The organism is Pelorhabdus sp. sgz311001, assembly GCF_055901755.1.
In genome coordinates this window covers 115344-173014 of sequence record NZ_JBVXUT010000005.1, presented here as the reverse complement: position 1 = coordinate 173014, position 57671 = coordinate 115344, and the positions used below count along the sequence as shown (strand labels likewise).

Genomic DNA, 57671 nt, shown 5'->3' with positions numbered 1-57671 from the left:
CATTGTCTGGGGGCTCGTTGTTTGGAAATTGGGGCGGAGCCTCAGTACAAAGGAATTGCCGACGATGATCTTGGAGCCATTGTCAGTTTGCTGGAGACTGCCGCCAGTGAGGCTGATCTGGTGATAACGACAGGTGGCGTTTCTGTGGGCGATTTTGATCTTGTTCCCAAGGCGCTGGAGACAGTTGGCGCCACCACTTTATTCCATCGTATTCGGATAAAGCCAGGATCGCCGATGATTGCGGCGAAAAAAGATCAGACTTTGTTTATTGGTTTGTCGGGGAATCCTGCGGCAGCTTTTATTACTTTTGAACTTATTGTTGTGCCGCTGATTAAAAAGATGATGGGACAGCAGGCATTTATGCTGCCTTCGATCGAAGCGACACTGCTTAATAGTTTTTCCAAGGCAAGTAATCAGCGGCGTTTTTTGCGGGGCATGTTGCAGCGCGATAGAGACGGAAATCAGATCATGCTGGCAGAAAGCCAGAGTAATGGTACGATGAAATCGATGATTGGCTGCGATGTACTTGTTGATGTACCTGCAGGTAGTGAGCCGCTTGCCAGTGGGCAGACTGTGAAAGCGTGGCTAATATGATTGCTGCCAGCGGTATTATTTTGGCTGGCGGCCGCAGTTCGCGTATGGGGCAGGATAAGACCTTTTTAAAGATTAATGGACGGACACTTCTCGAAACAGTTCTTGTTACCATGCAAGCTGTTGTGGATGATATTATTATTGCTAGTAATCAAAGGAATAAGTATGGGATCGACGGCGTGAGAGAAGTGCCTGATCAGTATGCAGGCAAAGGACCGCTAGGCGGGATTCATGCGGGGCTGCTTGCCGCAAAACATGAGTATTCTTTGATTGTTTCTGCCGATATGCCCTTTGTTACGGCCCCGCTACTACAGTATCTTCTGTTGTGTCAAAATTCCTGTGACAGTGTTGTTCCCCTTGTCGTCGGTCGGCGGGAGCCTTTGTGCGCTGTTTACTCGAAAAGCTGTATTCCTTCGATTGAAGCCTGTCTCGAACAGGATCAAAGAAAGGTACAGGCTTTATATGAGCGAATATCTGTACGCGAAGTGGCTGCTGCGGAACTTGAACCCTTTGGTGATTGGCGCGAGCTGTTTTTTAATATGAATACGCCGGAAGATTATCGAAGTGCCAAAGAAGGCAGTCAAATTTTAGATCCCGAAGGGAGTAAAAATCATGGAGGCAGTGATACCAGTTATATCGATTGTGGCGAGATCCGGCACAGGTAAGACTACTTTATTGGAACAGGTTGTTCGGGAGCTGAAAGCGGACGAAATTCGGGTTGCCGTGATTAAGCATGATGCGCACGACTTTTCGATGGATTGTCCCGGAAAAGATACTTGGCGGTTTGCGGAAGCCGGCGCTGATATTGTAGCCATTGCATCGCCAAAAAAAATGGCGATGATTGAATATGGCGGGGCTGAAAAGACGCTTGATGAGATAATCGCCAAGGTTTCTGGCGTTGATCTGATTCTAACTGAGGGCTATAAGTACGGGAATAAACCCAAAATAGAGATCGTTCGAGCGGCTGTTTCCAGCCAGTTGTTGTCTAATCCCCAAGAGTTGTTGGGGATTGTTAGTGATTTAGCGTGGGATGTAGGCGTACCTTGTTACAAGCTCGACGATTACCAAGGTGTTGCGAAATTTATCGAGGACTACTGTAAGAATTTTATGAAGCGTTCTTCTTGAATATTTTAGTAAAATACATCATATTTATATAAATATTCATGGAAAAGAAAGAACGTGGTTTTGATTCATGCGATTATTTTAAGAAAACCTAAAATGAGTGTAATTGTAATGTCCTTTTTATTACTAAGCCTACCTTTTATTGTGGTGGGGCTTCAGTATTGGGAGGATATGCAATTTACAACAATTCCGAGTCAGAATTTGAATCCTCCCACAGGGCCAATAACGATCATTATCAAAATTCCTGATCTCACTTTGCAATTATATAGCGCTGGCGCTTTGTATAAAACATATCCTATTGCAGTTGGAAAAGATGAAACACCCACGCCTGTGGGCGACTGGACAATTGTATGGAAATCCTATAGGAAAGGTGATATGTTTGGCACAAGGTTTTTAGCACTTAGTGTGCCCTGGGGGGGATATGGAATTCATGGTACAAACCAACCATGGAGCATTGGTACGGTAGCGAGTCATGGGTGTATCCGAATGCGAAATAAGGACATAGAAGAGCTTTATGAATGGGTGCCAGTAGGAACTTCAGTAAGAGTAGAAGATCAAATATTTCATATTGAGCGTACGCTTAGCTATGAAATATCGGGCGCGGATGTCGTAATCCTACAACGGAAATTGAGAGAACTTGGTTATTTTGAAGGGCAGGCTGATGGTTTTTTTGACCGGAATACGGAGGTAGCTGTAAAAAGATATCAATATGACAATGGATTAAATCCTACCGGAATCGCTGATAAGAAAACTATTAAAAAACTAGACTTATAGTTGATTCTTTATAAGTGTTTTAAAGGATGATAATGCAGGATTTTACTGAAGGTAAGGCGAAACGATAAAACATAAAATATAAAGCGTTTATGGCGCAATTGATTTGGAAATTTGCGCCATGGCGCTTTTTTCATATGATGGAGAGAGTTTATGACAAAACAATTGGCATTCTATTTTGCACAAGAACATTGTTCTGGCTGTTGTACCTGTCAAATTGCCTGTAAAGATAAAAATAATTTGCCTCAGGGGCAATTGTACCGGAAAGTCTATGAATATTGCGGCGGTGAATATGAGCAGGTCGATGGTGTGATTCGCCAGAATGTATTTGCTTTCTGGACTTCTTTAAGCTGCAATCATTGCCAGAAACCAGTTTGTGTTGCGGTATGTCCTACTGGCGCCTTAAGAAAACGTGAGGAAGATGGTATTGTTTTATTAGCAGTGGAAAAGTGTGTTGGCTGTAAACAGTGTACGACAGCTTGTCCTTATGAAGCGTTACAGCTTGATCAGACTACAGGAAAAATGGGAAAATGTGATTTTTGCCTTGATCTACTGGAGCAAGACAAAGAACCGGCATGTGTAGCGGCTTGTCCGATGCGGGTGTTAGACTATGGCTTGCTAGAAGAGTTGCAGCGAAAATATGGCTCAGTTTCGCAGACAAAGGGCATGGTTGATAAATCCTTGACGGAACCGGCGCTGGTCATCACGCCGCATCGTCACGGCAATATATAATGGTCTCAGTTAGAATTGTAAAATCGGTACCAGAGGTGTAGGTTATGGCTGAAAAAGTAGTCTATACGGCAGGCGCTTTAAATTGTGGCGGCCGCTGTCTGTTTAAAACCCATGTAAAAGATGGTAAGGTTGTAAAAATTTCTGCTGATGATACGATTTTGGATAAGCCTGGCGATCCGCAGTTGCGTGGTTGTTTGCGCTGCCGTTCTTATCGTGATTATATGTATCATCCCGATCGCTTAACTCAGCCTTTAAAGCGTATCGGCAAGCGTGGCGAGGGTAAGTTTACGCCAATTAGTTGGGATGAAGCTTTAGAGACGATTGCCTGTCAGACAAGGCGAATTATGCAGCAATACGGCCCTGAGGCGATCTATTTAAATTATGCTACAGGGAATTCCGGAAAAACGTCGGAACGCGTTTGGATGGCGAGACTTCTAGGTTTTTACGGCGGTTTTCTTTCCTATTATGGAACGTATAGCACAGCCTGTACGGAAGATGCGACTCCCTATACCTTTGGAACGAATCGCACTGGAAGTAGCCGGGAAGATTGGATAAACTCAAAACTGATTATTCTTTTAGGTTGGAATCCGGCAGAAACGATTCACGGTACGAATACGGCTTTTTATCTTAAGCAAGCTAAACAAGCTGGGGCCGAAATTATTTCGATTGATCCCGTCTATTCGAATACGACGGCAGCTCTGGCCGATCAATGGATTCCGATTCGTCCTACAACGGATTGCGCTCTTTTAGAGGCAATGGCGTATGTCATGATTACTGAACACTTACAGGATCAGTCATTTCTTGATACCTACTGTCTGGGATTTGATGAGCAGCACATGCCGCCGCATATTCCAGATGGAAATTCTTTTAAAGCTTATATTTTAGGATTGGGATCTGATAAAAAGGCAAAAACTCCGGAATGGGCCGAATCAATTACGGGAATACCACGCGAGCAGATTACAGCTTTAGCGCGAAAATATGCCACAAGGCGACCAGGCGCTTTGATTCAAGGGTATGGTCCACAGCGTCATGCCTATGGCGAACAAATAGTTCGTTGTGGCACTGTCTTAGCGGCCATGACAGGAAATGTTGGCAGGAAGGGCGGTTGGGCTTCAGGCCATGGTAAACCAGCCCAAGACATTCCGCTTGCGTCTATCCCAATTTCCAATCCTTGCAAAGCACAAATTTCTATGTTTACTTGGACTGAAGCGCTAGTACGGGGAACTGAAATGGGAGCGGAAGCAGGGGTCAGAGGGGTTTCTAAACTGAATTCTAATATTAAGCTAATTTTTAACTTGGGCGGTAATTGTTTAACAAATCAGCACTCTGATACGAATGGTACGGCTCAATTATTGGAAGATGAAGCATTAGCGGAATTGATTGTTGATAACGGCCACTTTCTTACACCTAGCGCAAGATATGCTGATATTGTTTTACCTGCCGATACGTTTATGGAACGGGAAGATCTAGTCAATCCCTGGCTTTATGGCGACTATGTTTTATATGGAAATCAGGCGGTAGAGCCGCCAGGCCAATGCCGCAATGGCTATAGTTGGGTTAGCGATTTGGCCCAAAAACTGGGGCTGCACGATGTGTTTACAGCAGGGCGTACCTTACGAGAATGGCTACAGTATCTTGTGGCAGAAACGCGAAAGGTTGATCCTGATTTTCCGTCGTTTGAAAAGCTTCAGGCCAAAGGGATTTATCGTCGTTATTACAAGGAGCCTTATATTGCCTTTCAAGAGCAAATTGATAATCCCCAAGAATACCCTTTTCCAACGCCATCAGGAAAAATCGAGATCTTTTCACAGCGGCTATGGCAAATGGAGAAACTAAAAACGATTCCGGCTATACCGAAATATATTACGGCTTGGGAAGGACCGGAAGATCCTTTGATAAAAGAATATCCGCTTCAGTGTATCGGGCATCATTATAAGCGCCGTGTCCACTCGACCTTTGATAATACTCGCTGGATGGAGGAAGCAGGACGTCAGGAAGTCTGGATGAATCCGCTTGATGCCGCAAGCCGACAGATCGTTGCTGGGGAAAATGTCCGGGTCTTCAACGCTCGCGGTATTATTGTTTTACCAGTAAAAGTAACTCCTCGAATTATGCCAGGTGTTGTATCAGTACCGCAAGGAGCCTGGTGGACGCCTGATGAACAAGGGATTGATCGGCGCGGCTGCATTAATGTTCTGACGAAATATGCGCCAACACCTCTGGCTTTTGGCAATCCCCAGCACACGAATTTGGTGGAAGTGGAAAGCGACAAAAGTGAGCCTTTAGAAAAATAGAAAATTGGGCTTTTTTGCCAGGATTTAACCTGATCATGGAGAATATACAATATGACACAAATAGACTGCGTCAAGCAAAAAGCCTGTTCGTGGTATGTTAGTACATTAAGGGGGCGGATGTATTGATCGACTGCTTTGAATTTTTATTACCGACAAAAATTAGATATGGCGCTGGAATAGTAAGTGTTTTGGCGGAAGAACTGCGATTATTGAACGTAAAAAAAGTCATGATTATTACCGATAAAGGTCTAGCGGCAACGGGACTTTTGCAGAAAATCAGTGATCTTATTACCGCTGCAGACGTGGCTTTTATTACTTATGATGCTATCGAGGCGAACCCGAAGGATACCAATGTGGAGGCGGCGGCTGAGCTTGCTAGACAACAGGGTATTGATGCATTAGTTGCTTTTGGCGGCGGCAGTCCAATTGATGCGGCCAAGGCGGTGGCTGTCCTGACGCGCCAAGGGGGAAAAGTCCGCGACTATCAAGGCAAGAATAAAATAAAGGATGATTGTTTGCCGCTTATTACCATTCCGACAACGGCTGGTACGGGCAGTGAAGTCACTTTTTCCTCAGTTATTACTGATACAAAAGAGAAGTTCAAATTTACCATAAAAAGCCCGGCAATTGCTGCAAAAGTCGCTATTGTCGATCCTGAACTGACATTTACGGTTCCCGCAATGGTTGCCGCGGCTACAGGGATTGATGCTCTGACGCACGCAATCGAAGGCTATACAGCAAATTGTACGGAACCAATTGCCGAGGCTGTTGGGTTGTACGCTGTCGAATATATCGCGCAAAATATCCTGGAGGCCGTAACAAATGGTACGAATCGCGAGGCTCGTGATAAAATGATGATGGGCAGTCTTTTGGCGGGACTTTCTTTTAGTCATGCCGATGTTGCTTCAGTGCATTGCATGGCGGAAGCCTTGGGGAGTCTGTATGATGCGCCGCATGGTATGTGCAACGCCATATTACTGCCTTATGTGATGGAATACAATCTGCCATCGGTGGAGTATAAGTACGCACGAATTGCCCGCGCTATGGGAATTGACGAACAGGATGACGCGAAGGCTGCGCAACAAGGCATTGAACATATTAAGGCCTTGTCGCAAAAAATCGGGTTGCCTGGGATACGGTCTTTAAATATCGACAAGGCAGATTTCGAACTTCTGGCGGAAATGTCGGTGAAGAATGGTTCGAATGACAGCAATCCGCGAGTTATAACCAAGGAAGGCTATATGGCCTTGTTTGATAAGGCTTACAATGACGGTTATTAAGGTATGGGAGAATTCACTATGAAATATGAAACAATGGAAGCTGCGATGCGGGGCGAGGCGAGGCGTAACTTTCTCATGCAGTGCTCAAGCAAGACCAGACTGGTGCAAGAACCGGTTATGAATCCTTATAAGGTTCACGGCCATCCCAATCCCGCCGGGCTTGGCGATGCAGCGCAGTTTTCACAAACGGGTTCCTGGGGCCAAAGTTCTGTTTTATTTCCTACCCTGGAAGCCTATCGTATCGCTGATGAATGTGGCAAAGCACCCTATGGCGGGGCGGAATATGGCATACCTCAAACGCCGGAAGCAGATGCTGTCTGCAGAAAAATCGCGGCGCTTCATAATGGCTATGGAGCGGTTATTTGTCCATCAGGCTTGTCGGCAATTTCGACAACTTTAGCCGCTTTTTCACCGAAAGCAATTTTGCTTCCTGATTGCGTCTATGGACCGATGGTACGTTATTTAAATAGAAGAAAGATCACTCAGATTCGTTACCCGGCAGGTGCATCGAAAGAAGAATTTTCGGCAGTTTTATGCAAAGCGCATCAGGAGTATCCCCATAGAGATGATCTCATGATTTATCTAGAGGCGCCGGGCAGTGGTACTTTTGAAATTCCCGATATCGACGGAATCATTGCTATAGCAAAAGCGGCAAATCTGCGTACTGTTATGGATAATACTTGGGCAAGCCATGTTCGGTTTAAGCCCCTTAACTATGGCGTGGATATTGTTATACAAGCTACAACGAAGTATGAAGGCGGTTACGGCGATACGCCATCAGGCGTTGTCATTACGAAGCATGAAAGTGACTGGCAGAGTATTTCCGATGAATTGCGCGCTGCTGGCAATGGTGCAGTAGCACCAACGACCTGTTCCCGGCTGTATCATCGTATCGATTCGGCTACAGAGCGGCTTGACCGTCATGCTGCCACAGCGCAGCAACTGATAGAATGGTTTAGCAAGCAGCCTTTTACCCGCGAAGTTCTGTCGCCGACTCTGATATCTTCCCCTTACTATGAACGCTTCCAGCATTATTTTCATAAAGGGAATGGTTTGTTTAGCGTGGTTTTTTGCTCTGATCTAGCGAGCCGACAGCTTGAAGCTTTTATGGATGCTTTAAATCTGTTTTGGATTGCGGAAAGCTGGGGCGGACATTTGTCACTCGTACTGCCTGTACATGGTAAGCGGCAAGTTACGCCGCTACCGGACGGCTTTATTTTACGGTTCCATGCGGGACTCGAAGCGTATCAAGATCTTGTGGCGGATCTTACCCAAGCGGCAGAGAAACATTTACTTTGCTCGGCAGATACTACATTGACAGAATAGATGAGAAGTGATACGTTATAGAAAATAATAGATTGCGGGGGGACTCCTTAGAGTTGAGAAGGTAAAACCTGACCCTTTGAACCTGTTAGTTAACGCTGACGTAGGGAAGCAATAGGACAGTGCGAAAGATGCTTACCGAATGCAGGTGAGCATTTTTTTTGCATGGAAAGAGGGCAAAATGATCGATAAGAAAAGTATTCAAGCGCAGATGATACAAGCCGTAGAAACAGTACAGAAAACAAATCCAATGGCAGGATCGATTACAAATTCTGTTACAATCAATTTTGTGGCAAATGCGCAGCTCGCTGTCGGTGGTGCAGCGGCTATGGTGTATTTGCCTGATGAAGGGGAGTTTTTAGCGAAGGCGGGCGGCGCTACTTATATTAATGTCGGCACACTTCTTCCCGTTTACGAGGAGACATTGCCGCGTACCGCCAAAGCTTTGTATGAGGCAAATAAACCTTGGGTGCTTGATCCTGTTGCTGTGGGCATTGGCGAGCTAAGAACAAAACTATTGCTTCAATTTAAAGAGTATAAACCGAGTATCATTCGAGGCAATGCTTCAGAAATTATTGCTTTAGCTGGTTTATGGAATTTAGCAGGAGGAACTGAGGCGTCAAAGGTGCGCGGCGTTGATTCGACTGACTCTGTCAATACTGCCCAAACAGCAGCTGTTGCCTTGGCGAAATGGACGGGCGGCGCTGTTGCTGTATCAGGAGAAATCGATTTAATCACAGACGGTGCCATCGTTGCTTTTTCTCAAGGCGGGTCAACTTTTTTGACTAAAATTACTGGGGCAGGCTGTTCTCTAGGCGGTGTTGCGGCAGTTTATCTTACAGCGGCATCACCCTTTATTGCAGCGCTTACCGCTACAGCGATTTACAATTTAGCGGGACGTCGTGCGGCCGAGCAGGTGGATGGTCCAGGACATTTTCAAATCCAGTTTCTTGATGAATTATATAAGGCCACAGCAAGCGAGATTGCTGATAATCCTTTTGATATTAAGGAGGTATAAATGATGAATACTTTAGTTGCTGTTGCTATTGCTCCCTGCGGCGTAGGCGATGAACTTGCTCCCTATGTAGCTGAAGTGGTAAAAGTCATTCGCGAATCCGGTTTGCCTAATCGTACTACTGCCATGTTTACTGAGATCGAAGGAGAATGGGACGACGTGATGCAAGTTGTTAAAGCGGCAACTTTTGTACTTGCGGCGAAGGGGATTCGTACCGAAGTCGTTCTAAAAGCTGATATACGCCCTAGCTTTACTAATATGATTCAGGCGAAGGTGGAAAAGGTCAACGAAATTTTGGAGGATGAGAAATGAGTATAAGAACAAATTTAGATATTTCAGCCTATCTTGTTGTTGGTCCAGAAAATACGAAGAAGCGTCCTGTAGCAGAAATTGTTCGTGATGCTGTGGCGGCTGGTTTTACTTGTGTGCAAATTCGTTCGAAAGTAGCTTCTGCCGCTGAAATGATTGAACTAACCCGTCAGGCAGCCGATGTTATTAAAAGTCTTGGTAAATCAAACACTGTGGCCCTTCTTGTTGATGATCGCTTAGATGTTGTTTTGGCGGCAAGAAAGCTTGGTGTAAAAGTGGATGGGATTCATGTTGGTCAAACTGATATTCCTGTAGATGTTTGCCGGGAATATCTCGGCAAAGATGCGGTTGTTGGCTTATCGGCTAGAACGCATGAATTGTTTGATTATATTACAACGGCTGATGTGAGTCAGATTGATTATTTTGGCGCTGGCCCTTTACATGAAACAAAAACAAAACCCGATTGCGGCATGGATCACAGTGGAAATGTGATTACTAGAAGCTTTGATGAAATCGCAAAATTGGCTAAGCTTAGTCCCATTCCCGTCGTAGTGGGTGGGGGCGTTAAACTTGTTGATATACCGCAGTTAGCCCAAACGGGAATCGCAGGCTTTTTTGTTGTATCGGCCGTTTCTGAAGCGGATGATCCAAAGGGAGCAGCTACTGCGTTGGCCAAAGCCTGGGATGAGGCTAAAGGGCAGCGGTGATATAGCTAAGCCATTATTTGGGTAGTATAGTCATAATTTTGTCATATTTCTAGTTTATACTTACATTAGTAAATAGTGGAGGGATAAACTATGAATCAAAAAGCGAAGAAATTTATTGCTTTCTCTTTATTGGCCGGAATTATGCAAACAGGATTGTTTATGAGTACCTCCGAAGCATCGCCTGGTGACGAGTGGCGGATGCGTCATGATGAAGCTTATACACAGGAAGATCGGCGCCATAATGAAGCGATGCAGCGTTGGAGTTTTGAAAGTCGGAGTCATTGGCGGGAAAGACAGCGTGAGGAAAGAGAACGTCATGAACGGTTTATGGAACGTTTCCATGAAAGAGAGCGGCAACATGATTTAGAGATGGCTCGTCATGAGCGCGAAATGGCTCGGCGCGATCATGAATCCTGGCGAGCATGGAAAGATCGCCAAGAGCTTGAAGAGCAGCGGCATAATGAGGCTATGCATAATATCGCCGCTTTTCTAATTGGGCTTGCTGTTGGCTCAGCTTCTAACGGATGAGCTTCTCAGTTGAAAACCTACATTGTATATCGAAACCTAATGAAAAAGCTGCCGAAGGCAGCTTTTTTAATTTGGAAAATTTACGATAAAAAAGAGGGATTTTGTCTTATAATGACAAATTTTATTAATAGTCCACAAAATAAGTAATTTTCAAATAATTTTGAGGAGGTTTTTTTAGTGAGTATGTTTTGTTATCAGTGTCAGGAAACCGCAAAGGGAACGGGCTGCGAGGTGCGGGGAGTCTGTGGCAAGACCGCCGAAGTAGCAAAACTACAGGATCTACTCATCTATACAGTTAAGGGAATTGCTCATGTGGTTGTTCACGGAAAATTAAATCCGGCTGAAATGGCTGAAGTAAACCATGAAGTTTTAAAAAGTTTATTTATTACTATTACAAATGCGAATTTTGATGAGATAGCTATTGAAGGACAAATTCATAAAATGCTGGAACTGCGCGACGCCTTAAAAAAGAAAAGCGGTTATTCTGATGAGATTGATGCAGCTTCTTTTACTGTTTCTACGAAAGAGTCGCTGCTGGCAAAAGCGAATAGCATCGGCGTATTGGCGACAACGAATGCGGATATCCGGTCTTTGCGCGAATTAATCATTTATGGTCTAAAAGGCATGGCTGCTTATACGCATCACGCCCTGCAGATTGGCAAAGAAAATCCCGCAATTTATGCTTTTATCTATGAAGCGCTTGATGCTACACTGCATGATCGAGCCGTAGATGAACTGGTTGCCCTTACGTTAAAGACAGGTGAACTAGGCGTAGCAGCTATGGCGCTATTGGATGAAGCGAATACGAGCAAATATGGCAACCCAGAGATTACAAAAGTAAATCTTGGCGTGCGTGAAAATCCGGCTATTTTAATTTCTGGTCATGATTTGACAGATTTGGAGCAGTTGTTAGAGCAGACGCAAGGAACGGGTGTAGATGTATACACTCATAGCGAAATGCTGCCTGCTCACTATTATCCTGCTTTTAAAAAGTACGAGAATTTAGCAGGTAATTATGGCGGTTCCTGGTGGCGACAAGTTGGTGAGTTTGAAAGATTCCACGGCCCTATTCTTTTCACAACAAATTGTATTGTGCCGCCTAAAGTAGAAGAAGTAAGGGAACGGATTTTTACGACAGGTGCAGCCGGCTATCCAGGGTGTATGCATATTGCCGCTGATGCGGCGGGGAAAAAAGATTTTTCGCCGATTATTGCTATGGCGAAAACGTTAAAAACACCGGAAGAACTTGAATCGGGAACGATTGTCGGCGGGTTTGCCCATGGACAAATATTAGCTCTTGCTGATAAGGTTGTTGAAGCTGTAAAATCAGGCGCTATTAAGAAATTTGTTGTAATGGCAGGCTGTGATGGCCGGATGAAGTCAAGAGAGTATTATACTGAATTTGCCGAAAAGCTGCCGCAAGATACGGTGATTCTCACGGCAGGCTGCGCAAAATATCGTTATAATAAACTGCCACTCGGTGATATTGGCGGGATTCCTCGTGTTCTTGACGCCGGACAGTGTAATGATTCTTATTCATTAGCGCTTGTAGCGCTTAAGTTAAAAGAAGTATTTGGCCTCGATGATGTAAATCAGCTGCCCATTGTTTATAATATTGCTTGGTATGAACAAAAAGCCGTGATTGTACTTTTAGCATTACTTTATTTAGGTGTTAAAAATATTCATTTAGGTCCAACTCTGCCAGGCTTTTTGTCACCGCAGGTTGCGAAAGTTCTTGTAGAGAATTTTGGGATTGCGGGCATTAGTACAGTAGAAGCAGATTTGGCAAAATTGATCGGCTAGAAATTATTGTTTTGCAAAAAAGCGAGAGAACTTTTCAGTTCTTTCGCTTTTTTTGTAAAATCCCTTTTATAATCCAGTACATCTACTTTATTAAGTAATAAAAATTATAGCTGGAAAGCAACTTTTAGGACTAAAGGAGGAAAGGAAAAGGTGTCTTTTCAGAGAAGAATATTATAAATATAAAAGGGGGAATGTAAATGGAAAGACCAACAAGAGTATTTACCCCAATTATTTGGACGAATGGTTCTGAAAAAATTTGTTGCAGTAACTTCGGTTTTGCTTTTCAGGATAAAAATGGCGTTGCGCATCGGATGGGACCAACATTGCAACGAGTCATAAAGAAGCTTGAGAAAATGGAACGATATGATATTGCAGAAACTTTACGTAATTCGTAAGTGATTATTCTGCAAGAAAAAAGCGGCAAGGATATTTTCCTTGCTGCTTTTTCTCGCATGTGGTATTATATGGAACGTATCGACTGCCTAGTCAGTCGTTGATAGCCGACTATTCTATAATAATCTTTTCTTTTTTACGATTGATCTGGGCTTTAATCGGCAAATTCAAAAAAAACAGCTTACTCGCTAAACGTTAGAGACGTACGATTCTTACCGGATTATTTTTTTGTAACTCGCGGCCTTTAGCGGAGAGTTCTACAATATAAGCAGGCCCTACATCAAGATCATCACCTAGATAGTGTAGAAGGTGGTCAGAAGGGTTTGCTTTTTTTGTGACTTGATTTAATTGACTAGGAGAACTATTGGAAATTATATCAATGGGCATTACACTAACCTCGCCTATAAATAGTATCTTGCTATTAATATGCTATGTTTTTTTTTGATTGTCAATATAAAGATTTATATAATTCAAAAGAGTAATAGTAAATTTAAAATTTAAACAATAATCATTATCATTTACAAAGCGATTTTGTAAGTATATAATAAAGGCAGTTAAAAAACTTGCTGCTTTTTAGGGAGATGATTACCGTGGCAAACGCTTACTGTCATGAAAAATATTGCAATGTATCAGAAGAAGAAAAGGATCATATTACAGTAGAAAAATCTTCGCAGAATAGCGTATTTTTAGGTTGGCTGTACATGGCTGCTGTTTTAGCAGGTGCTATTCTCTTAGATAATCTTCTATTGTAATTACTTTAGGGAATCGAACTAGGTTATTTTCCTGCCTGAGCAATCAACACTTCATACTGTTGGTTGCTCAGGCTTTCGTTTTGCTGCTTTAAGCAAAATTTTATATGATTTGCTTTGTTTTTTCATTTGTGAATGTGTTAAGCTTAGGTTAGTTAAATGATATGAGAAAACTGAAATATTTTCAGTAAACAAAGGAAGTTGGATCTTTGGTTGCAGAGTGGAAGAAAAGTTTGGCTGTTATGTGGTTTGTTCAAGTCATTGGAACAATTGCTATTACTGGAATGATTTCATTTTTACCGCTATATGTTTCCCACTTAGGAATCAGCGACCCTGGAGAAATTGGTTTATGGGCGGGTGTCCTCATGGGTGCATCTTCTTTTGCGGCGGCTATTTCTAATCCTTACTGGGGAACTGTAGCTGATCGCAAAGGTCGTAAACCCATGGTGGAAAAAACATTACTACTGTTTGGCCTGATTATTATTGCTATGGCATATGTGGCTAACGTATATCAACTGCTAGCTTTACGTATTTTTCAAGGCCTTTGCGGGGGATTTGTCGCCGCTTCCACAGCGCTTGTGACAAGTATGTCGCCGCGCGATAAGATTGCTTTTACTGTCGGTTTGTTTCAGACTGCTATGATTGTAGGCGGCGCTGTCGGTCCGATGCTTGGCGGTGTTATTGCCGATCACTTTGGCTACCGTCAGCCGTTTTTTGTTTTTGGCATTTTGTGTCTTGTGGCTTTAGGGTTAAGTCATTTGGCAGTCAGGGAAAAATTCACGCCGGTAAGGCGTGCTAAAAAAGAATCGATTTTAAAAAGTTTCAGTTATTTTTGGGCGCTGCCTGGTCTTGGGGCTATTTTATTTATACAGTTTTTGACGCAGTTTGCCACACAAAGTATCGGCCCCATTCTGCCAATTTATATTCAGTCCATGGTGACTGGAACAGAACTTCTTGCGAGTATTTCCGGAACGATGATTGCTATCGGCGGGGTAGCTAGTGCCTTGGCATCTTTAAGTATGGGTTTTATTAGTCGCCATGTTTCCCATGGTAGAATTTTGCTCGTTGCAGCTTTAGGTGGTGCAATTACTTTTGTAGGTCAATTATTAGCGCAGGATATTATAACTTTTGGTTTGTTGCGCGCTTTGAATGGTCTGTTTATTGGAGCGATGATTCCCAGTTCCAATACGCTGTTAACGCTGTTGATTCCTGAAGAAAAACGCGGTGTCGCTTTTGGAATTACCAGTTCAGCGGCTTTGCTTGGCAATATGCTGGGGCCCTTATCAGCTGGGGTCTTATCCTTACATTTTTCGTTATCCTCTATTTTCTGGGTCACGTCGGTTCTGTTTGTGACTGCTTTCGTTTTAATGTTATGCTACGATAAACAAGGGTCGTCCCATGAAATTAGAGAGTAATTTCATTTTGAAAATGAAATATACATACTAAAAATGAATTTTGTGAATTTATCGGCAAATTGATTGGGTTTTATTGCTGAATATGCAGGATGGAAAAGAAAAGTAGAATAAGCAGTATCTCATATATGAAATGTTTGATTGTGAAAAGCAGCGGATTCGCTGCTTTTTTTATTTGGCATGATTGTTGCAAATATAAGATTCTATAAATTCTTATAGGAGATGATTGTATGACGCAAAATCATGGTGCTTTGGCGGGATTAACAGTTCTTGATTTAACAAGGGTACTAGCAGGTCCTTTTTCGACAATGATGCTTGCCGATATGGGGGCCAATGTTATCAAAATTGAAGAAGCTGGTAAAGGCGCTGACGAGCGGCACATGGGACCGTTTCAAAATGGTGAAAGCGCTTATTATATGAATTTAAATCGGAATAAAAAAGGTATTACGTTAAATTTGAAATCCCCTAAGGGAAAGGAAATTTTTAAAGAGCTTGTTAAAAAAGCTGACATTGTCGTTGAAAACTACCGACCTGGAACGATGAAGAAGCTGGGGCTTGATTATGACGTTCTTAAGGAAATTAATCCGCGTATTATTTATGCGGCTGTATCGGGTTTTGGCCAATATGGTCCTTACACGAAACGGCCTGGCTACGATATTATCAGTCAGGCTATGAGCGGTTTAATGAGTACTACCGGTTGGCCTGGCGGCAATCCAACTCGTTCTGGTACGGCTATGGGCGATGTATTAGGCGGTCTTTCCGTAACTATTGGGATTTTAGCAGCTGTTAACAGCCGCTATCAGACGAATCGGGGACAAATGGTTGATGTGGCGCTAGTCGATTCGGCAGTGGCTAGTTTGGAAATTATTAATATGATTTATTTTGTAGAACATCGTCTGCCGCAACGTATTGGCAATCGCTATGAATCGGTGTATCCGTATGACTCTTTCCAAGCGAAAGATGACTTAGTTATTATTGGTGCTGGCAATGATAAACTCTGGGGGTTATTTTGCCAAGTGATTGGTCAGCCAGAGCTCATTGAAAAACCAGAATTTCTTCATTCTAAAGATCGCGTTCAAAACCATGTGGCAATTAAAGAAATTGTTGAGAGCTGGACGAAAAACCGTACTGTAGCGGATATCGTTGATACACTGCTAACTGCAGGGATTCCCGCAGCGCCGATTTATTCCATTGCGCAGGTAGCCGAAGATCCTCATATTGCCGGCGCTAGAGAGATGTTTGTAAAGACGGTGCATCCGAAGGCGGGCGAAATGCTCTTGACTGGTCCTCATATTAAATTGTCCGAAACAAAAGCAGATATCCGCACTCCCGCTCCGGGGCTTGGCGAACATAATGCAACCGTGTTGCAGGAGATGCTTGGTCTTTCCGTTGTGGAACTGGCAGCTTTGCAAGATGAAGGAGTTATTTAAAAGGAGGAGTCGATAATGCTTCATTTACCACAACAAGTAGAAGTGATTGATGTTGGACCACGTGATGGTTTTCAAAATATTAAAGAATGGATTCCTACAGAAGTCAAAATGGAAATTATTGATGGTTTAATGGCGGCTGGGGTGAAGAGTATCGAAGTTACTTCTTTTGTACATCCTAAAGCGATTCCCCAAATGGCTGATGCAACAACGGTTGCCGCTGCCGCTCTAGAAAAATATCAACAGGTCGGTTTAAAAGCGAAAGCCCTAGTGCCGAACTTACAAGGCGCTAAAAAGGCTTATAGTCAAGGAATTCGGGAAGTAACTTACGTAATTTCGGCCAGCGAAAAACATAATTTGGCCAATATAAATCGAACGCGACAACAGTCTTTAGCTGATCTTGCAGCAATTATTAAAGAACTGCCTGATTTGACCATACGTTTGGCAGCCGCTACCTCGTTTGGCTGTCCTTTTGCCGGTCAAGTACCGGAGGAACTTGTTTTATCGCTTATTCAGTCAGCTGTTGATTTGGGCGTAGACTATGTAGTTCTTTGCGATACGATTGGCGTGGGTGACCCTAAACAAGTCTATTCATTAGTTCAGGCTGTGAAAACAAATTATCCTAATATTACAGTAGCGTTGCATTTGCATGATACGCGCGGAATGGGATTAGCCAATACCTTGGCAGGTCTTGAAGCTGGGATTACTGTTTTTGAATCAGCGATTGGTGGTCTGGGGGGGTGTCCTTTTGCCCCTGGCGCTGCTGGAAATACGGCGACAGAAGATATGATCAATATGTTTCATCGCATGGGAATTCAAACAGGTATTGATTTGGATCAATATTTATCTGTTGTAGAAATTGTTAAGACGAAGATTCAGCCTGTGCTCACAGGCCACCTTGCTTCAGCTTGTAAGTACGATAATTTATAAATTGAAAACAGCTGTCCGTCAGAGTTATTCTGGCGGACAGCTGTTTTAGTTGATTTTCATGAGCTTTGCAGCCTGTTCCCGTAGGTCTCCCATTTGGACATAAAGATTCTTTCCCGGACAAAGCGTGTCGTTTAAATCTCTATGGCCTACAACTGAGGTGTCATCAGGTGAAAAATTATAAAGATTACATAAGGCGGCAATGAGTTTTGCTGCCGTTTTGATTTGCGCTTCTTTTGGTTCGACATCTTCAAAATTGCCGACAAGATTGATACCAATGGATGTCTTGTTGAAACCATATGCATGAGCGCCGACTGTGTCGCGCGGTCTGCCTCGCTCAATGCGACCATTTTTGCGAATGACATAATGATAGCCAATGCCGGACCAACCGTTGGCAAGGTGCCATTCGTGAATCTTAGCGGCGCTTACATCTTCATCGACGAGGCCTACATGGTGAATAACAATTAAATCGGTAGCTGGTCTTGTATCAAGGGGACCAAAAGCGAACGCTGTCTCGAGAATCGCTAAGTCCCTTTCTTTTAACGCTTTGGGACGACTGAATGTGCCGACTTGAATCGTTAGACGGTAAAGGCGAGTATTTCCTGGCTGCTCGGCTAAGGTATAACGAACTTCTGGTGCAAGGGAAGGGTCGGCGATTTTTAGACGGAGTTGTGTATCTTTTTTAGCAATTTCTTTTATGTCTAGGGTGCTGACGAAAACATTACGGCAGGCAAAAGACTTGATAAATTTTTCAGCATGGCAATTTTTAATGAGAAAGAATAGTGAGTCTGCTGTTTCTGTTTTTATAATTTCAACATTTCCTGTTAGATCAATTGTTGTTTGAAAATAGACTTGTTGTCCTTGTTTTACATTTGTTGTTGACCATTGTACATTGTTGATGTTTGCTGGCTTTTTCGGAGGTGGAGGCAATTCTTGCGCCAGAGCGGAGCAAGCGTCTACGATATTTTGCCCGAACCAGAGAACAGAACAGCTGTAAAGTGATCTTTTTAGAAAAGTTCTTCGGTTCATCATATATTCTCCAATGAAATTAAAATAAAATAATATGTTCATTATACTGCGATTTAAATGATTTTTAAATAAGAAGATTTTCCCGCGAAGAAGCAAAGATTGACCGTTATGTTACAATAGATTTGAGAAAATGCGTGAATTATTGGGAGAAAAATCATGAAAATTATTCACACAAGTGATTGGCATATTGGCAAAATTGTAAATCAAGTCTATATGACAGAAGATCAAGCTGTTTGTTTGGCATCGTTGATTGATCTTTTAAGAGAAGAGCAGCCTGATGCGTTAGTGATAGCCGGTGATGTTTATGATCGGTCTATCCCGCCAGTTGAGGCAGTGGAATTGCTTGATAAGACTTTAAGCACAATTCTGCTTGAATTAAAAATTCCCATACTGATGATCGCCGGAAATCATGACAGCCCGGATCGGCTCGGATTTGGCAGTCATTTACTTGAGGCAGGGGGATTATATATTGCAGGGCCCTTGACGCAGCAGATTAAAAAGGTTTCTTTAAGCGACGAATATGGACCTGTTCATTTTTATTTACTTCCCTATGCGCCGCCGGCTTTAGTCAGAGATGTTTTTCAAGCAGAGGCTGCTAGAGATCATGATTCTGCAATGAAGGTGATGATCGAAGCGATTCAAAGCGAGTGGGATGCAACTGCGCGTAATATATTAGTCACTCATGGTTTTGTAAGGGGCATAAAGGAACTTACACTCAGTGAATCGGAAAAACCCTTATCTTACACCTTGTCAATTGGCGGGGCTGACTATGTGGATGTAGAACTTTTTTCTGGCTTTACTTATACAGCATTGGGCCATTTACATAGACCCCAGCAAGCTGGTACGGAGCGGGTGCGTTATGCAGGATCTTTATTGAAATATTCTGCCTCAGAAGTAGCTCAGAAGAAATCAGTTACATTGCTTACAATTGGGAAAGATCAAGCAATTACCATTGAGGAAAAAGTATTACAACAAAAACGGGATATGCGTAAAGTGACGGGATCGATACAAGAGCTGTTAATGCCCGATTTTTTGCCAGAAGCAGCAAAGAATGACTATCTTTTTGTAACTTTAACGGATCAAGCGGAGATTCTTGATCCCATGGGCAAACTGCGTACGCTGTATCCAAATGTTTTAGGGCTTGATTTTTTGCGCAATGAAGGAGCTGTTTCTGGCGAAAAAACAGCTGCTGGCGAAGGCTATAAACAGCAAGGAAAACTAGAACTTTTTGAAGATTTCTATGGTAATATGACTGGTCAGACTTTTGATGAAACGAAAAAACAAATTTTAGCGGAAGTTATTGCACAGGTAGAAACCGCAGGAAGGGAAGAGTGACGATGCGGCCACTGAAATTGACTATGACAGCGTTTGGGCCTTACGCGTCTCAGCAAGAAATTGATTTTACCCTGTTAGGCAGACGAAATTTGTTTGTCATTTGCGGCAACACCGGGGCCGGAAAGACAACAATTCTTGATGCGATTGCCTATGGTCTGTATGGAAAGGCTAGTGGCCAAGATCGTGACGGCGAAAGTCTACGCAGTCATTTTGCCAACGAAGATATACTTACAGCGGTGGAACTGGAATTTGAGCTAAAAGGGGAAAGATACTATATTCGTCGCGTACCGAAACAGCAACGGAAAAGATTGCGTGGCGAAGGTCTTATGGATCAAAATGCTGAGGCTGAGCTGCAGAAACTTTCTGGCGATGCCAAAGAGAGCGTTTGTGGTATTAAAGAAGTAAATGAAAAAATTTTGCAGCTTTTAGGGATTACCTATGATCAATTTAAGCAAATTATTATGATTCCGCAAGGAGAATTTCGCGAGCTTTTGACGGCTGATAGTAAAATGAGAGAGGAAATCCTGCAAAAGATATTTGGTACGGAAGGGTTTCGTCAAGTCCAGCAGCGCTTAGAAGAAAAAGCGAAAGCTTTGTTACAGTCTGTTCAGGAAATTAAAATTAAACTAGGTGAAGCAAAGGCCAAGCTTGATGTAACCGATCATGCTGTTTTAACAGATTTAGTAGAGGGAGAATCCTGGCAAGCTCCCGCTTTGATTACCGAACTGAAACTTGCTTTAGAGACAGATCGGCAGACTTTGTCAGGTGTTGATCAGCAAATCAAAGAGCAGGAACGACTTTTGCAAGAGAAAGAGAAGTTGATTTTTCAGGCGGAAAGTTTAAATCAAAAATTGGCAGAATTGACTGAGGTAAAGCAGAAATTGGCTGAACTAGAAGTACTGCAACCGCAAAAAAAATCACAAGAGATATTATTGAAGCAAGCGCGGAAAGCTTTGACTATTTTGCCACAAAAGGAATATCTAACTCGCTGTGCTGATGATAAAAAGATCAAAACAATGAGAGGCGTGCAAGCGTCGGCGGCTCACAAGGAGTCTCTCCTTTCCTTTCAAGCAGCAGAAGCTCATTATAACGAAACTCTAAAAAATGAAGTGCTTTGCCGGGAATTGCTTATTGAAGAAACTCAGCTCACTTCGTTACGAGAGAAACTCGAGCAACTTGCTATAACGCAAAAAGAGCTGGCTGAAGAACAGAAAACTTTGCGATTGCAGGAACAGCAGCTAACTCAAAATAAGAAAATTATTGAAAGCGATAAAGAACAATTAAAAGACAATAAAGCTTTACTAGAAAAAATGCGATTAAAGCTGGAATCGCGAGCTGTAAAAATAGAAGAGAAGAATCATAAAGAGCAAAGATTGCAGTGGCTGAACAAATGGAGTCAATCGCAAGCTGAGTTAGAAAAACTGCGCTCTGCTTATAAAATAAAGCGCAATGATCGAGATGCGGCGCAAAAACGCTATGAAGCTTGTCAGACGCTCTATGATGAACAGTACCGTCTGTTTTTATCGGGGCAGGCGTCTTTATTAGCTAAGTCGCTCCAAGCGGGTGAGCCTTGTCCAGTTTGTGGCTCTGCCCATCATCCTAATCCGACTGTTTTTCACGGAGATTTGCCATCGGAAGATCATGTGAAAAGTCTTTTTGATAAAAGTAAGGCTTTGCGTGAAGCGGCAGAACAGAGCCGGATTGCTTTTGAGCAAAACTACGCGGAGGGCATAAGGCAAAAAAAACAAGTTGATGAGTATTTGCAAGAATTGGCAGCGCTAGAAGGACCTGAACTGCTTGAGTATCAACAAGAGCAGTTAACAAGTTTTATTGCTGAGAAAAGTCAGTTATGGCCTGCTGAAATTCAGCAGCTCGTAGAAGAACTTGGTCATCTTGACACTTGTAAACAACAAAGTGAGGGGCTTAGACAAAGCCTCGAGCAGAGCGAGCAGGCCATCTATAAACAAGAGCAGCAGGTTAGTGAACTTGATCAAAGGCATTCGCAGCTTTTGGGGCAGGTTCAGACGAAGGAAGCTTTATTTAAAACTCTTAGATCGGAAGTGCCTGAGCAGTTTCGTTCTCTTGCTCTGTTAGAAGCTAAAATAACGGAAATTCAAAAACGGCAAGAAACTTTAAAGGCTGCGTTAGCGAAAGCGGAACAAGCTTTTCGTCAGTCTGATCAAAAAAGGGCGCAGGCAGAGACGGAGCAAAAGCAGGCGGACGAGGCATTACTCGAGGCCCAAACTGCTTTTACGGCAGCCGCTTTACAATGGCAGGCAGCTTTGCAAGCAGCCGATTTTCTTTCAGATGAGATGTATGAACAAGCGCAACGAACGCCGCAAGAAATTCAAGAACTCGAAGAATCGGTTCGTGCTTATGAATTAGATTTGCGAGCGGCGCAAGAACATAAAATTCGCTTAGAATATGAGACGCAAGGTGTTCAAGTGGTTGATATTGCTCTGTTACAGCAGGAGAAGGTTTTTATGCAATCGGAGCGAGAAACTTTCTTGGTTCAAAAAAATAAAGTTGCCTTCCGTTTACAAAATAACGAAAGACAACTCTTAAAACTAGGTGAACTTTGGCAGGCGCTTGAAAATATCGAGGAAGAATTTAGTGTTGTCGGTCATTTAGCACGAGTTGCCAAAGGCGACAACCAGGAAAAACTGAGTTTTGAACGATATGTACTAGCGGCTTTTTTTCAAGATATTATAGTTGCAGCCAATCTACGCTTGAAAAAAATGACGGCAGGCCGTTATTTGATGCGTCGTATTGCGTCGCGTGGTAAAGGGAATGGCCAAAGTGGTCTCGAAATTGAGGTGTTTGATTATTATACAGGTCGAACTCGTCATATAAAAACCTTATCAGGCGGAGAGAGCTTTAAGGCTTCTCTGGCCTTGGCTTTGGGGCTTGCTGATGTAGTACAGTCATATTCCGGTGGAATTCATATTGAAACGATGTTTATTGACGAAGGTTTTGGTACGCTTGATCCTGAATCGCTTGATAGTGCGATTGAAACGCTTATGGAATTACAACACTCGGGTCGTTTAGTTGGAATTATCTCGCATGTACCAGAGCTGAAAGCTTCGGTTGATGCCAGATTGGAAGTTCAGGCGTTTAAAAATGGAAGTTCTGCTGAGTTTCATATTGTGTAATGAGAGAAGTTTTTTATACTGGATATTTTATAAAGATCACATAGTAAGCAATCGCGCAAGCGGCAACGCTGGAAAGAAGTGCTGCGGGCCAGGCAATCAGGTGAAAGAAAAATCCCATAATACCAATTACGGCAAAAGAGCAAACAATGCCCCAACGGGAAATTGCTTTTTTGTCTTTTTTTATTTCATGACGATTTTTTACATATAAGCGAAGGTAAAGGCTTAAGATGGTTATGAGCAATCCGTAATAGATATATTCGTCAAAGGTTATATGCAAGAGACTTCCTCCTAAGTGATGAAATAAATGAGACTTTATTAAAAAGACTTATTGTTAGTGTAAGCTTTTTAATGTGAAAAAAATGTCAAAATAAAAATAAAAAACCAGAGGAATTTGTAGTTTTTTGTAGAAAATATAATATTAAACGAAGAAGGAATGATGAAAATGCTGCTATTGCTTTTAGGCGCCAGTTCATTAGTCATATTCTTTTTTGTAATCCGGCTGCGTTCAGCAACTGCGAAGCGGGGAGAGCTATTTCGGGTTTATTACTGGGGATCTTATCCTGCTATAGTTCTTCGTGACCCTTTGCCAGCTTTTTTGCTACTTGATGATACAAATCGCTTGCTGATGCTGTGCCATATTACTGTGCCCTATTCCAATATTTTATCAGTTCAGCTTACCTCCTTACAATCATTGCAACGCAATGCTGTTGCTGCTTTAGGTCTGTATTCAAAGCAACTGAGTAAGGAATATCCTTTTTTGCTGATTGCTTACCAGCAGGGCACGTCTAAAACTTACTACGCTGTGCTGCAAGCGGAACAGGCGGTAGCGATTCGACGCTTGCTCCATAGGCGCGGCCGGAGAAACTCCGTATTCGCTTAATTTAAGTCTAAAGCGTTTTCTACCATGTAAACTTCGAGTGCTTGCTATTCCCAAATAGATAAGGAGGCTATGAGTTCATGAGTACTGCTCGTTCATCAACTAAGATCCTTTGCCGTAAATGCCAGAGTTTAATGCTTCCCCGTAAAAGTTTATCGCCAAGTCAGGAAACTTTACAATGGTATGCCTGTAGCAATCCTCAGTGTAATAGCGTGAGTTGTATTGGTGACAATAGCGATTTTTGTAATTTGTCTTGGATTCTTGAAACAGCAAAGCTTGTTAAGGAAAAACAAGGACTTTCTCATCCTCTGCCTACTTTAGTCAAACCGGTTGGATCTGATGAGTTTTTTCATCTGAACTGATTGAATTATACTGTGATTTCATAAAAACTCCGCTAAATGCGGAGTTTTTATTTTGTCATGATTTATTTTTTGGACAATACAAATAGAATAAGTAGAACTTGATACTAGTAGGGAGGCAAATAGATGGACAAAGAATGGGTTGGTGAAACAATTTCGCAGTATGAACAGTTTTTGAATCCTTCGCTGGCACGATTATTTCGGTATCTCGGTCTAGATAAGGTGGAATGCAGTGCTAGTGGTTGTTTTGTCACAGATCATCAGGGAAAGCGTTATATTGATTGTTTAGGCGGCTATGGGGTTTTTAGTTTAGGGCATCGTCATCCGGCAGTTGTGTCAGCAGTCAAAAAGCAATTAGACGTGATGCCTTTATCTAGCAAGGTCTTTTTTAATCGATCTCTAGGTGAAGCAGCGGCCTTGCTGGCCGAAGTTATGCCGGGAAATTTGCAATACTCTTTTTTTTGCAATAGCGGTGCGGAGGCGGTCGAGGGCGCTTTAAAATTGGCGCGTCTTGCTACAGGGCGCAGTACGTTTATTGCCGCTCACAACGCTTTTCATGGGAAAAGTTTTGGGGCGCTGAGTGCTACGGGGCGCGCAATATTTCGCGATCCCTTTAAACCCTTGCTAAAGGAGTTTATTCATGTTCCTTTTGGTGACGCGTTAGCTATAGAAGAAGCGCTAGATGATTCAGTCGCTGCTGTAATACTAGAGCCCATTCAAGGTGAAGGGGGCATTATTGTTCCTCCAGATGATTATTTATTGGCTGTGAGTAATCTTTGCCGGCAAAAAGGCGTTTTATTGATTTGTGATGAAGTGCAGACTGGCTTAGGGCGAACTGGCGAATGGTTTGCTGTAAATCATTATAAGGTTGAACCAGATATACTTACAACAGCAAAAGCCTTGGGCGGGGGGGTGATGCCTGTAGCGGCATTTACGGCGACGCCGCAGGTTTGGCAGCCTTACGTGGAGCATCCTTTATTACATACGTCTACCTTTGGCGGGAATCCGTTGGCAGCAACTGCAGCGCTAGCGGCCATTGGTGTAATAAAAGAAGAAAACCTCTGTCAGCAAAGTAAAGAAAAGGGAGAATTTTTATTGGCGCAGCTACGAGCCTTGCAAGAGCAGTATCCTGATCTTATTTATGATGTTCGTGGGCGTGGCTTGATGATCGGAGTCGAATTTTTTCAAGAAGGACAAGGTGGGGCGCTTATGGCGGCGCTTTTGGCGCGTGGCGTGCTGGCGGCCTATACTTTAAATAATCCGAAAGTATTGCGGTTAGAGCCGCCTCTTATTATTTCCTATGAACTACTTGCCCAGGTTATCGAAATTTTTTATGATAGCCTGGCAGAAGTTCGTGGAATTTTGCAAGATTTATCGTGAAAGAAGGGATGATTATGCCTTGTGTAAAAGTCAGTCAGGAAATCGCTGCTTCACCACAAGAACTTTATCTTGTTTTAAGTGACATGGAAAAATACCCTGAATTTATGCCCAATTTGGTTCGTGTTACTATTTTAGAAAAGCGGAAACCCATAACGATTAGTCAATGGGTTTCGAATGTTGATGGCAGGATGATTTGTTGGACCGAAAGGGACCTTTTTCGCGAGGAGCTTTGGCGAATTGAGTATGAGCAAATTGCTGGAGATTTGAAACGATTTCAAGGTGCTTGGCAGCTCTGTGAACAAGAAAACGGTACACTGGTGGAACTTACGGTTGACTTTGAATTTGGCATCCCTATGCTTGCCGGACTGCTTCATCCTTTATTAAAATATAAGGTCAAAGAAAATAGTCAACTTATGCTCGCCGCTGTGAAAAAGCGCTTAGAAGGCTGTAATTAGTTGTTTTCCCTGTCGTTTCAGTATATAATATTATTAAAAATTTACCTTTTTCTATGGAGGAGGTGATTGACAAGGAATCGCACATGAACTGTCTATTCTTTAATTTGCATAGATTTGTCTGAAAAGACAGGGGGGAACAACTATGAATAACTTCAAGACTGTGATCTTACTGGCGGCTATGACGGGGCTTTTGATGGCTGTAGGCGCCTTGTTTGGCGGTCGAGCAGGCATGACTATTATGCTTGTAATTTCGATTCTAATGAATTTTGCCAGTTACTGGTACAGTGATAAAATTGTTTTGAATATGTATGGGGCGCGGGAAGTAAACGCCTCCGAGGCGCCTGATTTAATTCGCCTCGTTTCTGGTCTTGCGCAGAGAGCAGCTTTGCCGATGCCGAAAGTCTATATTATGGACACAGATGTTCCCAATGCGTTTGCAACAGGCCGAGACCCTGAACATGCTGCTGTTGCGGTAACCACAGGAATTATGCGTGCGTTAACGTTGCCGGAATTAGAGGGCGTTTTAGCTCACGAATTAGGACACGTAAAGCATCGCGATACGTTGATTAGCACCGTGGTTGCTTCTGTAGCTGGTGTTATTACCATGATTGCTAATATTGCTCAGTGGTCGGCTTTTTTTGGCATGGGTCGAAATGATGAGGAAGGCGAGAATGGACTTTCCAGTATTTTGAATTTTGTATTTCTGGTGATTCTTGCTCCCTTAGCGGCGACTTTGATTCAGATGGGGATTTCTCGTTCGCGCGAATATTTGGCGGACGAGGCTGGTGGTGTATTTTGCGGCAATCCCTTAGCATTGGCTAAAGCCTTGGAAAAAATCGAATATTATGCGCAAAATCGTGTATTGCCTGAAGCAACGCCGGCTACGTCGCACATGTTTATTGTGAATCCCTTTAGCGGCAAAGCTGATTGGTTGATGAATCTTTTCAGCACACATCCAGCGACAAGAGAACGGATTGCTCGATTGGAAGAACAGGCAAAACGGATTCGCTAGTTCTCGTTCTTCTTGAGTGATATCCCTCATTCAAGAAGAACTTTTTTTACTTCTTTATAGTTTTTTAGCAGAAAGGATGAACAAGATGGAACAAACTTTGGTACTAGTAAAGCCTGATGGTGTAGCTAGGGGATTGATTGGCGAAATTATTCGTCGCTTTGAACGGCGTGGTCTTGCCATTAATGCTTTAAAGCTGTTGGAACTTACGAAAGAACAGGCTTATGATCATTATGCGGAGCATAAAGGGAAACCTTTTTTTTCAGACCTCGTTTCTTTTATTACGTCAGGGCCGATTGTGGCTATGGTTGTTTCTGGACATGATGCTGTTGCTATTGTAAGAACTATGATGGGAAAAACCAACCCGGTAGATAGTCAGCCTGGTACGATTCGTGGCGATTTTGCCACAGAGATGTCCCGTAATGTCATTCATGGCTCTGATAGTGTCGAAAGCGCCCAACGGGAAATTGCGATTTACTTTACAGAGCAAGAAATTATTTTATAAGACAAAGGGGTAGAAAGTGATGAAGGTATACACCAAAACAGGTGATAAAGGAACTACCGGATTATATACTGGCGAACGAGTTGATAAAGATAGCCTGCGGGTGGAAGCTTATGGATCTGTTGATGAAATTACTTCTTTCTTAGGTTTGGCTAGAAGTCAATGCAGTGATAGTTCGGTCAAAGAGGCCATTTTTGTATTACAAAAGAAGCTTATGTCGCTTATGGCTGATTTGGCTAGTTTAGGTGAAGATACTGCTTATATTACGGAAACTGATATTCATGATATTGAGACGGCTATAGATTCTTTTGAAGGAAAGTTGCCGCCGTTGACGAGCTTTTTGATTCCAGGCAATGCTCATTCGTCAGCTTTGCTAGATGTAGCGCGAACTGTTACAAGACGGGCAGAACGCCAGGTGCTTCGCCTAAGTAAGGTGGAGACTGTCAATTCTTTTGTACCTGTCTATTTAAATCGATTGTCTGATTTCTGCTTTGTATTGGAACGCTTTGAAGATCAGTGCAACACTAAATAAGCACGAAAAACTATGGTGGGGCATAAAGTAAAGCAAAGCAACTTGTAAGGAGTGGATAGCAGTGAAATTGCGGATCTATGTGATGACTGTGCCAAAGCCTTTCCGGCGTATGCTACGCTTTTTTTATAAGTCGAATGACAATATTTTACCTTTATAACCGCATTTTTGCGGTTATATTTTTTTAAAAGAAAAAGATTCAAAATAGAGGGAATTATCAGGTAGATATAGAAACTTTTTGTAAAGCAATAGTATTAGCTAGGATATGGAAGCATTCACACTTATGAGGAGGGCTGTCAAATGAAAGAGTATCAAAGGGAGAAGCTCAGAAATGTCGGCATTGTTGCTCATGGGGGGTCTGGTAAAACATCCTTGGTTGAAGCTTGTTTATTTCAAGGTGGTGTTGTCACTCGTCTAGGAAGAGTTGATGACGGTACCGCTACGACTGATTTTGAAGCAGAAGAAATCAAACGGAAGATTACAATTAGTACCGGCATGGCGCCTTGTGAATGGCAGGATAATAAAATAAATTTTCTTGATGCTCCAGGATATGCCGATTTTGTGGGCGAAGTGAAGGGCGTTTTACGGGCGGCTGATAGTGTGGTAATTCCCGTGTGCGCAGCTTCCGGTGTGGAAGTAGAAACTGAAAAGTCATGGAAATATATACAGGCTATGGCTTTGCCACGCCTGTTTTTTATCAATAAAATGGATCGAGAAAATGCTGATTATTTTTCCGTATTAGATGAATGTCGCGATAAATTTGGCAATGGCGTTGTTCCGTTGCAAATACCAATTGGGCAAGAAACCGATTTCAGTGGTTTTATCGATTTGATAGAAAATAAAGCCTATTGTTATGACCGTAAGGGGCAGGGAAAAGTAAAGCAAGAAGTTGAACTTCCGACTAATCTTTCGGAACAGACAGAATTATATCGGCAGATGCTGATCGAAGCGGCTGTAGAGAATGACGATGATCTTCTGAATAAATATTTAGAAGGCGAGGAATTGTCAGTAGAGGAAATTCGCAGTGCTGTACTTGCTGGTGTGACGCAGACAAAACTATTTCCTGTGCTTTGCGGTTCGGCGCTGTTGGTGATGGGCATAGATGAATTGTTAAATGGTATTATTCGGTATTTGCCAGCGCCACAAGGGGTTGCGGCTGATCCTTTTGCTGCCTTTGTCTTTAAAACGACGGCTGATCCCTTTGTGGGACGGCTAAATTATGTAAAAGTTATGTCTGGGGTTTTAAAGCAAGATATGGCGGTTATGAATGCAACAAAACAGAAACAAGAGAAGGTTGGTCATCTCTTTGTTTTGCGTGGTAAAAACCAGACTCCTGTGACGCAAGTTCAGGCTGGTGATATTGCTGTTATTGCTAAAATGCAGGACTGCAATACAGGTGATACGCTCTGTGATAAGTCCTCTTGTACGCTTTTTTCACCAATTGAATATCCTGAGCCCATGTATGTGATGGGACTTGAAATTAAAAAGGGAGAAGAAGACAAAGTCAATACTGCATTGCTGCGATTGCAAGATGAAGATCCGACATTTCAAATCGTAAAGGATACAGAAAATCGCCAGCTGTTAGTGAAGGGGATTGGGGAAATACACCTTGATATTATGATGGAAAAAATGAAACGGAAATTTGGTGTATCGGCTTCGCTCAAGTTACCCAAAATCCCTTATCGCGAAACGATACGCGGCACAGTTAAAGTAGAAGGAAAACATAAAAAACAAAGCGGCGGCCATGGGCAGTATGGTCATGTTTGGTTGCAAGTTGAGCCGCTTCCTGGCGGTGATTTTGCGTTTGTGGATGCGATTTTCGGTGGCTCCGTACCGAGACAATATATTCCTGCTGTAGAAAAGGGCGTTAAGGAGGCCTTGCAGTCCGGAATTTTGGCGGGATATCCGTTGGTTGATGTGAAAGTTACGTTGACGGATGGTTCTTATCATACGGTGGATTCGTCTGAAATGGCCTTTAAAACAGCAAGCGCCATGGCTTTGCGCAAAGGAGCTTTGCAGGCGAAACCTGTTTTACTAGAGCCGGTTTATCAGATTGCGGTGACGATGCCGCAAGATCTTATGGGTGACGTTGTGAGTCACATTAATGGCAAGCGTGGTCGGATTTTGGGAATGGAGCCAATTGATGATGGGTTGGGCAAAGTAACGGCTCATGTACCACTGGCCGAGTTATTCCGTTTCCCTGTGGATCTTCGTTCCATTACACAAGGACGCGGTGTTTTTACACAAGCTTTTTCGCATTATGATGAAGTACCGCCGAAAGTAGCGGAAGGGATTATTGCCAGTCAGAAAACAGTTAAAGTGAGTGAAGAGGCTTAAAAACATATGTAGACATAAAAAAACTCTAAGCAAAATGCTTAGAGTTTTTTTATTCGGTTTTTTTGGTCGGGGCGACAGGATTCGAACCTGCGGCCTTACGGTCCCGAACCGTACGCGCTACCAAACTGCGCTACGCCCCGCAACGTTTAATAGTATAACTTATATTTTTATCACTGTCAACATAAAACTTATATTTTCCCCTATTTTTTCCTTAAATATTAGGACTTTTGATTGAGGGAATTTTTTGATTGGTAATCGAATCCTAAAATAGATAAAATATACCAAAAGGATAAATTTTATAAAAAGGTCTAGGTGGTTGAATGAAGTATAGTTTTCGAATGATGTTTTTTATTGCTATTGTTGTTTTTTGGTGTAATGCAACGGTGATCGTGCAGGCTTCGCCGAATGTGCTTACTGTTGGTTCGCAGGGGACTAATGTTAGCGTCTTACAGCAAAAGCTGGCTGAAGCTGGTTTTTATCAAGGTACAACTGATGGCGTTTTTGGTAATGCTACGCGCAATGCGGTTATGGATTTTCAAAGATCTTGCGGTATTTATGCGGATGGGGTAGCCGGTCCGGATACGCTTGAAAAACTGCGCGCCTATCGAGGACAAGCTGTTATGACAAGTCGCAGTGGGAGTTCAAGACGCGGTCAGCAGATAGTAAATATGGCGATGCAGTATCTCGGCGTTCCTTATGTATGGGCAGGCGCAAGTCCGGCTGGATTTGACTGTTCTGGTTTTATTACGTACGTGTTTCGTCAGCAAAACGTATCCTTGCCACGAATGGCTGATGAGCAGTTTGCTGTCGGTACACAAGTGCCGCTTAGTCAACTGCAGGCAGGAGATTTGCTTTTCTTTAGTACCTATGAGCCTGGACCGTCTCATGTAGGAATCTATATAGGAAACGGTAGCTTTATTCATGCTAGTTCAGGCGCTGGGCACGTAAAGATTACTTCTTTATCGAGCTCGTATTATCAATCACGTTTTCTCGGAGCGAAACGTGTCCTATAGGAAAAAATAAAAAACTCTATTCTATCAGGTTCTTGCTTCAAAGCGGTACCGTGATAGAATAGAGTTTTTTAAACTTAGTTTTCAATTTGAAGCTGAAATTGCGGTTGCACTTTGATTTCAAAGGTGCGTTCCCAAGGCAGCGTACTGTCAATGGAGAAAGACGGGATACGATACAGGCGTTTTCCTGCTTGATCTTCTAAGACGATAATTTTTCCTTTTAGGGCTTTTTGAAAAAAATCTTTACTTTTGGCAGCCATGAAATGTTGAATTGTTTCGGTTGTATCTTGTATTTTAGCATCAGGAAGATTATAGGGATCTGCATTTAGATTTGTGACTCGTTTATTGATCCATGGCTGAATTTCTTTTTGGTAGTAATAGTCATCGGCAAAGCGGCTAAACAGAAATTCGAGTCGCGCTTGATCACGCTGGAGGATTTCATTAGCTGAGCCTAATGTGCTCGTTGCAGCAAACGCTTCGGCGACAGCTGTGCCGATGGAATTGCTTGTTGTATTCCAGCCAGCATAGGCTGCTAGTTCTGCAACTTTTACTTTTTCTTTTAAGAGTAGGGGAAAGAGACATTGATCGGCATAGAAATTTTCCGATAAGTCCACAAGAGCAACAGGATACCCCTGAGCCATAAAGCGTTTAATTTCGTTTGCTGCTTGTTCTTTCTTTTCGTCAGTCGTCTCTTTTGTACCGATATGTACATAAAGTAAAAAGGTCGCCTCATCAGGGGTGGAAACTTCTTGGCCGTGGAGCATCGCTATTTTTTCTTGAACGGTTGTTTGTACGGAGTGTGGCATATAGGGCATAATGACAGCTGGGGCTTCTTCAGTTGAGTATGCTACGTAAATACGAGGCTCTTTATGGGCTTTTTGGGCGGCGATGCGAGCTAGAAGATCAGCGGCTATTTCGTCGGCGCCTCGCGTAACGATTACGTGATTGACAAGTTCTTCATCGTGAGTAATTAGATTTTGCAATTTTTCTTTGATTAAGTTAGGAATTCCAAAGGAATGTCCATCATCTTGTCCGATTACCAGTTCTGAGAGGGTATGATCATGGACAAGATTTAACAATTGTTTGTTTAATTTTAGGTTTTGGTCATACAGTGATTCATAGTCGGCAATGACTTTTGCTGGTATTTGTGATTCGATTTTTTGCAGTTTTTTATAGTCGAGGGGGTTTTCAAAGAGAGCGATTTGGTTTTTTAGGATAGAATAATTTAATAGATCTTTTTTATAGGCGGCGGAATCGCTACCGTCAGCAACAAGCAGGCGCGGAATTATGCTGAAAGCATAAAGCTTCGTTTGGGGCGAGCCTTGATGAATATCTTGCAACAAAGCGAGTGTTTCTGAAATGTCTTCGGACGTACCCATGCCTAAGCGGGAAGAAAGGAGTCCGCCGTGAATCAGCATATCAATAGAAATGATGGCGGCATCGGCTTGGGGTGCTGCTGTTTTCAGCCATTGCCGTAAAGCTGCTTTATCAGAAGGGGTGCGAAAGTGATCCAGCAAATCGTCTGGTGGCAAAATAACTTTGATACCAGACATGCGCCCCAGTTGATCAACAAATTGGGTACAAGGCGGGCGACTGTCCAAGGGGACTAATAGAATTGTTAGCCAAGGATTTTCTATTGGCAGTGTTGTTTTAATTGTTTCACTATTGGTAACAGGAAAATGAAATAAATAGATCGAAATAAAAAGAGTTACAAGCAAAAAGACTGAGAATATGCGCTTCATGGTTCACCTCAAAAAAAGTTGCGGACTTTTCTTATTTATTTTACAATTAGGAAAGGTTTGCGGTCAACTATGGCAGCAAAAGAGTTGGGTTTTTGTAAAATTATGACTACATTAGGCATATGGAGATTTTTATGCGAATAATTGCAGGGAAAGCCAAAGGATTTCGCTTAAAGGCGCCGAAAGGATTAGATGTACGTCCTACAGCAGATCGGGTGAAAGAAACTCTTTTTAATATTTTACGTGATAAGCTTTATGATGCTACAGTTCTTGATTTATTTGGCGGTACAGGAAATCTAGGATTAGAAGCGCTAAGCCGTGGTGCGGCAAGCGCGGTGTTTTTTGATGTGGCCCCGAAAAGTCTGAACATAATTAAAGAAAATATTCTTTATACGCAGATGGAAGCTTTTTGTGAGGTGAGAAAAACTGACGCTTTGCAGGGAATTCGTTTTTTTTCCAGTAAAGGCCAGATTTTTGATCTCGTTTTTTGTGATCCTCCCTATAATCGAGGTTGGATTGGCAAGGTTTTAGCAGAGCTTGATACTGCCAAGTCGATTTTAGCGCCGCAGGGTGTGCTTGTAGTGGAGTATTCCGCGCATGAAACTTTACCGAACAATCTAAAGTTTTTAGAAGTTAAGCGTACGGAAAAGTTTGGCGAAACACAAATTGCTTTTGTAATGCGAAAAGAAGAATGATTTAGGAGGAACAGTTGTGCGTATTGGTGTTTGCCCAGGAAGTTTTGATCCCGTCACGAACGGGCATTTAGATATTTTTGAACGGGCTAGTCAAATGTTTGATGAACTAATTGTAGCGGTTTTTCATAACCCCAATAAGAAACCGCTGTTTACAATGGAAGAACGTGTTGAATTGCTGCGGGCTGCTACCGTACATATACCAAATATTCGTGTTGATGGATTTTCTGGTTTGCTCACGCAATATGTTCGTCAGCAAGATACGAACTTGATCGTCCGGGGGTTGCGGGCGTTAAGTGATTTTGAGTATGAGTTCCAGCGAGCGTTACTCATAAAAAAAATTGATCCTTCCATGGAGACGATTTTTATGATGACAAGTAGCGATTATTCTTTTGTTAGTTCAAGTGGCATTAAGGAATTGGCCCGGTTTGGCGGTTCGATCAAAGGGCTTGTTCCTGAGTGTATAGAATATAAAGTAGTACGGCGTATTCATGATGGAATGTAAAAGGGATTGGGAGAGAGAGCATGAAACTTGACGATTTATTAGATGAAATGGAAGCCATTATTGTCGAGGCGGCGCGGGTACCTTTTACCAATAAGCGAGTTATTGAAGAAGATGATTTGGCGAGACTGATGGATGACCTTCGTGAGGCTATGCCGACAGAACTAGCTGATGCCAAGCGTGTGCTTGCTGACAGACAGAGAATTCTTGATGAAGCGCAAAAGGAAGCGCAAAAGATTATTGAACAGGCGAAGGCTTATAGTGCTAAGCTGACCGATGAAAATGTAATTATGAAAAAAGCGCAGGAAGAAGCGGATGCTTTGACGCGTCAAAGTCAGGCGCAGGCTGAGCAGATGACCCAACAAGCGCAACAGGTAGCGGAAAAACTGAGAACTGACGCGTTACGTTATGCTGACGATGTTTTTACTCATCTTGAAACCAACTTAAATTCTTTATCTGACGTGGTGAGGCAGGCTCATTCTTCCGTCAAATCTGATCGTTTGAAGTAACAAGCAGAAAAAAAGTGAAAGGCAGGGATTAGTCCCTGCCTTTCACTTTTTTTGTAAGAATGTTTTGCAGCGTCGTAAAGTACTCCACATTAGTGAAAAAGCCAGCAAAAAGGCTAAACAGTAGAAAATATTTTGGCCAGTTCTTTGCAAGTGAAACAGCCAGGCATCTGGTCCAGTTGTTGCGAAAACTGGCGAAATAAAAAAGTGACTTAAAAACGGCGAGTCGATCAGAAGTAGACTAATTAGGGCTGCCAAGAAAGCATGAAGTAGGCGGCTTATCATATAAGGCGTCATACGAATTCCTGACTCAATAACAATGCTGGCAACTTGTCCATGGACAGATAAGCCGCTCCAGGCAATGATTGCGCTGGTTATGGCGATTTTTTCTGCCAGGGGAGCATTGGTTTGACTGGCGGCGAGAGAACCCAAATCGATTTCAAATAGGCCGGTAACAAGTGCGCTAGCTAAGCTGGTATGCCAGCCAAGTGCCTGCAATCCACAAGCGAAAAGGGATGTCAAAGCCGAGGTTAGCTGGGTGACAGAAATAATTCGCAGAAACACAGAGAATAAAATAATAAAGCCGCCAATAAGCAGAATTGTATTCATCGATGTACGGACCGCATCGCCTAAGAGTTGGCCAAAAGGGCGGCCATCTTCGCGTCTGGCTTGGTTCATGGCGCGAAATGCCCGAAGTAACAGAAAACTAGTTTGTTTTGGTGCAGTTGGTTGTTTTGATTCTCGGTCTTTGCCATGAAATCGAAAGATAATTCCCACAAGAAAACTGGATAGATAATGCGATAAGGCGAGTATTGCTCCCATTTCCGGCATGGCAAACATACCTACTGCTACAGCACCAAACATAAATAGAGGATCTGCTGTGTTGGTAAAAGAAAGCAACCGTTCCGCCTCAATGGCGCTGCATAAGTTGTTTTTGCGAAATTTACAGGTGATGACGGCATCCATGGGATAGCCTGAAGCGAGTCCCATGGATAGAGCAAAAGCCTTAAGTACCGTTAGCCCTTATTGGAGCAGTTCAATCGACAGGGAACCATCGGGATGGACGATAATTTTCTTGATGAGGTCAAATAATACGGTTCGCTGTTCCTCTAGTGTTAAATACGTCCAATTTATTGTAATAGACGGAAAGGCTTGTAATAAAGCCTGCAGCGATAAGTCTGTCTGGGTCGATGGAGCTGTTTCTGTCTTGATTTTTTCTGCAAGAACTTCTTGCCTGTTTTTTAGGGACTTAAGACGCGGTTCCAGTTCCTTTGCCTGCAATAAGCCTGTTTCTAACGCTTCATAGAGTCGATTTAACCGTTTGGCAAGGCTTTCTTGTTCTTTCTGTAGGGCGCTTTTTTGCCACAGGGCAGCTGTTTCTGGCAGCAATTTATGAGCTGCTTGCTCTAAAAATGATGAAGGAACTATGAGTTGGTTTAATTGACAAATAATTTTTTGATTTAACTCTTGAGCTGGCTGTAGTGGCAAGGTGCAGTGATCGGCTTTTTTCATTTCGGGCGAACCAAGTCGTGTATAACAGACGTAAGATTTGTAGCAGGCGGTATTAGTATGTCTTGTTTTAAAGCGAAGTCTTGCGCCGCAACACGCGCAAAATAAAAGACCTGTCAAGAGGTTTTCGGCGTCTTTTACAGGTCTTGCTGTCGTTCTTTTTTGGATTCTTTGTTGGACAAGCTCAAAAGTGTCTTCGGTAATAAGAGCTTCATGGTGACCAGTGTAGTACTCATTATAATGCCGTATTTTCCCGATATAGGCTGGATTGGTGAGGATTTGGCGGATGGTACTTTTAAGCCAGCGGACTTGTTGGCGCGTTGCAATTTTTTCTTGGTTTAATTGGTTGGCAATTGCTTGAAAACCGTATTCGCCGGAAAGATATAGCTCAAAAATTTTTTTTACGTGCCGCGCTTCATCGGGATGAATCTGAAGTAGTTTTTTCTGTCGGTTATAGTAGTAGCCGAAGGGCGGTTCGCCGCCTTTCCAGCGACCTTGGCGGGAAGCTTCTTTTTTAGCCATTTTCACTCGTTCGATGATCGTTTCTCGTTCAAGCTGGGCAAAGACAGCCATCATGCCCAAAGCGGCTTTGCCGTAAGGTGTGGTTGTATCAAAGGATTCCGTTACCGAGTGAAAACCAATTTTTTCAGGAAGAAAAATATCTTCAATTAAATAGAGAGTATCTTTTTGGCGGCGCGATAGACGATCTAGTTTGAGAACAACAACATGTTGGATTTGTTTATTTTTCGCCCGAGCAATAAGGCGCTGTATAGCAGGTCGTTTTAAATCTTTGCCGCTATAGCCGTCATCACGATAAATATCTTCAATTTCCCAATTGTTAGCAAGACAGAAGGCTGCAAGACGAACTTCCTGGGCAGATAAGCTTAGGCCATGTTCGGCCTGTTCTTCCGTAGAAACCCGCAAATAAAGGGCAGCATGCTCCTTACTTGCATCTTGCTGGTGTTGTTTCATGCTGAGGTCCCCCTTTGTAGATTTTCAGGGTTTTTATTAACTTATGATGCACTTAGCGGGCTGAGAATCATTTTAAAGACTTTTTACAAAATAAAAACGCCGCCTGGTTATCAGGCGGCTCGTAGTTTTTTTGCTATAGGGCGTCGCGATCTAAAGGATAGGGTGGTGAAGTGGCTGGTTGTGGTAAAATCAATTCAATCATAAAGTCTTTTGTTGTTTCATTCGGGACTTCTTTGGCGACAAGAAGAAAGGGCTGAGTTTTAAAAGCTGTCGCTGCTGGCTTTTCTTCGTAAAGATACATATAGTGTATTTCATAATTTCCCGGAGTGAGTTGATCTAGTATAAGCTGCTCACCTGCTCGAATTGTGAAAGCTCTAACTGGCTGCGGTGTGCCCGATAGCAGCCAAAGACGGCCATATAGCGGCAAGGATGATTGGCGATTTGCAATAGTAATAGAATGCTTTCCTGCTTGTTTTGTCGACGCATCTTGGGGCAGTAATTGGGTAAGAATATTTGCTTTTCCTTTTTCTCCTTTGAACAGTGCGGTACTGGTTGCCGTCGCTTGATTGGATTCGGAGGGAGTGTGGGGTTTGTCAACTGATAAAACATAAAAAATAAAGAGCAGACATAAGGCGGCGACGCCGTAGGCAAGGCCTGTATTTCGCCCAATGAAGCTTTGGGAGGCAGCACGATGGGGACGACGCTTTGTTTGTTTTACTGCTTTACGGCTCAAGATTTGCGCATCAAAAGCTTGGCGTTTTATCGGATCAGATAATATTTCGTAAGCTTGATTTAACTGGGCCATTTTTGCTGTTGCCGCTTCTTTGTCTGTAGAGATATCAGGATGATGTTTTTTTACAAGACGGCGATAGGCTTTTTGAATTTCTTCTGGTGAAGATTGTGGGGAAAGTTCCAGAATATCATAATAATTGCCTAGCATAGAAATCACCATCATATTTTAAATTTTTTTTGCTATGTTAGTAGGAGGTGAAAGGAGGATCGTTTATGCAAGAAAAAACAATTTTTTATGTAGATGAAGAATCAACCTATGGTAAAACAGCGGTTTTCTTACTGTTACTGGCCGCTCAACGCCGGTTAATGAAGAACGAAATGAAAAATCGTCTGTGTAGTGGAGTCACAGACGATAATTTATCGCATATCACCAGTCCATATCAAGAGAAAAACGTACATTGATAATTGTTTTTTCCAAATTTCCATCGCTGTTGTAAAATGTAATAATTTTACGTAAAGCTTCTTTTTCAGCTACAACATGATTCAGCTCGTTTAGATAAGTGATCTCCATTTCCTTTTTTAATGGGTCAACCTTGTCACTATCGAACATTTTATAATCAACTCACTTTAATTTAAAAATGTACTGTTTCTTGCAGTATACTAAAAAACAATCAAAATATTTTTAAAAGCTTCTTTAAATAAACTTTTCAAAATAAAATTTTTATTGCTAGTTAATATATTGCTATATTTTAGCGGTTTATGTCAATGGAAATTTGAAATTTTGTTTTAACTCTTGCATTTTTTTTGTTTTGCTCTTATAATAAAACCGAACAAATGTTCTGTATGGAGGCGTTGGAAGTGGTAGAACGTATGGATAAAGGCCTAAATAAAGAAAATGCCTTAGAGGCGGCATTAAGAAAGATAAAAAAAGATTTTGGCGACGGTTCGATTATGAAACTGGGCGAAGCGGCTGACAAAATGAATATTGAAGTGATTCCCACTGGGGCCTTATCATTGGATTTGGCTTTAGGGGTAGGTGGAATTCCCCGAGGACGTTGCATTGAGGTTTATGGACCAGAGTCATCAGGAAAAACGACAGTAAGCTTGCATATGATTGCTGAAGTGCAGAAACTAGGCGGCATTGCTGCGTTTATTGATGCGGAGCATGCGCTTGATCCGACATATGCGCGTGCATTAGGTGTAGATATTGAAAACTTACTGATTTCACAGCCCGATTTCGGTGAGCAGGCATTGGATATTGCGGATGCTCTTGTTCGCAGTTCTGCGATTGATCTCATTGTTATTGATTCTGTAGCCGCGCTTGTACCCAAAGCGGAAATTGAAGGGGAAATGGGCGATTCCCATGTGGGGCTTCATGCCCGACTCATGTCACAGGCACTAAGAAAACTTACGGGGATCGTGAGCAAGTCACGTTGTACTGTTATTTTTATTAATCAAATTCGTGAAAAAGTGGGTGTAATGTTTGGCAATCCTGAGGTTACTACAGGTGGCCGAGCCTTGAAGTTTTATGCTTCTATCCGCATGGAGGTTCGCAAAGGGGAAGCCATTAAAAACGGCAATGACGTGATTGGTAATCGGACAAAAGTAAAGGTGGTAAAGAATAAGGTAGCGCCACCCTTTCGGACTGCTGAATTTGATATTGTTTATGGCGAAGGGATCTCTAGGACAGGTAGTGCCATTGATTTAGGCGTAGAACTTGATATTATAGCGAAAAGTGGTACTTGGTTTTCCTATGGTGATCATCGTCTGGGTCAAGGCCGAGAAAATGCCAAGCAGACGTTAAAAGAAAATCCTGAATTAATGGAAAGCATTGAACAGGCCATTCGTGAAAAATTATTAGTAAGTAAAATCAGTGTAGTAGAGACAATTGGTAGTGATGATATTGAAAAAGACAACGAGATAGATAGCGAGGAATAGTCGTTCCCGTATGGCAAACAGGAGTTGACGCTAAAGCGCCAACTCCTGGAACATTAAATAAAGGCCGCATTAAAGGCTCTAATAGTACACCGATAAAATGGACTATGCCAAAACCCATAAGGATTTCTGACAAGACAAAAAATGGTAGCAGGGCGGGGAATACTACATTCCACCACAAATTTAAACCCATTACAGCTGATTCAAAGGCTTCTTTAGGGTAAACAACCATGGCTAACGTCATAAAACAAGAGAACAAGGCTAGGAAGTAAGCAAAACAATGTTTGCGATAGCTTTTTTGTATAAATGGGGCCATGTACCCGCCTCCTTCGTTCTTGGAATTTCATTACCTATTATATTGGTAGTCGAATCATGTTATTCCCTTTTCCGTTGATAATAAGGAGAACGGCGATAGTCTTGACCGCCTGGTTGCCAAGCTGCTTCAGGGAAGGACAGGTTGTAGATATCTGTTGCTGCTATATCGATGGATAGCATTTGCTGAAGCGGTGATAAGTCGGAAGCGAAGTTGTTACTTGCTAGAAATTGTGCTGTTTTTAAAATGAATGGAATAGAAGCAGTGTGTTTCGCTTCTCGTAAAAAGCTTCTTCCTTGATCATTAAAGGCTAAAACTCGACTATAAAGCGGACCTTGCTCATCGGCTTTTTGTAGTGCTTTTTGAGACACGTTCAGTAATAGATACAGTAAAATACGACGTAACTTTGCTGGTGGATAGCGTTTCGTCATAATCTTAGCAAAGAAGGAATCCCAAGAAGTTGCCTCTTTGGCAGCTTTTTGTATTTTATATTCCAGTCCTTCAGTGATTTCTGCTTGGTCATGAAAAAAGTGCGGCGGATGGGTGCGAAGAAGCGTTAAAAGCGGCAAGGATAAATTTTCCAATCGGGGTAACTTGCTGTTTTCTTGTAATGCATGCTGGATTAAAGTGAGAACACTAGTTGGCAGTGTTTTTTGCCATTGTGGGCTTTCTTGTTTATGGTATAAAGCTTGGCGAATTGCACTGGCGCTGACAATCGGCTGGTTTATGGCTACGTTATGATACTCTGTTGTTCTTAGAATTGGTAAAGGCTTTAAAGTGGGGGCGAGTTTTCGAATGGCTCGCATATATTCGATCGCTAAAATATTATTGGGCGAAAGCGAAAAGTCTAATTCAGCTGTGAGAAGTTCTGCAAGCGCCGCTGCATAGCTCAGGCCGAAGTTGCACATCCTTTCTGATAGGAGCTTACTTAGGTGTGGGTCGTCAAGCATTTTAGCCGCTTCGCTTAACTGTTTTTCATCAGGTGTTTCGGCGCCAAAACAAACATGGCTTACCGAACCAAGTCGGTGTAGCAAGGAAATAGCGCCTTCGGCAAAATATTGAGCACTGCGCAGGGCAAACACCGTGGGAAGCTCGATGATAAGATCAGCTCCGCCGCAAAGGGCCATTTTTGCTCGTAACCATTTGTCAAATAAGGCAGGTTCGCCACGCTGTACGAAAGATCCGCTCATGACGACAACGACAGTTTCTCTTTGGGAACTTTTTTTAGCCTGCTCGATATGATAGGCATGGCCTTTATGAAAAGGATTATATTCCGCGATAATACCTACTGCATTCATAAACAATCCCCCTGATATGAACGGATATATAGATGATTTCTTCTTAGTATACTAAAATATAGTATAACAAAATAAATTGCGATTACATAAAAGAAAAAGTATTTTTAGGAAAGGATATTTGCTTTTGCTGTCGAAGTTTATGGAGTTAGTTTGTAGATTAGGTTACTAAGGAGGATTTTTTTATGAATGTATTAGTTGTAAATTGTGGTAGCTCGTCGATTAAATATCAGCTTGTGAATATGAACGACGAATCTGTTATTGCCAAAGGTTTGGTGGAAAGAATTGGTCTTGATGGGGCGGTTCTTACGCATCAGCCAGCCGGTCATGACAAAGTAGTTATTAAAACAGATATTCCGACGCACACTGTTGGTATTAAATTAGTCCTAAATGCTTTTGTAAATCCTGAATATGGCGTATTAAAAAGCATGGATGAAATTAATGCTGTTGGTCATCGTGTTGCTCATGGCGGTGAAAAATTCACGAAATCTGTTCTCATTACACCAGAAGTAATGAAAGGCATCGAAGAGTGTATTGATATGGCGCCGCTTCATAATCCTCCTAATATTGCCGGAATCAATGCCTGCAAAGAAGTTATGCCTAATGTGCCTCATATTGCTGTTTTTGATACTGCTTTCCATCAGACGATGCCTAAACATACTTTCCTCTATGGTCTTCCCTATGAAGCCTATGAAAAATATGGCTTGCGCCGTTATGGTTTCCATGGCACATCCCATAAATTTGTCTCACAGCGTGCGGCAACTTTGCTTGGTAAACCTTTGAATGAATTGAAAATTATTACTTGCCATTTGGGCAATGGTTCTAGTATTGCAGCGGTAAAAAATGGCGCCTGCATGGATACAAGCATGGGCTTTACGCCGCTTGATGGTCTTTTAATGGGAACTCGCAGTGGTTCCATTGATCCCGCGATTATTTCTTTCCTTATGAAAAAAGCCAATATGACAAGTGCCGAAGTGGATGCTTACCTGAATAAAGAATCAGGTGTTCTGGGAATTTCCGGCGTTTCGAGCGACTTTAGAGACATTGAAGAAGCTGCCAACGAAAATAATAGTCGCGCTAAACTGGCTCTGGATATGTTTGCTTATCGTGTTCGTAAATATATCGGCGCTTATGCTGCTGCTATGGGCGGAGTTGATGTCGTTGTATTTACGGCAGGTCTTGGTGAAAATTCGGCTTCGATGCGAGCTAGTATTTGTGAAGGTTTAGAATTCATGGGTATTTGTGTTGATGCGGAGAAGAATAATGTTCGCGGCAAAGAAACAAAAGTTAGCACTGACGATTCGAAAGTTACCGTTCTCCTTATTCCTACCAATGAAGAACTGGTTATTGCCCGTGATACAAAAGCAATTTGCAACGGCTAAGCCGTTTTCTCAGTCAAGTCTTTTTGCTTGACAAACCTTTTTTGACTGGCTATAATATAGAAATGTTGAGGTGAGCATTATGCTTATTTCTGTAGTGCAAGCTAAAAAAGAGTTGGGTGGCAGACAAGAATTTTCTTTTGTTACCGCCGCGGAGAAGCTCAACATAGATGGCCAGCACCCTTATAAAAATGGGGATATTATCGTCAAGGGCGAAGTCACAAACCTAGGCGACCGTCTTACTATTGCTGGGACGATTACGGCGCAGGCCGCTTATGAGTGCAACCGCTGTTTGACTTTTTTTGAACGGCAAGAAACGATTTCTTTTGCGGAAGACTTTCGCGAAGCGAATCAACCCTTAAGTCAGGGGCTCGGAGAAGCTGATTGTATTATTTATGAAGGCGACTTCATTGATATTGATGAACTTGTCCGAGAGAATTTGCTGCTGAACGAACCGCTTCAACCGCTTTGCAGCGACGCTTGCCTTGGTTTATGTCCTGTTTGTGGTGTAAACCGCAATGAACAGAGCTGTAATTGTAATCAAGAATCTATTGATCCGCGACTTGCAATTTTAAGTCGGTTGATACAAGAAAAGTGAATTTTATTGAGGAGGTGTATGTTTCATGGCAGTTCCGAAGCGTAAAATGTCCAAAGCACGTCGTGATTCTCGTCGTGCTAATTGGAAACTTACCGTTCCGAATCTGATTGCGTGTCCGCAATGTCATCAATTAAAAATGCCCCACCGTGTGTGCCCTGAATGCGGTTTCTATAACGGAAAGGCGATTGTAACGGCAGAATAATAAGAAGTGAAACAAGCAAGATAAAGGAGTATTCGCTTTATCTTGCTTGTTTTTTTTGTAAAATGCACTTGCATTTTTTAAGAGTGCCCGATATAATTGGTGTTAGTAACAGGTAATAAAACTTGTTGATAAAAAATTGGGTGATGCTATGGCCGGAAACAAAAAAAAGTTGCGTCAAAATCAATTGTGTCTTGAACTTGATAAAAGTCCTTTTCTCAAAGATGAAGATTTGGCACGTCTATTGGGCGTTAGTGTTCAGACGATTCGCTTAGACCGACTGGAACTTGGTATTCCGGAACTACGCGAACGAATTCGACAAATGGCTCACCAAGCCCAGGGGAAAGTAAAATCAATTGCAAGTGCTGAAGTAGTTGGCGAGCTAATTGATTTAGAACTGGGTAAAAATGGTATTTCTTTAATGACAGTAACAGATGACATGGTTTTTGAAAAGACGCGCGTAGCTAGAGGACATTATATTTATGCGCAGGCCAATTCTTTGGCTTTGGCAGTTCTCGATGTTCCTGTTGCAGTAACGGGCGTTGCTAATATAAAATATAAAGTGCCTATTCACGTTGGCGATAAACTAGTCGCAAAAGCGGAAGTTATAAAAAAACGAGGAAACAAGTTTTTTATTTGGGTGAAAACCAGAAATGATAATAGAGAAGTATTTCGGGCAAAGTTTATTATGGTTTCCTTGTAACAACAGCCAATCGGTTAGTTCGGAGATGAAGGGAGATATCAATGAAGGTTGCCGTTGACGCCATGGGGGGCGATTTAGCACCTCGTGAGATTATACTCGGAGCAATTGAAGCCTTACAGACGGTGCCCTGCGATATCGTTTTGGTAGGAGATCAAGAACTGATTCAAAAGGAACTTGACAAGCAGGGAATGGGGAAAAATGATCGAATTACAATTCACCATGCCAGTGAAGTCATTACCATGGAGGATCATCCCGGCGCCGCTGTTCGCAAAAAGAAAGATTCTTCTGTCGTTGTAGCGACAAGGCTAGTCAAAGAAGGTCTGTGCGATGTAGTTATTTCCGCAGGCAGTACAGGAGCTGCTGTAGCTGCTGCGCTTTTTGGACTCGGACGAATTCCGGGGATTGAGCGTCCTACAATTGCTACACCGATTCCTCATCAGAGTGGTATAACCATTTTACTTGATTCTGGTGCAAATGTAGATTCTAAGCCCAAGCATCTGATGCAAAGTGGTATTATGGGATCCATTTATGCGAAATACGTAATGCAGATCGATGAACCTAAAGTAGGGCTTTTAAATATCGGCGAAGAAGAGACAAAAGGAAATGAGCAGGCTCTTGCGACGTATCCTCTGTTAAAACAATTAAAAACAATTCGATTTATTGGCAATGTAGAAGGCCGTGACATTATGAAAGGAACGGCTGATGTTATTGTTTGTGATGGCTTTGTCGGCAATGTAGTTTTGAAAGCTGGCGAAGGCCTAGCGAAAGCAATTTTGGAAATGATCAAAGATGCAATCAAACAAAGCGGACTTTTTGTGAAAATAGCATCTTTAATGATTTTACCAGCTTTAAAAACTTTAAAGAAAAAACTTGACTATAGCGAATATGGCGGTGCGCCATTACTTGGTGTAAATGGCGGATTCATTATTTGCCATGGCAGTTCAAAGGCTAAGGCAATCAAAAATGCAATTCGTGTTGCCTATGAATTTCAAGAACGAAAAGTTGTCGAACATATCCGTGAAAGCCTCGCGAAGGAGGGTGATCTCAGTGATGATGAATAATAAAGCAGTTGGGATTATTGGAATTGGCTCCTATTTACCGGAAAAAGAGATGACAAATTACGATTTAGAAAAGTTAGTTGATACAAATGACGAGTGGATTGTTGAACGGACGGGGATCAAAGCGCGTAGAATTGCTGCAGCAGAAGAGAGTACTTCTGATCTGGCCACGATGGCTGCTCGCCGTGCTTTGGCGGACGCTGGTGTTACTGCCGATGAAATAGATCTTATTATTGTGGCAACAGCTACGCCAGACATGCTTTTTCCTTCAACAGCTTGTTTAGTGCAAGATAAACTTCAGGCTTCTCATGCAGCGGCTTTCGATTTAGCAGCAGGTTGCAGTGGGTTTGCCTATGGTCTTGTTACAGGAACTCAGTTTATAAAAAGCGGTTGTTATAAAAAGGTTTTAGTGATTGGGGCAGAAACGTTATCACGAATTCTTGATTGGACAGATCGCAATACTTGTGTTTTGTTCGGTGATGGCGCTGGTGCAGCCGTTCTCGGCGAAGTGGAAGCTGGGTTTGGGCTGTTAGGCAGTTATCTTGGCGCTGACGGTAGCGGCGGTGAACTTTTAAAATTGCCAGCGGGCGGATCTCGTTTGCCAGCTAGTGCTCTTACTGTGACCAATCGGGAACATTATGTTTTTATGAGCGGTAATGAAGTTTTTAAATTTGCCATTAAGATTATGGGAGAGGCCGCATTGAAAGCTTTGGAATCTGCTGGTCTTACTCGTAGTGATGTGGATGTACTTGTACCACATCAGGCTAATATACGTATCATTCAATCGGCGGCAAAACGTTTAAAAATGCCCATGGAAAAAGTTGTTGTAAATCTTGATAAATATGGCAATACTTCCGCTGGGTCGATTCCGATTGCCTTAGATGAGGCATATCATGCTGGAACGATTAAAAAAGGCGACAATGTTGTACTTGTTGGTTTTGGAGCTGGACTTACTTGGGCTTCAGCTGTTATAAAATGGAGCAAGGAGGATAAAACTATTGTTTAAAAACGACTTGTGTGATCTGCTGCAGATCGAATATCCCATAATACAAGGTGGAATGGCTTGGGTAGCTACAGCAGAACTCGCAGCCGCTGTATCGAATGCAGGCGCTTTGGGACTTATTGGTTCAGGTCAAATGCCTGCGGATATTTTGAGGGCAGAGATCCGAAAAGCAAAAGAAATGACAGATAGACCTTTTGGTGTGAATATTATGCTTCGCTCACCGTTTGTAAAAGAGGTGATGCAAGTTGTCATAGATGAAAGAGTTTCTGTAATTACAACAGGAGCGGGAAATCCTGGCGAATATATTCCTGCACTACAGGAGATTAATACAAAAGTTATTCCGGTGGTAGCGTCTGTTGCTCTGGCAAGACGGCTAGAGAAAGTGGGCGTTACGGCAATTATTGCAGAAGGAATGGAAAGCGGCGGCCATGTAGGGACTATTTCTACTATGACACTAGTACCACAAGTGGTTGATGCTGTTAAAATTCCGGTAATTGCTGCCGGTGGTATTGGCGATAGCCGAGCGATGATTGCTGCTTTAGCATTGGGCGCCCAAGGTGTTCAGATTGGTACGCGTTTCGTTGCTTCTACGGAGTGTACAGCTCATCTAAAATATAAAGAGGCTATTTTAAAAGCGAAAGATCGTTCTACCGTGGTGTCTGGTCTTACGACAGGTCATCCTGTTCGAGTGATTGCCAATAAACTTACTAGAGAGCTTGAAGAAATGGAACGCAGTGGCGCATCAATTGAAGAATTAGATCAAAAAGGCGTTGGTAAGCTTCGGGCTGCCGCAAAAGACGGCGATACGGACTATGGTTCTGTTATGGTCGGCCAGGTTGCTGGTTTAATTCAAGATATTAAGCCTGTGAAAGAAATTATTCAAGATCTTGTTAATGGTGTTCCAAAAGTGATTTCTCAGTTAAATACTTTTAGATAATTCTAATTGGGCTTAGAAGGAGGTCGCTATGAGTAAAGTTGCATTTGTATTTCCAGGTCAGGGTTCTCAGTCAGTGGGAATGGGAAAGGAATTCTATGATCAATTTGCTGTAGCAAAAAAAATCTTTCAGGAAGCTGATGAAGCGCTTGGGTTTTCTATTACAGATATGTGCTTTCAGGGACCGGAAGAAGAGCTGAAGAAAACTTATAATACGCAGCCGGCGATACTAACGATGAGTATTGCTTGCTATGAGGTATTAAAAGAAAAAGGCTTAACTCCAGCTATTACGGCAGGCCACAGTTTGGGTGAATATTGCGCCCTTGTTGTTGCAGGTGCCCTTTCTTTTGCTGACGCAGTAAGACTTGTAAGAAAACGCGGTCAATTTATGCAGGAGGCTGTTCCCTTAGGGGAAGGCGGTATGGCTGCTATTTTAGGTCTTGACCGTCAGCTTGTTATTGAAACTTGCCAAAGTATAGAACAGTCCGGTGAAACGGTGCAGGCTGTTAATTTTAACTGTCCAGGACAGATCGTTATTGCTGGTTCCAGTCAAGGCGTGGAAAAGGCAGCAGAGGCCTTAAAAGCAGCTGGCGCGAAACGTGCTGTGATGCTGCCAGTAAGCGCTCCTTTTCATAGTACACTTATGGAGCCTGCTGCAGCGCGATTAGCTGCTGAGCTTGATAAAGTCAATATTTGCGATCCCATTATTCCGGTTGTGGCAAATGTCAATGGCAAGACGCTCCATTCTTCTACTGAAATTAAAGAATCGCTGGTGAAGCAGGCTGCTCATCCGGTGTTATGGGAAGATTGTGTGGCGACGATTCAATCATTTGGAACTACCGATATGGTAGAAGTCGGGCCAGGAAAGGTTCTGACAGGGTTTACGAAAAAGATTGCCAAAGAACTTCATACTTTAAATGTAGAAGATATGGCATCCTTAGAAAAAACCCTTGATTATTTCAAGGAGGTCCGCTAAAATGCATTTAGATGGTAAAGTAGCCCTAGTGACAGGCGCTTCTCGAGGGATTGGCCGTGCAGTGGCGATTCAGTTAGCTCAATCTGGAGCGAAGGTAGTTATTAATTATGCTGGAAATCGTCAAGCCGCGGAAGAAGTTCTTGCTGCGATTGAAGCGATGAAAGGCGAGGCAATTCTTGTGCAAGGTGATGTTTCCAAGGCTGATGCTGTAGAGTCCATGGTAAAACAGGCTGTAGAGCGCTTTGGTCGAATTGATATTCTTGTCAATAATGCCGGAATTACTCGCGATGGTTTGTTGATGCGTCTCAAAGAAGAAGATTGGGATGCTGTGTTAAATACAAATCTAAAAGGTGTTTTTTATTGCACGAAAGCTGTATCGAAACTCATGATGAAGCAGCGTTCTGGCAAAATTATTAATATGACTTCTGTTGTCGGCGTTATGGGTAATGCCGGACAATCTAACTATGCTGCAGCGAAAGCTGGTGTAATTGGATTTACAAAATCAATGGCTAAGGAATTAGCAGCTAGAAATATTCAAGTCAATGCTGTTGCACCGGGATTTATTGCAACAGATATGACTGACGTGCTACCTGAGGCGGTAAAGGCTGATTTGGAAAATAAAATACCGTTGCAAAAGCTCGGCCAGCCAGAAGATATAGCCAATGCGGTTTTATTCCTTGCTTCTGATTTTGCAAGTTATATTACTGGTCAGGTTCTCCATGTTGATGGTGGAATGGTCATGTGAGTTTTTACTGAGTCTTTTGGAAGGAGGTGACGTACATGACAACTTTTGACAAAGTAAAAGAGATCGTAGTTGAACAACTTGGTGTTGATGAAGCCGATGTAACAATCGATTCGACTTTCATTGATGATCTTGGTGCTGACTCGCTTGATATTGTTGAATTGATTATGGCATTCGAAGAGGAATTCAATATTGAGATTCCTGACGAAATCGCTGAAAAAATCAAAACTGTTAAAGACACTGTGGAATACATAGACAAAGAAAAATAAGATCAAGTGATTGTCCGTTTGTTGGGAGTCCCGTGGAAACGATTTTCGCGGGACTTTCTTAAAGATATTGTTCCATTTGAAACGGAGGAGTTGTAATTTGAGACTTCCAGAACTTAAAATCGGTCAGCTTGTAGCGAAAGTTCCTGTCATTCAAGGTGGAATGGCAATACGGCTTTCGACAGCTCGGTTGGCAGCAGCTGTTGCTGAACAGGGCGGTATTGGATTGATTGCAGCTTCTGGTATGACCTTTGATGAGCTTCGGCACGAAATTCGGTTGGCCCGTTCATTAACTAAAGGGATTATCGGTATTAATATTATGGTTGCTGCCAGACAGTTTGCTGGCATTGTTGAGACGGCAATTGACGAGGGCATCGATTTGATTGTCGCTGGAGCTGGTTTTTCCCGCGATATTTTCGGTATGGGAAAAGAATCGGGGACTCCTATTGTTCCAATTGTTTCATCTGTTAAACTTGCGAAAATTTCCGAAATGCTTGGCGCAGCTGCTGTTGTTGTTGAAGGCAAGGAAGCGGGCGGCCATTTAGGAACTGATATTTCAGTCCGCACATTGATTCCCGATATTGTAAAAGCAGTAAAAATTCCTGTCATGGCTGCAGGCGGCGTTATGTCAGGACAGGATATCTGTGAATTAGTTAAAGCCGGTGCATCAGGTGTGCAGCTTGGCACTCGGTTTGCCGCCAGCGAAGAGTCTAATGCCGCACCTGCTTTAAAGGAGTTTTACTTGAAAGCAAAGGCAGAAGACGTAGTGCTGATAAAAAGTCCCGTCGGTTATCCGGGACAAGCCATTCGCAACCCCTTTGTTGAGAAAATCCTCGAAGGTACGCAGCCTGGGCCGACCCAGTGCATTGCCTGCTTAAAACACTGTTCCCAAAGCTTTTGCATTATTCAAGCTCTGATCCGGGCGCAGCAAGGCGATGTAGAAACCGGTCTTGTCTTTACTGGTCAGTACATTCATAAAATAGATGAAATTTTGTCTGTAAAAGAGATTTTTGCGCGTTTAATTGCTGAAGCTGAACAGGTTGACTAAATATACGTGAGGTGAGTATTTTGAAAAGAAGAGTTGTAGTAACAGGTCTTGGCGCCATTACTCCAATTGGCATTGGCAAAGACGCCTACTGGGAGTCTTTGATGGCGGGAAAGTCAGGTATTACGAAAATTACTCGCTTTGATGCATCAGAGTATGCAACACAAATCGCCGGTGAAGTAAAGGGTTTTGATCCGACGAATTATATTGAGAAAAAAGAAGCTAAGCGGATGGATCGTTGCACTCAATTTGCAATTGCCGCAGCCAAAATGGCATTAGAAGATGCTGCCATTGATTTAGAAACCGAAGATCGCAGCCGTATCGGCACACTTGTTGGTACAGGTATCGGCGGTATTGAGACATTACATGATCAATATAAAACGCTGTTTGATAAAGGTCCAAATCGGATTAGTCCTTTTTTTGTACCGATGATGATTGCTAATATGCCATCTGGTCAGATTTCCATTAACTTTGGGTTGCAAGGACCTTGCTTGTGTGTAGTAACAGCTTGTGCTACGGGGACAAATTCGATTGGCGATGCTTTCCGCATGATTGAACGCGGCGATGCCGATGTGATGATTGCTGGTGGTACGGAAGCAGCTATTTCCCAGGCGGCAATGGCCGGCTTTTGTTCCATGAAGGCCATGTCTACCCAAAATGACGAACCAGAAAAAGCATCGAAACCTTTTAATATGGGCCGTGACGGTTTTGTTATGGGTGAAGGCGCTGGGATTGTGATTTTGGAATCTTTAGAACATGCTAAAGCAAGAAATGCTCGAATTTATGCTGAAATGGCTGGTTATGGCACGAATGCTGACGCTTATCATATTACGGCCGTAGCTCCTGGTGGTACACAAGCGGCAAAATGTATGGAAATGGCGATTAAAGATGCTGGTCTTGAGGCAACAGATGTAGACTATATTAATGCTCATGGTACATCTACGCCGCTGAACGATCAGAACGAAACTTTAGCCATTAAAGTTCTTTTTGGCGATTATGCTAAAAAAGTTGCTGTAAGTTCCACTAAATCAATGACAGGCCATCTTTTGGGAGCTGCCGGAGGCATTGAATTTATTGCCTGCGTTTTGGCAATTCAAAATGGTATGATTCCGCCTACTATTAATTATACTCAGCCTGACCCTGAACTTGATCTGGACTATGTTCCCAATGAAGCTCGTAAGCAAGACGTCAATGTAGCAATTTCCAACTCCTTTGGTTTTGGCGGTCATAATGCGACGGTTCTTGCTAAAAAGTATCACGACTGAGTTTATCGATGAAACGACTTTTAGATGAAACTAGGCGGGTAGAGCTGAATCGACTTCTACAGTTTCTTGGTGTCAAAATGAAGAATCTCCAGCTGTTACATCAGGCTCTAACTCATACTTCTTACGCGAATGAAGTTAGGCACAGCGGCTCACTTCATAATGAGCGTCTGGAGTTTCTCGGTGATGCAGTCTTAGATCTTGTAGTGAGTGAAAATTTATTTAGACGTTTTTCTCATTTAACAGAAGGTGAATTGACGAAATCACGAGCCAATATTGTTTGTGAACATACTTTGGCTCAGAAAGCGGCAGAAGCAAATTTAGGTAGCTATCTTTTGCTTGGCAAAGGAGAAGCTTTATCTGGCGGCAGAGAGCGAATTTCTATTTTAGCTGATACTTTTGAGGCAGTGATTGGTGCAGTCTATTTAGAACTTGGTTTTCCGGCGGCAGCAGAAATGATTTTGCGTCTGTTGGAAAAAGAATTGTCACTTATAGAAATTGGTGATTATGTAAAAGACTTTAAAACTTGGTTGCAGGAAGTTGCACAGCGTTCACCTGACAATAAAGTCGTTTATGAAGTGGTAGAACAAAGCGGTCCCGATCATGATAAAGTTTTTACAATTCGCGTTTGTTTAAATGATAGAGAAATGGGTATTGGTGTAGGGAAAAGTAAGAAAGAAGCGGAACAGCGTGCTGCTAAAGCAGCGCTACGTGAACTTCATGTGATTACTGATGAAACTGCATAACTTATAAAGGCGGCCGTAAGGTCGCTTTTTGTTATTAAAGTGAGGTCAATAATTTGAAACAGAATTATATTATTCCCTTGTTTATTCCCCATTATGGGTGCCCTCATGTTTGTATTTTTTGTAATCAGAAGAAGATAACCGGTCAAGTTTCTCCAATTACACCGCAAGATGTTAGGACACGCTTGGCAGCAGAACTAGCTCTTATTTCACCAAAACGCTTGATTGAAGTTGCTTTTTACGGCGGCAGTTTTACGGCATTGCCGCTTTCACAGCAAAACGAGCTTTTAGCGCCAGCTACTGAATTATTGCAGTTAGGAAAAATTCATTCAATACGCCTTTCGACACGGCCGGATTGTATTAGCAGACCAATTTTGGAAAACTTACGTAATATGGGGGTTTCCATCATTGAACTTGGTGTGCAATCCTTAGATGATGAAGTTCTGCTTGCGTCGGAACGCGGTCACAAAGCTTATCATGTTTTTGCAGCGGTAGAAATGTTAAAAGAATATGGCTTTTCTTTTGGGATTCAGCTTATGCCGGGGTTACCAAAGGAAGATTCAGTTAGTTTGCTTCGCAGCGCCGTTCTTACAGCATCGCTTAGACCGGATATGGTTAGGCTTTATCCAGTCATTGTTTTGGCAGATACGCCTTTGGCGAAAGCCTATCAGCACGGCCTGTACAAACCGCTTTCCTTAGAGAAAGCGATCGCCAAAACAGCCATGGTGAAGCGGCTGCTCTTAGAGCATCATATTCCTGTGATTCGCATGGGGCTCCAGGCGACAGAAGAACTTGATAATAGCAGCGTTCGCTTAGCTGGTCCCTATCATCCCGCTTTTGGTGAGATGGTTATTTCTTATCTTTATCGTCAAGAAGTAAGCCGAATCTTAGAAGCATTGAACTTTAGCGATAAAGCAAATAACCAACAGTTAGAGCTGCATTGCTGTCGGCGTGACGAATCGAAACTACGTGGCCAAAAAAATAACAACTTGCGCTATTGGCAAGAAGTTTTTTCTTGTCAGATTTTCATAAAAGCGAATTTGTCTGATGATGCAGGGATATATATTACCTATAACGGAATTCCTTTTGGAATTGAAAAAATTATATAGAAAAAAATTATAAAATGAATTTCTATTGAAAAAAATACAAAAGAAGGAATTTTAAGGAAAAAGGCGGAATACTTTTACAGTATAGGAAACTTTGCAATGTCCTGAATTCGAAGGAGGTAAAGTCATGGAAGTACTGAAAGTATCGGCGCAATCTATACCCAAATCGGTTGCAGGCGCTCTCGCAGCAGTTTTACGTGAAAAAGGAACTGCAGAAGTACAGGCAGTGGGGGCTGGTGCTGTTAATCAAGCCGTAAAGGCTATCGCTATTTCTCGTGGTTTTGTGGCTCCCAATGGAATTGATTTAGTAGCGATTCCGGCCTTTGCGGAAATTTCAATTGACGGAGAAGAGCGAACGGCAATTCGATTTATTATTGAACCTCGCTAGAAAAGCAAAAGCCTGTTTGCTTGATGCAAGCAGGTTTTTCTTATTGCTATGAGGAATAAATAATAGTTAAAGTTTTTTTGAAAGGTTGCGGTGATTGTTTTGTTGCTTCGAAAAATTGAGGCTTACGGATTTAAGTCGTTTGCCGAAAAAACAGAAATTGCTTTAGGTCCCGGGGTAACTGCAATCGTTGGACCAAATGGCAGTGGAAAAAGCAATATATCTGATGCGATTCGCTGGGCTCTAGGCGAACAAAGTTTGAAAAGCCTTCGCGGCGCGAAAAGCGAGGATGTAATTTTTGCTGGCAGCCAAGGCCGCAGGGCTTTAGGGATTGCTGAAGTCTCGTTGTTTTTTGACAATAGCGATGGTCTTCTGCCCCTTGATTTTAATGAAGTTGTTATAACAAGGCGTGTTTTTCGTTCGGGCGACAGTGAATATTATATTAATAAAAGCTCTTGTCGCTTGAAGGATATTCATGAGCTTTTTGCTGATACAGGTATTGGCCGTGATTCGATGATGGTGATTGGCCAAAATAAGATTGATGAAATTTTAAATGCCAAGCCAGAAGAACGACGGTTGCTTTTTGAGGAAGCAGCTGGCATTACTAAATACAAGCAGCGCAAGCGTGAAGCTCTGCGTAAGATCGAGGAAACTGAAAACAATTTGACGCGTCTTTCCGATATTACTACCGAGATTGAGGGGCAACTGGGACCGTTAGCTGCCAGTGCGGAAAAAACGAAAGCCTACAATGCGCTCTACGAACAGTGGCTTTCTTATCAGGTCAGTCAATTTTTAAAGCGGTTTTATTCTGCTAGCTCGATTGTTGCCGATGCGCAAAAGGATCAAAAGGAATTGACCGAGTCGGAAACTGTTCTGTCGAGCCAAATGTTGTTGGCGGAAACTGAAAGAGATAAAAAGACAGAAGAGCTGGCGGTCAAGGAGGAAACCTACCGTGCAGCGCTAAAAGGTTTGCAACAGATCGAACTGGATTTAAATACGCTGAAGGCTACCGAAGAACTCTTAACCGAACGGCAGCAGCAGAGTGAACGCGAGTGGGAAAGGTTAGTAACAGAACAAACGACTCTTGCTCTACGCAATCAGGAAAATGAGGCAAAGCTGCAAGAGTTTAACACTGCTTTACAAAGTAAAGCAGCGGAACAGCAGGCTTTAAGTCAACAGCTATTGACACTAGAGAGCGATCATGAAGCGATCAAAGAAAAAACAGTTTTTCTAGAGCAAGAAGTTGATAAGAAAAAAGAAGAGCTTTTTGATTTTATGCAAGAGCTTGTGCAACAAAAAAATCATTGCCGAGATTTAGATAAGGAATTACTCTTGCTGGTACAGCAGCAAGCCGAAAAGACAAAACAATTAACGGAAGAAAAAGTCTTATTGGCAAAAACCCAAGAAACGGTTGAGGCTGAGGTTAGTCAGTTACAAGTTTTAGAAACAGAGCGAGAGCAGCTAACAAACCAACAGAAAACGGTTTTACTGGAAAGTCAGGCTATTGAGACGGAAATTTCTTCGCAAGAAGACATGGTAACTAAGCTGCAACGACGCATGCATGACGGAGCAGCGCGACAAAAGGTATTGCTTCACTTGCAGGAGGATTTTGACGGGTTTGGCCGGGGCATCAAAAGCGTTTTAAAAGCAAAGCAACCTTGGCGCAGTGCAATTCATGGCGCTATTGCCCAAGTCATTCATGTGCCGCCGGAATATGTGAAAGCCGTTGAAGTTGCTTTAGGCGTAGCAGCACAGCACCTGATTACCGCAACGGCTGATACGGCAAAATCAGCTATTTCCTACTTAAAGGAGAATAACTTAGGGCGTGTTACTTTTTTACCGCTTGATACAGTGCAAAAGCCGTCGCGACGGGATTACGAGCTGAAAGCGGTTCAAGAGCCCGGCGTTCTGGGGTTTGCCAGTGATGTCATTACTTTTGATCCTTGCTATGAAGCAGCTGTAGTTCAAGTGTTAGGACGGACACTCTTGGTAACAACGATTGACCAGGCCTTAGCTGTGGCGAAGAAATATAAGTACATGCTGCGGCTTGTTACGTTAGAGGGAGAAATCTTAAATCCCGGCGGCTCCTTAACCGGCGGCAGTCTTGGTCGGAAGGAAAATAGCTTTATTGGTCGTCAAAGTGAGATTGAAGAACTCACGAAGCGGCTTGAGCAAGAAAAAATAAATCTAGCAAGCCAGCAGGAGAAGTTAGCAGTTCTTAGAGTCAAACGGCAGCAAAAACAGACTGAACTAAATCAGTGCCAGGTGAAATTTCAAGAAATCGAAATTAAGCAGGCAGAACTTAAAGTACATGCGGAACAGAGCCGACAAAACCAACGGCGCTTTTCGCTTTCTGTCCAGACTTTAACAGAAGAAATCCGCCAGGACAGAGAGCGAGAAAAGACGATTGAGCAAGATTTGGCTTTGGTGCAAGTTCAAGTTGCGGCAATGGATCAAACGCAGGAAGTAAAAAAAGCGATGATTCAACAATTGCAGCTATCGAATAAGGAATACCAGGAAAAGGTAACGCAGCAGCAAGAAGCGGTTACTACCTTAAAGGTAGAATTATCAGCACTCGAACAGAATCTACAGTCTCTTGCCAGTAATTGCGCTTTTTATGAAACACTGCTAGCGGAATCGCAAGAACAAGATAAAAAAATAGCAGCAGAACAGCAAGAGATTATCGAAAAGCGCCAAGAATTTTCTGCCGAGATGACTGAATGCAAACTTCGCAGTGAAGCTTTGCGGCTAGAAAAAGCAGAAACAGAAAAAACTATAAAAAATCTTTACGAAGAAAAAACAAGTGATGTCGCGTTGCTTCAGGCCAAGGAAAAGGATATGAAGGAATTACGTCGACGTCTGCAGGATTTGCAAAATCGTTTGCATGAACGAGAGCTTTTAATTGCTAAGTATCAAGCTGAAGCGATTGCTTGTGAAGAGCAGCTCTTGTCACAGTTCCATTTGTCTTTGTCTGAAGCGAAAGACTATTATTTAGATATTCCAAGTGAAGAGCTACAAAGTAAGATCAAAGTTTTTGATCAGAAAATTGCTGAACTGGGCCCGATTCATGCTGGGGCGATTGAAGAGTATGAAAAGCTGAAAGAACGTTATGAGTTTTTACAGTCTCAGTATCATGATCTCATTTCTGCTAAAAACTATTTAGTGTCTATTGTACAGGAAATGGACCAAACGATGGCGGTTCAATTTAAAGCGGCTTTTGAGGAAATTAACGGCTGTTTTCATGATATTTTTGTGCGACTCTTTGGTGGTGGACAAGCAAAACTTGTGTTGCAGTCGCCTGATAATTTACTGGAAACTGGTATCGAAATTGTCGTGCAGCCACCAGGGAAAAAGCAACAGTATTTGTCGCTCTTTTCCGGTGGGGAACGGTCCTTGACCGTTATTGCCTTACTATTTAGCTTTTTAAGTCATCGTCCGGCGCCTTTTTGTATGGTCGATGAAATTGATGCCGCTCTTGATGAAGCCAATGTAAATCGTTTTAGTGAATTTTTACGAGACTATGCGCAAAAGACACAATTTATTGTTGTTACGCACCGCAAGGGAACGATGGAAATTGCCGATGTGATGCATGGTATCACCATGGAGGAATCGGGAGTATCAAAATTGATTTCTGTTAAATTTTCGGAAAAGGCCGGTTAAGGGGGATTTATATTATGGGTTTTTTTGATAAACTAAAAGCGGGACTTGATAAAACAAGAA

General features: G+C 42.6%; 60 protein-coding genes, 1 tRNA gene and 1 riboswitch (2 of these 62 cut by a window edge). Of the genes, 51 read left to right on the top strand and 10 right to left on the bottom strand.

What is annotated here, in order from left to right; translation table 11 throughout:
* The 14 genes from AC0MXB_RS13590 to AC0MXB_RS13525 all read left to right on the top strand — a co-directional run.
* Positions 1–594, top strand: the 3' portion of a protein-coding gene (locus tag AC0MXB_RS13590) for a molybdopterin molybdotransferase MoeA (protein ID WP_474040243.1). Its footprint begins 621 nt before the window's first position; the window shows 594 of its 1215 coding nt (coding positions 622–1215); the start codon falls outside the window, past its left edge; it ends in the stop codon at positions 592–594.
* A complete protein-coding gene (gene mobA / locus AC0MXB_RS13585; RefSeq protein WP_474040460.1) occupies positions 591–1256 on the top strand; it encodes a molybdenum cofactor guanylyltransferase in 666 nt (221 codons plus the stop codon). Before AC0MXB_RS13590 ends, mobA begins: the two co-directional genes overlap by 4 nt.
* Complete coding sequence (gene mobB, locus AC0MXB_RS13580) at positions 1204–1716, top strand: molybdopterin-guanine dinucleotide biosynthesis protein B (protein WP_474040242.1); 513 nt, start codon at positions 1204–1206, stop codon at positions 1714–1716. The genes mobA and mobB overlap by 53 nt, the downstream gene beginning before the upstream one ends.
* Before the next feature lie 54 nt (positions 1717–1770).
* The gene (locus AC0MXB_RS13575) at positions 1771–2487 is read left to right on the top strand and encodes a L,D-transpeptidase family protein (RefSeq protein WP_474040241.1); all 717 of its coding nucleotides are present in this window, start codon (positions 1771–1773) and stop codon (positions 2485–2487) included.
* Between the two features lie 150 nt (positions 2488–2637).
* Positions 2638–3216, top strand: coding sequence for a DMSO/selenate family reductase complex B subunit (locus tag AC0MXB_RS13570; protein WP_474040240.1), 579 nt, complete (start codon positions 2638–2640; stop codon positions 3214–3216).
* A 44-nt stretch (positions 3217–3260) separates the two neighbouring features.
* Entirely contained in the window at positions 3261–5510 is a 2250-nt protein-coding gene (locus AC0MXB_RS13565) for a DMSO/selenate family reductase complex A subunit (protein ID WP_474040239.1), read from the top strand.
* A gap of 122 nt (positions 5511–5632) precedes the next feature.
* Positions 5633–6790 (top strand): iron-containing alcohol dehydrogenase, encoded by a 1158-nt coding sequence (locus tag AC0MXB_RS13560; RefSeq protein WP_474040238.1) that lies wholly within the window; start codon positions 5633–5635, stop codon positions 6788–6790.
* Between the two features lie 18 nt (positions 6791–6808).
* Entirely contained in the window at positions 6809–8116 is a 1308-nt protein-coding gene (locus tag AC0MXB_RS13555) for a trans-sulfuration enzyme family protein (protein ID WP_474040237.1), read from the top strand.
* Between the two features lie 26 nt (positions 8117–8142).
* A riboswitch (TPP riboswitch) is annotated at positions 8143–8241 on the top strand.
* Positions 8242–8294: 53 nt separating this feature from the next.
* Positions 8295–9131, top strand: coding sequence for a hydroxyethylthiazole kinase (thiM, locus tag AC0MXB_RS13550; protein ID WP_474040236.1), 837 nt, complete (start codon positions 8295–8297; stop codon positions 9129–9131).
* Positions 9132–9440: an MTH1187 family thiamine-binding protein gene (locus AC0MXB_RS13545; protein ID WP_474040235.1), complete on the top strand. Its 309-nt coding sequence runs from the start codon at positions 9132–9134 to the stop codon at positions 9438–9440.
* Entirely contained in the window at positions 9437–10144 is a 708-nt protein-coding gene (locus tag AC0MXB_RS13540; protein WP_474040234.1) for a thiamine phosphate synthase, read from the top strand. The genes AC0MXB_RS13545 and AC0MXB_RS13540 overlap by 4 nt, the downstream gene beginning before the upstream one ends.
* Positions 10145–10234: 90 nt before the next feature.
* A complete protein-coding gene (locus tag AC0MXB_RS13535) occupies positions 10235–10672 on the top strand; it encodes a hypothetical protein (protein WP_474040233.1) in 438 nt (145 codons plus the stop codon).
* A gap of 177 nt (positions 10673–10849) precedes the next feature.
* Positions 10850–12475 carry a hydroxylamine reductase gene (gene hcp / locus AC0MXB_RS13530; RefSeq protein ID WP_474040232.1) on the top strand — a complete coding sequence of 542 codons (1626 nt, stop codon included), beginning with the start codon at positions 10850–10852 and terminating at the stop codon, positions 12473–12475.
* A gap of 197 nt (positions 12476–12672) precedes the next feature.
* A complete protein-coding gene (locus tag AC0MXB_RS13525; protein ID WP_474040231.1) occupies positions 12673–12870 on the top strand; it encodes a hypothetical protein in 198 nt (65 codons plus the stop codon).
* A 193-nt stretch (positions 12871–13063) separates the two neighbouring features.
* Here AC0MXB_RS13525 and AC0MXB_RS13520 read toward each other — a convergent pair whose 3' ends face one another.
* Positions 13064–13255, bottom strand: coding sequence for a hypothetical protein (locus tag AC0MXB_RS13520; protein WP_474040230.1), 192 nt, complete (start codon positions 13253–13255; stop codon positions 13064–13066).
* Between the two features lie 203 nt (positions 13256–13458).
* On the opposite strand from AC0MXB_RS13520, the gene AC0MXB_RS13515 reads away from it, so the two are divergent.
* From AC0MXB_RS13515 to AC0MXB_RS13500, 4 genes are all read left to right on the top strand, one after another.
* A complete protein-coding gene (locus AC0MXB_RS13515) occupies positions 13459–13620 on the top strand; it encodes a hypothetical protein (protein WP_474040229.1) in 162 nt (53 codons plus the stop codon).
* A gap of 206 nt (positions 13621–13826) precedes the next feature.
* A complete protein-coding gene (locus AC0MXB_RS13510; RefSeq protein ID WP_474040228.1) occupies positions 13827–15032 on the top strand; it encodes an MFS transporter in 1206 nt (401 codons plus the stop codon).
* A 227-nt stretch (positions 15033–15259) separates the two neighbouring features.
* The gene (locus tag AC0MXB_RS13505) at positions 15260–16459 is read left to right on the top strand and encodes a CaiB/BaiF CoA transferase family protein (RefSeq protein WP_474040227.1); all 1200 of its coding nucleotides are present in this window, start codon (positions 15260–15262) and stop codon (positions 16457–16459) included.
* A 15-nt stretch (positions 16460–16474) separates the two neighbouring features.
* The gene (locus AC0MXB_RS13500) at positions 16475–17386 is read left to right on the top strand and encodes a hydroxymethylglutaryl-CoA lyase (RefSeq protein WP_474040226.1); all 912 of its coding nucleotides are present in this window, start codon (positions 16475–16477) and stop codon (positions 17384–17386) included.
* Between the two features lie 45 nt (positions 17387–17431).
* Here AC0MXB_RS13500 and AC0MXB_RS13495 read toward each other — a convergent pair whose 3' ends face one another.
* Positions 17432–18415, bottom strand: a complete 984-nt coding sequence (locus AC0MXB_RS13495; RefSeq protein ID WP_474040225.1) for a peptidoglycan recognition protein family protein — start codon at positions 18413–18415, stop codon at positions 17432–17434.
* 153 nt (positions 18416–18568) lie between these two features.
* Here AC0MXB_RS13495 and AC0MXB_RS13490 point away from each other — a divergent pair, with 153 nt between their 5' ends.
* Both AC0MXB_RS13490 and AC0MXB_RS13485 read left to right on the top strand, forming a co-directional pair.
* On the top strand, positions 18569–19747 hold the full coding sequence (locus tag AC0MXB_RS13490) for an exonuclease SbcCD subunit D (protein WP_474040224.1): 1179 nt from the start codon (positions 18569–18571) through the stop codon (positions 19745–19747).
* Positions 19748–19749: 2 nt separating this feature from the next.
* The gene (locus tag AC0MXB_RS13485; RefSeq protein ID WP_474040223.1) at positions 19750–22899 is read left to right on the top strand and encodes an AAA family ATPase; all 3150 of its coding nucleotides are present in this window, start codon (positions 19750–19752) and stop codon (positions 22897–22899) included.
* A gap of 13 nt (positions 22900–22912) precedes the next feature.
* On the opposite strand, the gene AC0MXB_RS13480 is transcribed toward AC0MXB_RS13485, so the two are convergent.
* Positions 22913–23176: a hypothetical protein gene (locus AC0MXB_RS13480; RefSeq protein WP_474040222.1), complete on the bottom strand. Its 264-nt coding sequence runs from the start codon at positions 23174–23176 to the stop codon at positions 22913–22915.
* Positions 23177–23332: 156 nt separating this feature from the next.
* Between AC0MXB_RS13480 and AC0MXB_RS13475 the strand changes: the two genes are divergently transcribed.
* The 8 genes from AC0MXB_RS13475 (at position 23333) to fusA (ending at position 30347) form a co-directional block, all read left to right on the top strand.
* Positions 23333–23779, top strand: a complete 447-nt coding sequence (locus AC0MXB_RS13475) for a hypothetical protein (protein ID WP_474040221.1) — start codon at positions 23333–23335, stop codon at positions 23777–23779.
* Between the two features lie 77 nt (positions 23780–23856).
* Positions 23857–24138: a hypothetical protein gene (locus AC0MXB_RS13470; RefSeq protein WP_474040220.1), complete on the top strand. Its 282-nt coding sequence runs from the start codon at positions 23857–23859 to the stop codon at positions 24136–24138.
* 123 nt (positions 24139–24261) lie between these two features.
* Entirely contained in the window at positions 24262–25515 is a 1254-nt protein-coding gene (locus tag AC0MXB_RS13465; protein ID WP_474040219.1) for an aspartate aminotransferase family protein, read from the top strand.
* Between the two features lie 14 nt (positions 25516–25529).
* Entirely contained in the window at positions 25530–25970 is a 441-nt protein-coding gene (locus AC0MXB_RS13460) for a type II toxin-antitoxin system RatA family toxin (RefSeq protein ID WP_474040218.1), read from the top strand.
* A 142-nt stretch (positions 25971–26112) separates the two neighbouring features.
* Entirely contained in the window at positions 26113–26982 is an 870-nt protein-coding gene (gene htpX, locus AC0MXB_RS13455; protein WP_474040217.1) for a zinc metalloprotease HtpX, read from the top strand.
* Positions 26983–27067: 85 nt separating this feature from the next.
* Positions 27068–27484: a nucleoside-diphosphate kinase gene (gene ndk / locus AC0MXB_RS13450; protein WP_474040216.1), complete on the top strand. Its 417-nt coding sequence runs from the start codon at positions 27068–27070 to the stop codon at positions 27482–27484.
* Between the two features lie 19 nt (positions 27485–27503).
* Entirely contained in the window at positions 27504–28013 is a 510-nt protein-coding gene (locus AC0MXB_RS13445) for a cob(I)yrinic acid a,c-diamide adenosyltransferase (protein ID WP_474040459.1), read from the top strand.
* Positions 28014–28310: 297 nt separating this feature from the next.
* The gene (fusA, locus tag AC0MXB_RS13440; protein WP_474040215.1) at positions 28311–30347 is read left to right on the top strand and encodes an elongation factor G; all 2037 of its coding nucleotides are present in this window, start codon (positions 28311–28313) and stop codon (positions 30345–30347) included.
* A 63-nt stretch (positions 30348–30410) separates the two neighbouring features.
* Here the strand turns inward: fusA and AC0MXB_RS13435 are convergent.
* Positions 30411–30487: transfer RNA gene (locus tag AC0MXB_RS13435), tRNA-Pro, on the bottom strand.
* A 180-nt stretch (positions 30488–30667) separates the two neighbouring features.
* Here AC0MXB_RS13435 and AC0MXB_RS13430 point away from each other — a divergent pair.
* Complete coding sequence (locus tag AC0MXB_RS13430; RefSeq protein ID WP_474040214.1) at positions 30668–31360, top strand: C40 family peptidase; 693 nt, start codon at positions 30668–30670, stop codon at positions 31358–31360.
* 74 nt (positions 31361–31434) lie between these two features.
* Here the strand turns inward: AC0MXB_RS13430 and AC0MXB_RS13425 are convergent, their stop codons facing one another.
* On the bottom strand, positions 31435–33099 hold the full coding sequence (locus tag AC0MXB_RS13425) for a DUF4127 family protein (protein ID WP_474040213.1): 1665 nt from the start codon (positions 33097–33099) through the stop codon (positions 31435–31437).
* Positions 33100–33230: 131 nt separating this feature from the next.
* Between AC0MXB_RS13425 and rsmD the strand changes: the two genes are divergently transcribed.
* The 3 genes from rsmD to AC0MXB_RS13410 are packed head-to-tail and all read left to right on the top strand — an operon-like array spanning position 33231 to position 34799.
* Positions 33231–33791, top strand: coding sequence for a 16S rRNA (guanine(966)-N(2))-methyltransferase RsmD (gene rsmD / locus AC0MXB_RS13420; protein ID WP_474040212.1), 561 nt, complete (start codon positions 33231–33233; stop codon positions 33789–33791).
* A gap of 16 nt (positions 33792–33807) precedes the next feature.
* Entirely contained in the window at positions 33808–34293 is a 486-nt protein-coding gene (coaD, locus tag AC0MXB_RS13415) for a pantetheine-phosphate adenylyltransferase (RefSeq protein ID WP_474040211.1), read from the top strand.
* A 20-nt stretch (positions 34294–34313) separates the two neighbouring features.
* The gene (locus AC0MXB_RS13410; protein ID WP_474040210.1) at positions 34314–34799 is read left to right on the top strand and encodes an ATP synthase F0 subunit B; all 486 of its coding nucleotides are present in this window, start codon (positions 34314–34316) and stop codon (positions 34797–34799) included.
* 42 nt (positions 34800–34841) lie between these two features.
* Here AC0MXB_RS13410 and AC0MXB_RS13405 read toward each other — a convergent pair whose 3' ends face one another.
* The 3 genes from AC0MXB_RS13405 to AC0MXB_RS13395 all read right to left on the bottom strand — a co-directional run bounded on the left by AC0MXB_RS13405 (position 34842) and on the right by AC0MXB_RS13395 (position 38217).
* Positions 34842–35786, bottom strand: coding sequence for a sporulation integral membrane protein YlbJ (locus AC0MXB_RS13405; protein ID WP_474040209.1), 945 nt, complete (start codon positions 35784–35786; stop codon positions 34842–34844).
* Between the two features lie 33 nt (positions 35787–35819).
* Positions 35820–37277: a recombinase family protein gene (locus AC0MXB_RS13400; RefSeq protein WP_474040208.1), complete on the bottom strand. Its 1458-nt coding sequence runs from the start codon at positions 37275–37277 to the stop codon at positions 35820–35822.
* A gap of 133 nt (positions 37278–37410) precedes the next feature.
* A complete protein-coding gene (locus AC0MXB_RS13395) occupies positions 37411–38217 on the bottom strand; it encodes a J domain-containing protein (protein ID WP_474040207.1) in 807 nt (268 codons plus the stop codon).
* 65 nt (positions 38218–38282) lie between these two features.
* On the opposite strand from AC0MXB_RS13395, the gene AC0MXB_RS13390 reads away from it, so the two are divergent.
* On the top strand, positions 38283–38471 hold the full coding sequence (locus tag AC0MXB_RS13390; RefSeq protein ID WP_474040206.1) for a hypothetical protein: 189 nt from the start codon (positions 38283–38285) through the stop codon (positions 38469–38471).
* A 408-nt stretch (positions 38472–38879) separates the two neighbouring features.
* Positions 38880–39947: a recombinase RecA gene (gene recA, locus AC0MXB_RS13385; RefSeq protein ID WP_474040458.1), complete on the top strand. Its 1068-nt coding sequence runs from the start codon at positions 38880–38882 to the stop codon at positions 39945–39947.
* Here recA and AC0MXB_RS13380 read toward each other — a convergent pair.
* Both AC0MXB_RS13380 and AC0MXB_RS13375 read right to left on the bottom strand, forming a co-directional pair.
* Positions 39880–40260 (bottom strand): nucleoside recognition domain-containing protein, encoded by a 381-nt coding sequence (locus tag AC0MXB_RS13380; RefSeq protein WP_474040205.1) that lies wholly within the window; start codon positions 40258–40260, stop codon positions 39880–39882. The two genes, recA and AC0MXB_RS13380, sit on opposite strands and share 68 nt — an antisense overlap.
* Positions 40261–40319: 59 nt before the next feature.
* Positions 40320–41555, bottom strand: coding sequence for a nucleotidyltransferase (locus AC0MXB_RS13375; RefSeq protein ID WP_474040204.1), 1236 nt, complete (start codon positions 41553–41555; stop codon positions 40320–40322).
* A gap of 182 nt (positions 41556–41737) precedes the next feature.
* On the opposite strand from AC0MXB_RS13375, the gene AC0MXB_RS13370 reads away from it, so the two are divergent.
* The 17 genes from AC0MXB_RS13370 to ftsY form a co-directional block, all read left to right on the top strand.
* Positions 41738–42934: an acetate/propionate family kinase gene (locus AC0MXB_RS13370; RefSeq protein WP_474040203.1), complete on the top strand. Its 1197-nt coding sequence runs from the start codon at positions 41738–41740 to the stop codon at positions 42932–42934.
* A 79-nt stretch (positions 42935–43013) separates the two neighbouring features.
* Positions 43014–43529, top strand: coding sequence for a YceD family protein (locus tag AC0MXB_RS13365; RefSeq protein WP_474040202.1), 516 nt, complete (start codon positions 43014–43016; stop codon positions 43527–43529).
* A 25-nt stretch (positions 43530–43554) separates the two neighbouring features.
* Complete coding sequence (gene rpmF / locus AC0MXB_RS13360) at positions 43555–43731, top strand: 50S ribosomal protein L32 (protein WP_474040201.1); 177 nt, start codon at positions 43555–43557, stop codon at positions 43729–43731.
* Positions 43732–43879: 148 nt separating this feature from the next.
* On the top strand, positions 43880–44431 hold the full coding sequence (gene fapR, locus AC0MXB_RS13355) for a transcription factor FapR (RefSeq protein ID WP_474040200.1): 552 nt from the start codon (positions 43880–43882) through the stop codon (positions 44429–44431).
* Between the two features lie 41 nt (positions 44432–44472).
* Positions 44473–45492 carry a phosphate acyltransferase PlsX gene (plsX, locus tag AC0MXB_RS13350; RefSeq protein WP_474040199.1) on the top strand — a complete coding sequence of 340 codons (1020 nt, stop codon included), beginning with the start codon at positions 44473–44475 and terminating at the stop codon, positions 45490–45492.
* Positions 45485–46495, top strand: a complete 1011-nt coding sequence (locus AC0MXB_RS13345; protein WP_474040457.1) for a beta-ketoacyl-ACP synthase III — start codon at positions 45485–45487, stop codon at positions 46493–46495. The genes plsX and AC0MXB_RS13345 overlap by 8 nt, the downstream gene beginning before the upstream one ends.
* Entirely contained in the window at positions 46488–47429 is a 942-nt protein-coding gene (gene fabK, locus AC0MXB_RS13340) for an enoyl-[acyl-carrier-protein] reductase FabK (protein WP_474040198.1), read from the top strand. The genes AC0MXB_RS13345 and fabK overlap by 8 nt, the downstream gene beginning before the upstream one ends.
* A gap of 28 nt (positions 47430–47457) precedes the next feature.
* Positions 47458–48402, top strand: coding sequence for an ACP S-malonyltransferase (fabD, locus tag AC0MXB_RS13335; RefSeq protein ID WP_474040197.1), 945 nt, complete (start codon positions 47458–47460; stop codon positions 48400–48402).
* Position 48403: 1 nt separating this feature from the next.
* On the top strand, positions 48404–49147 hold the full coding sequence (gene fabG / locus AC0MXB_RS13330) for a 3-oxoacyl-[acyl-carrier-protein] reductase (protein ID WP_474040196.1): 744 nt from the start codon (positions 48404–48406) through the stop codon (positions 49145–49147).
* A 35-nt stretch (positions 49148–49182) separates the two neighbouring features.
* Positions 49183–49413: an acyl carrier protein gene (locus tag AC0MXB_RS13325; RefSeq protein ID WP_474040195.1), complete on the top strand. Its 231-nt coding sequence runs from the start codon at positions 49183–49185 to the stop codon at positions 49411–49413.
* Positions 49414–49510: 97 nt separating this feature from the next.
* Positions 49511–50458 (top strand): NAD(P)H-dependent flavin oxidoreductase, encoded by a 948-nt coding sequence (locus AC0MXB_RS13320; protein ID WP_474040193.1) that lies wholly within the window; start codon positions 49511–49513, stop codon positions 50456–50458.
* 20 nt (positions 50459–50478) lie between these two features.
* Positions 50479–51720 carry a beta-ketoacyl-ACP synthase II gene (fabF, locus tag AC0MXB_RS13315; RefSeq protein WP_474040192.1) on the top strand — a complete coding sequence of 414 codons (1242 nt, stop codon included), beginning with the start codon at positions 50479–50481 and terminating at the stop codon, positions 51718–51720.
* An 8-nt stretch (positions 51721–51728) separates the two neighbouring features.
* A complete protein-coding gene (gene rnc / locus AC0MXB_RS13310) occupies positions 51729–52463 on the top strand; it encodes a ribonuclease III (protein ID WP_474040191.1) in 735 nt (244 codons plus the stop codon).
* 53 nt (positions 52464–52516) lie between these two features.
* Positions 52517–53569, top strand: coding sequence for an elongator complex protein 3 (locus tag AC0MXB_RS13305; protein ID WP_474040190.1), 1053 nt, complete (start codon positions 52517–52519; stop codon positions 53567–53569).
* 124 nt (positions 53570–53693) lie between these two features.
* Positions 53694–53954 carry a stage V sporulation protein S gene (locus tag AC0MXB_RS13300; protein WP_474040189.1) on the top strand — a complete coding sequence of 87 codons (261 nt, stop codon included), beginning with the start codon at positions 53694–53696 and terminating at the stop codon, positions 53952–53954.
* Positions 53955–54053: 99 nt separating this feature from the next.
* The gene (gene smc / locus AC0MXB_RS13295; protein ID WP_474040456.1) at positions 54054–57611 is read left to right on the top strand and encodes a chromosome segregation protein SMC; all 3558 of its coding nucleotides are present in this window, start codon (positions 54054–54056) and stop codon (positions 57609–57611) included.
* A 14-nt stretch (positions 57612–57625) separates the two neighbouring features.
* Positions 57626–57671: the start of a signal recognition particle-docking protein FtsY gene (ftsY, locus tag AC0MXB_RS13290; protein WP_474040188.1), read on the top strand. Its footprint extends 872 nt past the window's final position; 46 of the gene's 918 nt are visible here — the first part of the coding sequence; the start codon lies at positions 57626–57628; the stop codon falls past the right edge of the window.

Bases quoted from the DNA above. Each gene is read 5' to 3' on its own strand.
- mobA (WP_474040460.1), top strand. From the start codon at position 591: ATGATTGCTGCCAGCGGTATTATTTTGGCTGGCGGCCGCAGTTCGCGT.
- mobB (WP_474040242.1), top strand. From the start codon at position 1,204: ATGGAGGCAGTGATACCAGTTATATCGATTGTGGCGAGATCCGGCACA.
- AC0MXB_RS13570 (WP_474040240.1), top strand. From the start codon at position 2,638: ATGACAAAACAATTGGCATTCTATTTTGCACAAGAACATTGTTCTGGC.
- AC0MXB_RS13565 (WP_474040239.1), top strand. From the start codon at position 3,261: ATGGCTGAAAAAGTAGTCTATACGGCAGGCGCTTTAAATTGTGGCGGC.
- AC0MXB_RS13555 (WP_474040237.1), top strand. From the start codon at position 6,809: ATGAAATATGAAACAATGGAAGCTGCGATGCGGGGCGAGGCGAGGCGT.
- thiM (WP_474040236.1), top strand. From the start codon at position 8,295: ATGATCGATAAGAAAAGTATTCAAGCGCAGATGATACAAGCCGTAGAA.
- AC0MXB_RS13545 (WP_474040235.1), top strand. From the start codon at position 9,132: ATGATGAATACTTTAGTTGCTGTTGCTATTGCTCCCTGCGGCGTAGGC.
- AC0MXB_RS13540 (WP_474040234.1), top strand. From the start codon at position 9,437: ATGAGTATAAGAACAAATTTAGATATTTCAGCCTATCTTGTTGTTGGT.
- AC0MXB_RS13535 (WP_474040233.1), top strand. From the start codon at position 10,235: ATGAATCAAAAAGCGAAGAAATTTATTGCTTTCTCTTTATTGGCCGGA.
- AC0MXB_RS13525 (WP_474040231.1), top strand. From the start codon at position 12,673: ATGGAAAGACCAACAAGAGTATTTACCCCAATTATTTGGACGAATGGT.
- AC0MXB_RS13520 (WP_474040230.1), bottom strand. From the start codon at position 13,255: ATGCCCATTGATATAATTTCCAATAGTTCTCCTAGTCAATTAAATCAA.
- AC0MXB_RS13505 (WP_474040227.1), top strand. From the start codon at position 15,260: ATGACGCAAAATCATGGTGCTTTGGCGGGATTAACAGTTCTTGATTTA.
- AC0MXB_RS13500 (WP_474040226.1), top strand. From the start codon at position 16,475: ATGCTTCATTTACCACAACAAGTAGAAGTGATTGATGTTGGACCACGT.
- AC0MXB_RS13495 (WP_474040225.1), bottom strand. From the start codon at position 18,415: ATGATGAACCGAAGAACTTTTCTAAAAAGATCACTTTACAGCTGTTCT.
- AC0MXB_RS13490 (WP_474040224.1), top strand. From the start codon at position 18,569: ATGAAAATTATTCACACAAGTGATTGGCATATTGGCAAAATTGTAAAT.
- AC0MXB_RS13485 (WP_474040223.1), top strand. From the start codon at position 19,750: ATGCGGCCACTGAAATTGACTATGACAGCGTTTGGGCCTTACGCGTCT.
- AC0MXB_RS13475 (WP_474040221.1), top strand. From the start codon at position 23,333: ATGATGAAAATGCTGCTATTGCTTTTAGGCGCCAGTTCATTAGTCATA.
- AC0MXB_RS13470 (WP_474040220.1), top strand. From the start codon at position 23,857: ATGAGTACTGCTCGTTCATCAACTAAGATCCTTTGCCGTAAATGCCAG.
- AC0MXB_RS13465 (WP_474040219.1), top strand. From the start codon at position 24,262: ATGGACAAAGAATGGGTTGGTGAAACAATTTCGCAGTATGAACAGTTT.
- AC0MXB_RS13460 (WP_474040218.1), top strand. From the start codon at position 25,530: ATGCCTTGTGTAAAAGTCAGTCAGGAAATCGCTGCTTCACCACAAGAA.
- htpX (WP_474040217.1), top strand. From the start codon at position 26,113: ATGAATAACTTCAAGACTGTGATCTTACTGGCGGCTATGACGGGGCTT.
- ndk (WP_474040216.1), top strand. From the start codon at position 27,068: ATGGAACAAACTTTGGTACTAGTAAAGCCTGATGGTGTAGCTAGGGGA.
- AC0MXB_RS13445 (WP_474040459.1), top strand. From the start codon at position 27,504: ATGAAGGTATACACCAAAACAGGTGATAAAGGAACTACCGGATTATAT.
- fusA (WP_474040215.1), top strand. From the start codon at position 28,311: ATGAAAGAGTATCAAAGGGAGAAGCTCAGAAATGTCGGCATTGTTGCT.
- AC0MXB_RS13430 (WP_474040214.1), top strand. From the start codon at position 30,668: ATGAAGTATAGTTTTCGAATGATGTTTTTTATTGCTATTGTTGTTTTT.
- AC0MXB_RS13425 (WP_474040213.1), bottom strand. From the start codon at position 33,099: ATGAAGCGCATATTCTCAGTCTTTTTGCTTGTAACTCTTTTTATTTCG.
- rsmD (WP_474040212.1), top strand. From the start codon at position 33,231: ATGCGAATAATTGCAGGGAAAGCCAAAGGATTTCGCTTAAAGGCGCCG.
- AC0MXB_RS13410 (WP_474040210.1), top strand. From the start codon at position 34,314: ATGAAACTTGACGATTTATTAGATGAAATGGAAGCCATTATTGTCGAG.
- AC0MXB_RS13405 (WP_474040209.1), bottom strand. From the start codon at position 35,786: ATGGGACTCGCTTCAGGCTATCCCATGGATGCCGTCATCACCTGTAAA.
- AC0MXB_RS13400 (WP_474040208.1), bottom strand. From the start codon at position 37,277: ATGAAACAACACCAGCAAGATGCAAGTAAGGAGCATGCTGCCCTTTAT.
- AC0MXB_RS13395 (WP_474040207.1), bottom strand. From the start codon at position 38,217: ATGCTAGGCAATTATTATGATATTCTGGAACTTTCCCCACAATCTTCA.
- AC0MXB_RS13390 (WP_474040206.1), top strand. From the start codon at position 38,283: ATGCAAGAAAAAACAATTTTTTATGTAGATGAAGAATCAACCTATGGT.
- recA (WP_474040458.1), top strand. From the start codon at position 38,880: ATGGATAAAGGCCTAAATAAAGAAAATGCCTTAGAGGCGGCATTAAGA.
- AC0MXB_RS13380 (WP_474040205.1), bottom strand. From the start codon at position 40,260: ATGGCCCCATTTATACAAAAAAGCTATCGCAAACATTGTTTTGCTTAC.
- AC0MXB_RS13375 (WP_474040204.1), bottom strand. From the start codon at position 41,555: ATGAATGCAGTAGGTATTATCGCGGAATATAATCCTTTTCATAAAGGC.
- AC0MXB_RS13370 (WP_474040203.1), top strand. From the start codon at position 41,738: ATGAATGTATTAGTTGTAAATTGTGGTAGCTCGTCGATTAAATATCAG.
- AC0MXB_RS13365 (WP_474040202.1), top strand. From the start codon at position 43,014: ATGCTTATTTCTGTAGTGCAAGCTAAAAAAGAGTTGGGTGGCAGACAA.
- rpmF (WP_474040201.1), top strand. From the start codon at position 43,555: ATGGCAGTTCCGAAGCGTAAAATGTCCAAAGCACGTCGTGATTCTCGT.
- fapR (WP_474040200.1), top strand. From the start codon at position 43,880: ATGGCCGGAAACAAAAAAAAGTTGCGTCAAAATCAATTGTGTCTTGAA.
- plsX (WP_474040199.1), top strand. From the start codon at position 44,473: ATGAAGGTTGCCGTTGACGCCATGGGGGGCGATTTAGCACCTCGTGAG.
- AC0MXB_RS13345 (WP_474040457.1), top strand. From the start codon at position 45,485: ATGAATAATAAAGCAGTTGGGATTATTGGAATTGGCTCCTATTTACCG.
- fabD (WP_474040197.1), top strand. From the start codon at position 47,458: ATGAGTAAAGTTGCATTTGTATTTCCAGGTCAGGGTTCTCAGTCAGTG.
- fabG (WP_474040196.1), top strand. From the start codon at position 48,404: ATGCATTTAGATGGTAAAGTAGCCCTAGTGACAGGCGCTTCTCGAGGG.
- AC0MXB_RS13325 (WP_474040195.1), top strand. From the start codon at position 49,183: ATGACAACTTTTGACAAAGTAAAAGAGATCGTAGTTGAACAACTTGGT.
- rnc (WP_474040191.1), top strand. From the start codon at position 51,729: ATGAAACGACTTTTAGATGAAACTAGGCGGGTAGAGCTGAATCGACTT.
- AC0MXB_RS13300 (WP_474040189.1), top strand. From the start codon at position 53,694: ATGGAAGTACTGAAAGTATCGGCGCAATCTATACCCAAATCGGTTGCA.